The organism is Bacillus infantis, assembly GCF_050107595.1.
Lineage (GTDB): Bacteria > Bacillota > Bacilli > Bacillales > Cytobacillaceae > Bacillus_AB > Bacillus_AB infantis_C.
In genome coordinates, this window is sequence record NZ_JBNILH010000008.1 from 173,015 (window position 1) to 229,776 (window position 56,762).

Below are 56,762 nucleotides of genomic sequence, written 5' to 3' on the forward strand. Positions count from 1 at the left end.
GTAGTATATCTGGCAAGGCTGAGAGGGATGAAGAAGCCGGACATCCTGAAAGAGCTGGACTATTGGCTTAACAGATTCAAGGTGCCGGAATATGCAAACAAGAAGGTGGAGGAGCTTTCCAAGGGAAATCAGCAGAAGATCCAGTTTATTGCCAGCGTTATACATAAACCAAAGCTATTGATCCTTGACGAGCCTTTCAGCGGACTGGATCCTGTAAATGTCGAGCTATTGAAAAGCGCGGTGCTTGAACTGAAGGAGAAAGGCACAACCATTGTGTTTTCCAGCCACCGGATGGAGCATGTAGAGGAAATGTGCGAGCATTTATGCATCATGCATAAGGGACGCCCTGTTGTCCACGGAGCTCTTAAGGAGATCAAAAGGGCGTTCGGGCGGAAAAACCTTGTGATCCATGCTGATTTCAAACTGGATTTCTTAAGTGGATTCCCTGGAGTGGAAAAGGTAAAGCAGACTGCCGAGGGCGTGCATCTGCAGATTGAAGGGGAAAAGGCTGCGGAGGCAATTTTAAAAGAAATTGCCGGCAGGGGATTTGTCAGGAAATTTGTTCTTGAGGAGCCTTCGCTTAACGATATTTTCATAGAAAAGGTGGGTGCTTCTTATGAATAATTTCTGGATTATCCTATTCCACACATACTGGAGCAAACTGAAGACGAAATCATTCATTATTACAACGATTGTCACGCTGCTGCTGATCATCGGCCTTACAAATATGCAGCAGATCATTGAAACCTTCGACAGTGGAGATGATGAGGTAAAGGTGGCTGTAATTGATGAAACAGGCAATCTCCTGGATCCTCTCCAGCAGCAGCTGAATACAGCAGGAAGCAGTCTGAAGCTTGAAGAGTTCAGCGGTTCGGCAGAAGATGGCGAGGCAAAAGTTAAGGATGGCGATTATGCCGGGCTGCTTACCTTGTCAGCCGATTCCAAAGATCTTCCTGCTGCCGAATATCAATCACTCAGCCTGGCGGATACATCGGTATCAGGTGAGTTGGAGGGAGCCCTTCAGCAGGTAAAGACCGGAATCGCCGCCTCAAATATCAATCTCTCTGAGGCAGAGCTTGCCAGTCTCTATGAGCCTGTCCAGTTCCAAAGGGATGCACTGGAGGAGAATGCCAAAACAGAGGAAGAGCTGACACAGGCAAGGGGCCTTGTTTATGTGCTGCTGTTCATCATCTATTTTGCCGTTATCATGTATTCAAGCATGATTGCGATGGAAGTAGCTACAGAAAAATCTTCACGTGTGATGGAAATTCTGATTTCAAGCGTCTCTCCCATCAAGCAGATGTTTGCCAAAATTCTCGGGATTGCCTTGCTTAGCCTTACACAGCTGTCGGTGCTGCTGCTGGTAGGCTACTATTTCGTAAAGAGGAATCTGGAGTCTATGCAGGGAGGCTTCTTTGAATTCTTTGGTTTCGGCGATATCCCGGCCGCTACCATCATTTATGCTGTGGTGTTCTTTATTCTCGGATATCTCCTGTATGCCACACTTGCAGCCTTCCTGGGTTCCCTTGTCAGCAGGATCGAGGATGTCCAGCAGATGATCATGCCGATGACGATGCTCGTTGTAGCAGGCTTCATGATTGCAATCATCGGGCTTTCACAGCCTGAAAAAGCATTTGTGACCATCAGTTCCTATATCCCGTTCTTCACCCCGATGCTGATGTTCATGAGGGTAGGAATGCTCACTCTGCCGGTCTGGGAGCCGATAGTAGGGATTGGGATCCTGGTTGTGTCCATCCTGCTGCTCTCAATATTTGGAGCTAGGGTATACAAGGGCGGAGTGCTCATGTACGGAAAGTCCAATTCCTTTAAGGATATTAAAAAAGCTTTGCAGCTGTCTAAGAATAAATAAGAAACAACGGAGGCAGTCTTTCAAACCCGAAAAGCTTTGGAGTTTGTCTGGCTGTCACTGTTTTTTGAACTTTGAGAACAGCAACTAAGTATTTTAGCCTGTTGTTGGAGTGCAAGGCACGTAGACTCCTGCGGGATTGCAGCGGCAATGCTGAGACCCCGCAACGCGAAAGCGTGAGGAAGCTCAGCGTCGCCCCGCGGAAAGCGAAGTGCCTGGAACGCAAATCCCGTTTATAGGCTGATAGAAAAGACTGCAGACAAACCCGATTTATATCAGGTTTGTCTGTTTTTTTATCCAAACAAAGAGGCAATCCCCTGATACCCAAAATAAACTCCAAAGAGAATGAGCGACAGTCCCGAAAGCATGCTGATGATGATGATTGCTTTAGAGGTGAGGAACCGCCTGAAGCCGCTCGTCAGGCCTGCCACAAAAATGTCCCAAAGGCCGAGTCCGATAAAAATCATGCAGCTGTAGACGAGAAGCTGGCCTGTCCCAAAGGAGGACGCCGTTTTTGCCAGGACCGATCCGTAAATCCCCAGCCAAAATAAAATCGACAGCGGGCTTGAAACCGACATGATGAATCCGGTGAAAAAGCATTTGAGCAGAGATTCTTTGCTCCGTATGTAGGTGACCGATATTTTATTGGCATTCATCATGCCTTCGATTCCGGAATAAAGGAGAATGAAACCGCCGAACAGCCACAGGAAGGTTTGAATCATGGGAGAATCAAGGAATTGCACGAGGCCGAGATAGACAATCAGCATATAAACCCCGTCAGCGATCATCGATCCTGCCCCGACAATCCATGCGTGCCAAAATCCGTTTTTCAGCCCCTTTTCCAGCCTGACAGCATTGACAGGCCCGATCGGAGCCGCCAGTGAAAGTCCTAAAATGATATAGCTGATATATATTCCAATGCTCAATGATATCACTCGCCTATTCAAGGATTAGCCCGTAAGGACTTGTACAATTTTATGCAGCGAACACAAAGGGTAGGACTGCAAATCATAAAATCTCTAGCTTTCTGTTTTGGAATAACATGAAAATAGTCTGTTCTCATCTTTGTTGGCATATGGTATAGTAGCTTATGAAAATAGCATATTTTGGCACTGGGGGTGCCGGTAGAGGCCGGCTGAGAGTAAGACCCGTTAAAGTCTTTGACCCTTTTATACCTGATCTGGTTTGTACCAGCGGAGGGAAGTGTAGATGGCTCTTATTTGTCATACATACGCGGACCCTTTTTGCAGGAGTCCGCTTTTTTGGCCCTGCAGAAGGAATGATGCAGCAGCTGTATGCCATTATTGGCCTGGCATGCCCCCGGTGCAATATGCAAGGGGGTTTTTGCGGTGGAAAAATAAATGAATGACAAAATGGTGTACGGCTGGATGATGTTTACAAGCGGGAAAAATGCACGAAAGTTTATATTAATTTTGTTTACTGCTGGGGGAGCTTTACAGGCTGAGAAAGGAATATCCTTAACCCTTGGAACCTGATCTGATTAATGTCAGCGTAGGAAAGCAGCCGGTATGGCCTGCTTCCTCCGTGAAAAACTGCCCTGAGGCATAAAGTTGGAGGAGGAAGAAGTATGAATCATTTATATGAAATGAATAGACGTTTTTTTTCAGGTAGCCGGAAATTATATGTAAGCGGCGTCAGGAATGATATAAAGGTGCCAATGAGGGAAATAATCCAGGAAAGTACAAGGACTGCTGCAGGAACGGAGGACAATCCTCCTGTTTGTGTATATGACACGAGCGGCCCTTATTCTGATCCTGATTTTGAGATTGATATAACGAAAGGGTTGCCCAGGTTAAGGGAGGGATGGATTAAGGAGCGGAAGGATGCGGAAGCTTATCAAGGCAGAGTACAGAAGCCGGAGGATAACGGGCTTCGGGCCGGGTCCAAAGTTTCTTATGCAGATATTTTCCCGAATAAAGCCCCCTCGCCTCTCAAGGCAAAAGAGGGCAGGAATGTGACTCAGCTGCATTATGCCCGGAAAGGTGCCATTACACCTGAAATGGAGTTCATCGCCATCAGAGAGAATCTGGATCCGGAATTCGTCAGGAGCGAGGTGGCAAGCGGAAGGGCCATCATCCCTGCCAATATCAATCACCCGGAAGCAGAACCGATGATCATCGGGCGCCATTTTCATGTGAAGGTCAATGCAAATATCGGCAATTCGGCTGTTTCTTCTTCCATCGCGGAAGAAGTGGAGAAGATGACCTGGGCAGTGCACTGGGGGGCAGATACAATTATGGATCTTTCTACAGGGAAGAATATCCATGAAACCCGTGAATGGGTCATACGAAATTCTCCTGTTCCTGTTGGGACTGTCCCGATTTATCAGGCACTTGAAAAAGTGAAGGGGATTGCCGGGGACTTGACCTGGGACATATACAGGGATACCTTGATAGAGCAGGCTGAACAGGGAGTCGATTATTTTACAATCCATGCGGGGGTGCTGCTCCGCTATATTCAGCTGACTGCCGAAAGGACGACCGGTATTGTATCCAGGGGAGGATCGATCATGGCCCAATGGTGCCTCCAGCATCATAAAGAGAATTTCCTGTATACGCATTTTGAGGAGATCTGTGAAATTTTAAAAGCTTACGATATCTCCATTTCTCTCGGGGATGGGCTGCGTCCGGGTTCTATAGCAGATGCGAATGATGAGGCTCAATTTGCGGAGCTTGAAACGCTAGGCGAGCTAACTGAAATAGCCTGGAAGCATGATGTCCAGGTGATGATCGAGGGGCCGGGGCATGTTCCCATGCATAAGATCAAAGAAAATGTAGATAAGCAGATGGAAATTTGCCATGAGGCGCCATTTTATACGCTTGGCCCTCTCACAACAGATATAGCCCCGGGATATGATCATATTACTTCCGCGATAGGAGCAGCGATGATCGGATGGTTTGGCACTAGCATGCTTTGCTATGTAACGCCAAAGGAGCATCTTGGGCTTCCGGATAAAAATGATGTGAGGGAAGGGGTCATTGCTTATAAAATTGCAGCCCATGCCGCAGATCTTGCCAAAGGCCATCCTGGTGCCCAGGTTCGGGACGATGCATTGTCAAAGGCCAGGTTCGATTTCAGGTGGAACGACCAGTTCAATTTATCTCTTGATCCTGAACGGGCGCGGGCATACCATGATGAAACACTGCCGGCTGAGGGGGCAAAAACCGCACATTTCTGTTCCATGTGCGGCCCTAAATTTTGTTCTATGCGAATCTCGCAGGACATTCGCCAGATGGCCAAAGACCAGGGGAAATCCGCTTCAGAGGTAATTGAGGATGAGATGAAGAGAAAAGCCGGGGAGTTTGCCAGCCGTGGCTCATCGATCTATTGAAACTGGCGGACATAGAAGAAGCTCTGAAATAGTGAAAATGGAGAAGCAGATCTTCCTCATGCAGCAGAAAATCCGGGGCTTAGAAGAAAAAGTTTCAGAGATACAGAGGAGCTGCTCCCATATTTATTATGAAGCAGATGGATACAGGACCTGCACAAAATGCCGCAAAAGCGAATCGGTCCACTATTGAATAAGACAAAGGCTTGCCAGGATATTCCGGCAAGCCTTTGCCTATTCGGGGAACTGTTTTCCATTTGCCTTTTTATGCTGCCGTAAGTAGCAAATAAACAATGCCGATGCTCCATGCAGCAGAAGACGTGAACTTCCAGCTGCCTGTCAGAACCTAAAGATGAAAAAAAAAGAAACAGGGCAGCAGAAATATACTTGAGCCTGCTAAGTGCCAATTGAGGATTTTATACAAGGATAATCACTCCTGCGGTTATTTGCTTCTTATACTCGCCGAAGGTGCAAAAGGTTCAAAGCATGATAAGTTTTTATAGAGGAACGTGCATTCGCTTTTTCCAGGTGATAAAATAGGGGAAAAGCGCTGAAAGGGAACATTATGAAGGAAATTACATTTATTCATGCAGCAGACCTGCATCTGGACAGTCCTATGCTCGGGCTTGCCAGCCTGCAGGATGATTTATTCGAAAAGATAAAAGAAAGCACATTTACCGCTTTAAAAAATATGGTGGATGCTGCTCTTGCAAGGAAGGTGGACTTTGTCATTCTGGCCGGAGACCTGTTTGACGGCGAAGACAGGAGCATCAAGGCACAGGCAAGGCTGCGGAAGGAAATGAACCGCCTTGCGGAAAAAAATATACCTGTTTACGCGGTCCATGGAAATCATGACCATTTTGAGGGCAGCTGGTCACATATCAGCCTGCCGGACAATGTACATATTTTCCCTCACCAGCCAAGTGAGGAACGCTATACAGCCCCCAATGGGACAACTGTCAGCCTGCATGGCTTCAGCTATCCGAGGAGGCATGTTACAGAAAGGATGATCGGCCAATATCCCGTCCGGGGAATGGCGGACTTCCATATCGGCATCCTGCACGGCAGCCTTGAAGGGGAGACCGGCCATGGCCGCTATGCCCCCTTTATTTTAAAAGAGCTGCTGGATAAGGAATATGACTACTGGGCTCTGGGCCATATCCATAAAAGGATGGTCCTGAACGCTGAGCCGCCGGTCATCTATCCGGGAAATACACAGGGGCGCAGCCGGAAGGAAAGCGGAGCTAAAGGCTGCTATCATGTCCGCCTGAATGAAGCAGGGGCAGATTTCGAATTTCTTGAATGCCACAGCTTCCGCTGGGAGCAAAGAACGGTCGATATCAGCGGGCTGTCCGCGTTTAATGAGGTTTACAGCCGCTGCCTTCAGGCTGTTGAAGAAGAGCGGAAGAACGGCGGTGCCATTCTTGAGCTTCTTTTGAAGGGTGCATCCCTCTGTCCGCAGGATATGAAAGCTGTGGCAGGGGGGGAACTGCTCTCACTCCTTCAAGAGGAAGAGGAAGGGAACATGCCGTTTGTATGGGTGAGTGAAGTTAAAGCCGAAGAGCAGCAGAGCTGGGACAGAAATCAGCTGAGAGAAAAAGCGGATTTTTTCAGCGGGCTGTTTGCTGCTGCCGACGGATTTGACGATTTTGAAGAAAGCTTGGGAAGCCTTTATAGCCACCCGCTGGCGAGAAGGTATGCAGAAAGTATGGAGGAAGGGGAAAAGGCAGTGCTTTTAAAAGAAGCAGAAGAGATGCTGCTGGGGCTCCTTTACAAAAATGACTGAAAGGCAGCGCGGGAAAGGGGAACAGCTCTATGAAAATACTTGAAATCCATATATACGGCTATGGCAAACTTGAAGATGCTGTCTACTCCAGCCTTGGAGATTTCCAGGTCTTCTTCGGCGAAAATGAAGCAGGCAAATCGACAATCATGTCTTTTATACATAGCATCCTGTTCGGTTTTCCCTCCAGGCAGCAGGCTGAGCTCAGGTATGAGCCAAAATTCGGGGCGAAATACGGCGGCAGGATCACAGCTTCCTTCCCTGCAAGGGGAAAAGCAGTCATTGAGCGGGTAAAAGGAAAATCAGCAGGAGATGTAAGTGTGGTGATGGAGAATGGGGAACGCGGAGGGGAAGAGCTGCTGGGCGAGCTTCTTTCACATGTTGATAAAACACTTTTCCAGGCCATTTTTTCATTTAATCTCCATGGGCTGCAGAATGTCCATTCCATGAAAAATGAAGAGCTCAGCAAATTCCTTTTTTCTGCCGGTGCTATAGGCTCTGATCGTCTGGCAGCAGCAGAAAACAAAATTCAGAAAGAGATGGATGGGCTCTTTAAGCCAGGCGGGAAAATCCCAGTTCTGAATGACCAGCTGAAAAAGCTGAAGCAGCTGCATGCTGATCTTAAAAAAGCAGAACAGAAAAATGAACAATATTGGACCATGACAGCTGAGAGGGATGCTGCTGCCGCAAAGATTGAAAGCTTGCGCAATGAAGCAGATGCATTAGGGGCCAGGCTCCACCAGCTGGAAGAGTGGATGCGCATAGGGCCAGTCCATAAAAAGATGCAGCTTTTATATGAGGAAGAAGAAGAAGCCAATAAGTTATTGCGTTTTCCTTCAGGAGGATTGGGTAAACTTGAGCAGCTTAACCAAAATGAGATCCCGCTGAAGGGCAGGAGTGCGAGCCTTTCAGCCAGGCTCGCTGCACTTAAGGAAGAGGCAGGGAAGATCGGCCCGGAACAGCTGGTTCTTGATCATGAGAAAGAGATTCTGTCTCTTCAGGAAAAGATGCCTGCATACGGGCAGCTTGTCCAGCAAGCCAAGCAGGCTTCCTATAGAATCAGGAAGCTGGAGGAAGAGTCGGATCAATTGAAGGATAAGCTCCATCTGCGCTTGTCAGATGAAGAACTGGAACAGGCGGATACCAGCATCTTGATGCAGGAAAAAACAGCCCAGGCACAGCGCAAAAAGCAGAGGCTGGCAGAAAAGCGTGCAGAGCTTGATGAGCGCTTCTCAGAAGAAAAGGATATGCTGGTCAGCCTGGAAGAAGAGTTAGATCAGGTGAATGCCGGTCTCCTGACCGTTGAAGAGCTTGCAGACATCCGGCGCCGGCTCGCAGGTGAGTCTGATCCTGAGAGTCTTTTAAGAAAAAGGGAAGACCTTAATGGAAGGGCAGTCTTCCTGAGGAATGCAATTCAGCGTGAGAAAGCAACGCAGCAGAAACAGCGTGCAGCAGTGAAGGTTCAGGTGCTGATAGCTGCGCTCATCTGTGCCGTGCTGATTGCGTGGGGCCTGGCGGACAGTCAAATGGCCCTAATTATGGCAGCTATACCCGGATTTGTTTTCATTGCCTGGCTTTTATTAAAAAAACAAGACCTCAGCCATCTAAGATCTTTGGAAGAAGATCTTTTGTCCATTGAGAAAAGCATGGAAGAACTTGATGAACGCATAAAAATTCCGCAGACGGATGGGGCATTTTACCTTAAAGAGCGGATTGAGCAGGACAGGCAGCTGCGGGAACGCCAGCTGCAGCTGACCGTCAGGCTGCAGCAGCAGAATGAGCAATATGATAAAGTTATCGCTGCTTTTGAAACATGGGAGGAAGAATCCGCCCAGACAGACGGCCTTCTTGCAGAGCTCGGCAGGCAGCTGTTCCTCCCTGCTTCCCTGGCACAGTCTCATATCCACGATGCATTTCTGCTGCTGGAAAAGTTAAAATCGGTCAGGCGCGAACTCCGTCATGAAAAAGCTGAGGCAGCAGCTGCTGAGAAAGCTGCTGATGAAATAATAGGACAGGCTAATAGGCTTGCAGAGCTCATCCTGGAAGAAGCAGGAGGCGGCGTGCAGGAAACAGCTTTTATTTTGAAAAAACGGCTGCTCGAGGCCCAGGGAAAATGGAGTGACCTTAAAGCGAAGGAAGCTGCCATAACGGAGCTGAAGGAAGAGAAAGAGCAATGTGTGCGAGAGCTTGCTTATATCAGTAAAGAAAAAGAAAAGCTGTTCTTGTCAGCTGATGCCGGCTCAGAAGAGGCTTTTATTGATAAAGGCAAAATAGCAGTAAAACAGGAAGAGCTGCAGGAAGAAATCAGGCATCTGGACAGGCAGCTGAAGCTTTCTTCCCTAACGGAAGAGGAAAGGGCTGAGTTTTCGTCCATCCCAGCTCCTGAGGCAGAATTGGCCCGCTGCAGAGAATCCCTGGATGGTATCAAAAAAAGCCTTCCGCAGCTTCAGGAAAAAGTGGCATCGCTAAACCATGAAATTGCCCTTATCGAAGAAGGCGGGTTATACAGCGACCTGCTGCATAAATTCTCCCTTGCAAAGAGCGAGTTCAATGAAGGGGCGAGGATGTGGGCCAAATATGCATTGGCCAGAAAGCTCCTTGAAAACACGGCTGAAAGGTACAAGCATGAACATATGCCGGAGATGCTCGGGAAGGCGGAAGAATTTCTATCCGTCCTGACTGTCGGGCGCTATGTCCGCATCACCCCAAAAGAAGAGGGGGCAGGACTTCTCGTGGAGAACCGCGATGGCACCCTCTTTGAAGCCAATGAACTCAGCCAGGCAACGGCCGAGCAGGTGTATGTGTCCATCAGGCTGGCCTTGGCGGCAGCCATTTATAAAAAATACTCGTTCCCTATCATCATAGATGACAGCTTTGTCAATTTCGATCATGTAAGAACGAGAAGGATGATTGAGCTCCTGAAGGGTCTGGAAGGCCATCAGATATTATTTTTCACCTGCCAAAGGCATCTGCTTGAACATTTTGACCCAGGTGAAGTGGCAGACCTTCAGGGAAGGAAGGTACAGCATGCTGAAAATTGAAATCAGGCCTTCTCTTTTTCATGAAAATCCTCACTAGCCCCTTGCACGCAAGGGGCTTTTTGCTGTTTTCCAATCCGGATTGCAGATGGTTCCATAAATCCGGAGAGGAACGGCCCTGATCATAAATTGGCAGTGCCGTCCGGGACGTTCAGCCTGCTATACTGAATGCCTGGTATGTTATAATATTTTCATAGAAGGGAGCGTCGGTAGACCTATGAATAAGGGTATTATGAATTACGAGGTTGGAGAGCAGGCAGAACTGTTCATGCTGATAAAAAGCTCGACGAAAGGAATTGCCAGCAATGGCAAACCATTCTTATCGCTCGTCTTCCAGGATCAAAGCGGCGATATAGAAGCAAAGCTCTGGGATGCTTCTGAAGAAGATGTTAAAAGCTACTCTCCTGAAACGATTGTTAAAGTAGCAGGCGATATCCAGAATTACCGGGGCCGCAGCCAATTGCGGATCCGCCAGATCCGGACGGCCTCACCATCTGATTCTGTCAAACTGGCAGACTTCCTGGAAACAGCCCCGATCGGCACAGATGAAATGACCAGCAAAATCACACAGTATATATTTGAGATGAAGAATCCGAATATCCAGCGCATCACAAGGCATCTGATCAAAAAGCATAATGAGGCTTTCCTCCATTATCCAGCAGCAACAAAGAACCATCATGAATTTGTTTCCGGACTGGCTTACCATGTCGTGAGCATGCTGGACCTTGCGAAGGCGATTTCAGGGCTTTATCCAAGCCTTGATAAGGATCTTCTGTATGCCGGGGTTATTCTGCATGATCTCGGAAAGGTAATTGAGCTTTCCGGGCCGATTTCGACTTCTTATACGGTGGAAGGAAATCTGCTTGGACATATTACAATCATGGTGACTGAAATCGGCAAGGCTGCAGATGAACTGGGTATTTCAGGTGAAGAGGTTCTTGTACTCCAGCATCTGGTCCTTTCCCATCATGGCAAAGCAGAATGGGGCAGCCCGAAGCCGCCGCTGATTAAAGAGGCGGAAATACTCCATTATATAGATAATCTGGATGCAAAGATGAACATGATGGACAGGGCTTTGGAAAGAGTGAAGCCTGGCGAATATACAGAGCGAGTATTTGCACTCGATAACCGTGCCTTTTATAAGCCGGTATTCCATAAATGAATCTGCAGGAAAAAACCCCGTGCCCAAATGGCCGGGGTTTTTTGGTCGTTTAGGAATATATAAATTGTAAGTCTTGTGCTTGTCGGGGGTGGTCAAGGCGCTTGAGCTTTTGTTCTAGTGGCGTAATTTACCAAAAAGGGAGGGATGGTCCAGAAATCCTTTCATACCGCCAATTGGAAAGTACGGAAAAAATAAAGAAACTTATTAGAAATTATTACCATGTCATTATTGGACCAAATAATCCATAATATAACCATTATAGATAAAGGGGGAAATGTGAATGTTTAAAGCTGAAAGAGGATCAATGGAAGAGGCTTTGTATATTTTGCAGAATATTGGATTGCAGCTTAATGAATATGAAAAAACGAATTCGGACATTCCAGTGAAAAATTATAAGGAACTATTGGAATTCAGCATTTCCATTGCGAGAAAAACAACTGAAGTATCTGAAACGATTGATGAAATGATCGGGGATATTGAATCCCAACTATAAAACTGCAGGCGGATTGAATTATGGACAATTTATTAGTATATAGCTAAGCAGCTGAACCTCATATATGACGGTCAGCTGTTTTTTTGTATAAAAAGCAGCTTCATAGCTTTATACCCTGATGAGGGAAGGTTAAACCTGCAAAATGAATTTTATTTTAAAAAACATATTTTAATCCTCTCAGCCATATATATAAGCTACAAAGAAAAGATGGGACAGCCCTTCATGGAAAGGAGACAATAAAACAATGATTCCAATCTGGGTATACTTGGTTGCAGCAGGGATTATCATAAGCGCCATAATGGCTTTAAAGACTGGGAAAGAAGAGCGGAGGGAGGAGAGGGAAGGAATAGAAAGTGAAGGAGAAATATACATGAAAAGGCTTGAAAGGGAGAAGGAAGAGCGGAAATCAGCTTCACGTTCTCTTTCATAAGAAAAGCGCAAGCGCTTTGGTCACCTTAAGGAACGCAGACTAAGAATGCCGCGTCCTGGGGCAACGTCTGCATGCCAGCTTACTGGGGGTGACTTCGAGGAGGTAGGCGCAGCAGCTAGACAATAATCGAAGATATCATTGCAAAAAAAAAGGCAGATCCTGGGGATCTGCCTTTTCAATTGCATTATTATTGTGCAGCTGCCTTATTATCAAGGCTGCCTTCAAGGTCTTCATCCTTGAATTTCACGTTTGCGTCTTTCAGTTCACGGTCCATTGCCGCTTGGATTTTTTCGCCATCAAGCTTGGACACTTTTACTTCATATTCCATTTCTTCCTTCATTTCTTCAAAGGATTTCTTTTCTTTTTTCTCGGTAGTCTGAATGATATGGTAGCCATGCTCGGTTTTGACCGGATCGCTGATTTCATTTACATCCAGCGCGTAGGCTGCTTCTTCGAATTCAGGGACCATCTTGCCGGCACCAAACCAGCCAAGATCTCCGCCGTTTGCTGCAGAGCCTGGATCCTGTGAATATTCCTTCGCCAGGTCCTCAAATTTTGCACCTTCATCAAGCTTTTTCTTTACTTCCTTGGCCGTTTTTTCATCTTCCACAAGAATGTGGCGGGCCTTGATTTCCGGCTTATAGTTATCATAGTATTCTTTCACTTCTTTTTCAGTTGCCTTTACATCCTTGATGGCTGCCTTTTCCTGAAGAAGGCCAGTCCTGAATGTTTCCTTCAGATCTTCTTCGTCTTCATAGCCATACTGGGCCAATGCCATCTCAAAGTTGGAGCCAAGCTGCTGTTTAAGCTCATCGATTTTTTCATTAAGCTCTTCATCTGTAACTTTATACTTTTCAGACAATACCTTTTTGTAAACAAGCTCCTGAATGGCCTGTTCGCCAACCTTGTCCTTCATTGCATTATATAGCTCGTCCTTTGTAATATCGCCTGCTTTTGTTTCGACTACAACTTCTGAGCTGTCGTCTGCATTGGAGCTGCATGCGCTCAGACCGATAACCCCGGCAGCTATGGAAAGGGATAGCATCCATTTTTTCATGTTGAACACTCCTAAAGTTTTTTGAATTTGCTGTAATACACAACCATTACTATAACACATATTCCATTTAGAGCAAAAACAATATCTGAAACCTTTTAGAAAATGTTTCAAAAAATGGGTGTTTTGCCTATGCCGGATATTTCTTTCCGGACATAAGATATGGAGTAGAAAGGGAAAGTAAAAACCAAAATGCATCAGCCCTTTCTTTCTATTAACAAGATCTTGGGGACTCCCGGCTGTAGCCTGATAGGCCCCAATGTTCGTTGAATAGCATGAAGTAACAGCCTTAAAGGAGGTGTTACCGTGGGATACGCATATGGCGGTGGTTTCGCGTTGATTGTTGTTCTGTTCATCTTGTTAATTATTGTAGGTGCTGCCTGGCTGTAAAAATGCCTGTGCTCTTCAGGCATTCAAGCTGAGCAATGCACTGTTTAATTATTGAAAGGGGGATTAATTATGTCCGGTGGAGCAGGTTACGGCGGAGGTTTTGCGTTGATTGTAGTCCTATTTATTCTCCTGATTATTATCGGGGCTTCCTGGCTGTAATAGCAGGCCTTCGTTTAAGCAAGAATATAAAATTAAAAGCGGTGGGAAATCCCCACCGCTTTTAACAATTGTTTATTTGCTGAAATTCCTTGATCTGCAGGGCCGGCCCCGCTTGGCAATCTTCGCAGCATAAAAAGCTATATGTAGATTTATGCAAACAGCAGCTCCACGAAAGAGGATACTAAAAGGATTGTGATCAGGATATTGATGGTCCTGAACACCTTTGGCTGTTTCTCTTCCGGGATTTCCTTCTGCAGACAAAGGGAATTCGTCATCTTGTTGATATAGAACAATATGAAAATAGCAAACAGGATAAATACGGAGATCATCTGACTATTCCCTCCTTGATGACAGACTTTTATATGATACATACAATAACAAAAAAAAGGCAAAAAAGATAGTATTAAGGACGGCCTGATCTGCTCATTATATTCAGCCGGGCTCTCTTATATGAAGGCTGTGTTAGTGTACCTTGTTGATTTCGGTCTCATTTCAGCACAGCTGAAATGAAACCGAAATCAACAACAATGAGGGGATGCTCCCATGAAAATAAAGAGGCAGCCTCTGCAGCTGCCTGTCTAGTGAGCCCTGTAGACCAGGATCTCGATTCCCTCTTCATTTTCTTCTATAAATGCCTGCTGCGGAGCAGTGCATATATTTTTCATGCAGAGCATATCTGAGAAGCAAAGTCCTGCATGATATGCGAGCAGCATGGTAATATAATGTACATAATGAGGAAAATGCCAGCAGGCTGCGAGCAGAATTCCGTTGATGACAACAAAAGGCGCCAATAAAGCGATGATGAATACAGCCTTTGAAATGGGTTCAGTCACCCTGACATGGATCAGCGGAATGCCGAGCCTGAATGATACCTTCTTTTGCACCTTTTTCCCAAGATGGGCAACAGGGAGGAAGTGCAGCAGCTTATGGACGGGATATATCAGCCAAAAGCAGGCAATAAAAACAAAGAAATAATTATCATAAAAAGAAGATTGCACAAAATAATAAGATGCAGGCACGTACAGACATATAAAGGTTATGATCATTGTAATGGAAGACAGGATAAATATTCTCTGGGATCCATAGTCTTTTGTGTAATTGATTGTCTTCCAGCAGTTCATCGTATCAGCCTCCGAAGAGTATTCATGCGGTTTTTCTAAAAAACTCACAAGGGATACTTTACGATGATTGGAATAAAAAATCAATAATAAAAAAACGACATTTTTCACCAATTTGATTGTATAATTAGCTAAGCAAAGAACATGCATAAAAATAGAATGGGTAATTCAAAAGCGGGGACTCTTTTATGAATATCGGGGAACTATTAGAACGAATTGAAAAACTGGAATATCATCAGACACTTTTATTGATGATGGCTTCCGGGCAGACATTGCCATTCTATAGAATGGTTGTCGAAAAATCGCTGGCTCAAGAAGAGGTATCACAATTCTTCCACCTTTGTGATGAACTGAGCAAAGAACTTGAAGAGCAAAAAGCGGAAGGGTTTGTTTACTTTCATCCGCTTTATACAGAATTTAAGCATAAGCTGCATCCATCACTAAAACCTGAGATGGTGATCCCTGCCTGCCTCAGGCAGAACCTGTTCATGGATCTTATGTCAGAACTCAATAAGTATCTGTAGTCTAAACGATTTCTTTCTCTGCAGTCTCTTTTTTCTTCAGTTTGCCTTCTTCATCTACGAATTCGCCTTCTATATTGGCGAAAGACTTTTCAAAAATCTCCATAAAGTCATCTCCATATATATTGCGGACGATCGCCATGACTTCAACAAAATCCGGAAACTTTCCATACAGATCCCTCAAGGGCATTGCACCGGAAAAGACGGCGTTGGTTTCTGGCTCATAACTCTCCATCAGTTCGAGTAAAACGCTTTCACCCTTTTCAGTCAGCTGAATATACGTATTTCTTTTATCAGTTTCTTTTTTGGAGAATTTCAGAAGGCCCCTTTCTTCCAGTTTTTTAGAGAAATTAAAGGCTGTCGACACATGCATGACACCGAATTTGGCCACATCAGAAATGGAGGCGCCATTTAAATGGTACGCAATCCAGATAATATGGTGTTCGTTGATATTCAGGTCAAACGGCTTGATCCATTGCTGCCAGTCCTTCTCAATCGATTTCCATAAAGCCTTGCTGATTTGAGCTATCCGTTGGCTAAAAAGCATCGCTTCCTTCATTGAATAATGTTTTTCCGTCATCTATAAATCCACCTACTTTTTTATTCTCTATTATCATTATGCCAATAAAACAAAAATTAATAAAGGTATAAATATACAAAATTTTTAGAAAATCAGCCTAATAAATATTATATTAGGTGTTCAGGGGCATTACAGCAAGGGTTTATTAAAAGAACTGCTAAAATAACAATTTTTATAATATATTACTTTTCGGCTTAAAATGAAAAAATCCTTCTTTAATTGAAGGATTTTTCTTCAAAAAAGAAGGATTTTTTATTGTTTAGAATTATATCTTCTGTAAGTCTTGTGGATCATTATCGATTCTTGATCACGTCCAGCAGCTGCGCCGTGGTCACAAGCCAAACCTCCCAAAAAGGCAAAGAACGCCTTTCCGGGAAGTTCGTCTTGAGGCCCCCAGGATGGGGGTCATGCAGACGTTGCCACAGGACGTGGCGTTCTTAGTCTGCGTTCCTTAAGGGTAGTCAAGGCGCTTGCGCTTTTGTTTTTATCTTCAATTAGAGCCGGATTTTGAATTGCCGATTGAATTTTCCAGCTCTGTCAATGACTGCTCAATTGATTGAAGATCTCTTTGCAGTTCCAGCTTTTGCGGGCGGATTGCATTCTGCCAATCAGATACTGAGTGCTTTATATCTGATACGAAATCACCCAGGTGTGCTTTTCCCTGGATCGAAGCATAGGAAGCGGATCTTTTCAGCTCCATAAAATCTGTCTTGAGCTCAGCCAGCTGGCTGCCGACTGCTTCTTTATTGTCTTTGAACATCTTCCGGGTGTCCCTGCCTGAGGCTGGAGCAGACAGCAATGTGCTGATGCCGGCTGCCGTTCCTCCGATCAGGAATCCCAGCAGTAAGGATTTGGCTTTCATCAATTATCACCTCTGAGTCTCTTTTTATATCAATTCTGCTTCTTACAACATATTCCTCTAATGTTCAGGCTGTTATGTTACTTTTCCTTTATCACAACTTCGCATTGCTTAAACATTGCCGGGGCTTTTGTTCATAGGTATCTTTCATTTTGAATAAAGATGGAATAGCAAGTATTTAACCGGTGGAAGGGGTGGTTATTTGAACGGAGCAGCATCGCTGTTGTTTGCCTTGTGCGGAGTTTTGTTCCTGGGGGCGGTTTATTATGTGCTGGCTTCCAAAAAGCCGGGCGTGTATCCTCCTAAATCAATTTTGAAAGAAAAGGGCAGTGGCGCTTGCGGGGGCGGGAGCTGTTTTCTTTCTGCTGGCATTTATTTTGACTGGATTTTCCTAATGCCCGCGAAGGGTTCTCGAACGTTTAAATGAATTTAGATTCAATATTACAGTATTAGTATTGATTAATACATTGGTGTTGATTTCCGTTCCTGGCACTTCGCTTTCCGCGGGGCGGAGCCTTAGCCTCCTCACCGCAAGCGGCTGCGGGGTCTCAACTCTTCCTCTATATCCCGCAGGAGTCTGCGTGCCTTCACTGCAATCAACAGGCTTATAAAGGTAAATGGTGATTTATCAAGAAAAGATTTTCCTTCTTGGGTAACTAATATGCACCACTGTATTGAAATGCAGTCTGTTGATTTCCGTCCCAGGCCCTTAGCTTTCGGCGGGGAGGCGCTGGCCTTCTCTTTGCTGCTCCTGGTGGGGCTCAGATTTCTATTTTCCCCAGAGCGCGAATCATCTTCCTCGAGCTTTCATCACATGAAAATACGCTGCATTTTATAAGGAGTCCATGCCTTGCGCGCTCCAATCAACAGGGGTTTTTAATAACAAAATCAGGCACAATTTTAAACACAAGAAAAAAGGGTACGGAAGATAAGTTATCTTCCATACCCTTTTTCTTTTTCTCTTTTTCAAGAGAGGTTTTATGTGTGGCTTGCTGTCAGTTTTGTTCTTTTGATGATGCTCATGGCAACCGGGTAAAGGATGATCATCGCAACTGTGTTGACAGCTGCTGCAGGAAGGACCACAGCTACGAACAATGCGGCAAAGGTTCCCGGCAATCCTGCAATCAAAAGGGCTGAAGTCAGGAATACTGCTCCTGAAATAATGGTGCCGGCGGCAGTCAGGACCGCTGCTGAAACAACTGAACCATTAAACTTCTTAACTGCTAAAAACAAACCGAAAAATACAAATGCAGTGATAGGCTTATCGATGATGTTTGGGATCTGTCCTGCTGGAAAAGTAGTCGTCAGGGCGGAAATCAGTCCTGTTGCAAGACCCAGTAAAAACACACTTTTCTTTTCAGGAAAAAGGATAATCCCGAGGAACATCATGGTGAGCATCATGTCAGGTTTCATTCCCAGGAAAAATCCCGGAACAACGGCATGAAGGACAGCACCCATTCCAATAAGCAATGATAAAGCAACTAAATTCTTTGTATTCAATTCTAACCTCTCCTCTTCTCAGCTATTCTCGCTCTTTCTCTTCCTGCAGTGCACTCTTGCCTGCAGCGAAAAGTTACTCGTATTATACCACACTATGAATTAAGATGAAACGGAATATGCTTCTGTTCAATTTTTATTTTTGAATTTTCTCATAAATTCAGCTAATTTCTCAGCATGTTCAAGCGGGACAGCGTTATAGATGGATGCCCGGCAGCCGCCAATTGACCTGTGGCCGTTCAGTCCCACGAATCCCGCTTCCCTGGCTGACTGGAGGAATTGGCTTGCAGCTTCTTTGGAATGGAGGTTAAACGTGATATTCATTTGAGAGCGGCTGTCTTTTCTGCTATGCCCCAGATAATAGCCTTCACTGTCATCGATGCGGCTGTATATCAGCTCCGCTTTCTGCCTGTTCCTTTCAGCGATAGCAGTTAGCCCTCCTTCTTTTTGCACCCATTCGAGCACAAGCTTCAGCATATAGATGGCAAGCGTCGGAGGCGTATTATAAAGAGACTGGCTCTTGCTGTGCGTAAAATAGTCAAGCATAACCGGAAGATCTTCCCGGGGCCCTGCCAGCAGGCTTTTTTTCATGATGACTGCAGTTACCCCCGAAGGGCCCATATTCTTCTGGGCTCCGGCATAAATGATATCAAATTTGCTTACATCAATTTCTCTGCTCATGATGTCGCTCGACATATCGGCAGCAAGAGGGATATCTGTCTCGGGAAATTCCTGCCACTGAGTTCCGTAAATTGTGTTGTTGCTCGTAAGGTGTAGATAGGCAGCATCTTTCAGTTCTGCCAGGTCTGAGAGCTGTGGTATATAGCGGTATGTACCTTCTTTGCTTGAAGCAGCTGCTGCCGTTTTGCCGATTTTGGCAGCTTCTTTCATGGCTTTTTCAGCCCATGATCCTGTCAGGGCATAATAGCCTGTTTTGCCTTCTGCCAAAAGGTTCATCGGCAGCATGGTAAATTGAAGGCTCGCCCCGCCCTGGAGAAAGAGGACCTCATAATCATCCGGCACACTTAGAATCTGCCGAAGCAGCGTTTTCGCCCCTTCATGCACCTCCTCATATTCCCGGCTCCTGTGGCTTAGCTCCATGACACCCATTCCAGTTCCGTTAAAATCAAGCCAGTTCCGCTGCGCCTCCTCCAGTACAGAAAGAGGGAGGGCCGCCGGGCCGGCATTGAAATTCAATGCACGTTTCATCATCATACCTCCCTATAGTGCTTTAAAGAATAAAAACTTTATTTCATCCTATCAGAAACAGAAAGAAAGTAAACAAAAAAGTTGGAATGTTTTAAAAATAGCAAAAAGGATTACTTGCTGCTATTTGGTCAGGAAGCTGTCTTAATGATTGAGGCTCTTTGATTTGAAGGGGAATGGAACAAACGGGCAGCCCTGCAGTATAAGCAGCTGGTTCCCGCAAAAAAAAACGCACCGCAGCCAGCTGACGGCTTCAATGCGTTTTTTTTGACGAATCATTAAAGATGGCTGCTGATTCCTTCGGCAATCTGCTTCAGATCCTCAGGAGAGTATTCATCCTGGTGGGTTTTCCATACAGCGCCGAAACCGTCGCCTTTTCCATAGCGGGGGATGAGGTGCAGATGGAAATGGAATACCGACTGTCCTGCTGCTTCGCCATTGTTATTCAAAGAATTGAGGCCGATTGGGTCAAATTCCTCTTTGATGGCGCTGGCGATGGCAGGAACGGACTCATAAAGGTGTGCCGCGATTTCGGGAGTCAGCTCGTAAAGATTTTCTTTATGTACTTTCGGGACGACAAGTGTATGGCCCTTCGTTACCTGGCTGATGTCCAGGAAAGCATACACATGTTCATTTTCATAAACTTTCGCTGATGGGATTTCCCCATTGATGATTTTGCAAAAAATACAATCCTGCATAATGGCACCTGCCCTTTCTTTTTCTCAATATTTTACCATACCAGGGGATGTGAGGAGAAATCATTCGCCAATTTTGCCGGCTAAGGAAAGATTAAAGGATAATGAGGGAGGATGGCGAACTTACAAAGGAGTGTATTTATTTAGGAGGAGTATCAGGGTGGGTTCAAGAATCATGCATCTGCTGGCAGCCGATATGGCTGCAGAAAAATTAAAGATCAGGGATAAGGCTTCCTTTTTGCTCGGCGGGATTGCACCTGATGCTGTTTCGCCAAAGGAGCTGTCTCATTTTTACACGGGGAATGCTGAAGATTTCTCAAGGTCGATTGATTATGAAGCGTTCCTTGAAAAGTACCGGCATACAAGCAATCATGCTTTTATCTTTGGATATTATGCACATCTGATTGCCGATGACCTTTGGCTTAAGGGATTTTATCTGCCATGGCTGAGAAACAGGCTGGATAAGGATGAAGGAATCTTGAAGCTTTACCATGGGGATTTCGGACTCTTAAATGGCAAGCTGCTTGCTGCTTATAGAAGCAGCAGCCTTGATTCGATACTGAATGAGAATAAGAAAATGCCTGATTTGGAGGAGGTGCCGTCCCATGCCGTTAGTGATTTTGTCCCGCATTGCCTTGCTGATATGGAGTACGGTGAGGATGCACTGGCTGCGCCGCTAAAGGTGTTCACTTTTGACCAGATTGCAGGTTATGTGGAAACAGCTGCAGAGCTTGCCTGCTTGAAAATCGAACAGGCTGCCGCCCGGCTAGAAGAAGCCGCTGATTTATTTGCAGACTAGCTGCAGGTTTGCGGGTTAAACATCATAAAGAAAACAGGATCCGGTGAGGATCCTGCTCTTTCTGAAGGGGAAATCACTTCGCTGAAACGTTCTATTACAGGTTATTCTCTGCGACAAACACCTCATTTATTAAAATGGTCAGTGCTTAGTGAGAGATCTGATCCTTGTTCAAGCGTACCATCCCCTTGATTCTTTATAGGTTTCACAACTTATAAAGCCGGCTGATGGGTCTTTGATAAACACCTCATTCCAGAAGAATGTCATGTGTTCCAAGTATCTGGTTAATTGGCACTCCTGTGCAATGCAACCATCCCCTTATAGCAACGCTGGAAGCTTATATTGAATGAAATTGGTCTTTGACAGACACCTCATTTCAATTGATGAAAATCATCTTTCCCCTTCATAGATTATAATGCCCAGCGAAAGGGGAGTTATGCAGCGGAGATTAATTTTCTGTCTGGACCCTGCTTCAATCTTTTGCTGGCGCAGCCATTTTGTTAAACTAGAAGCATCACAATAGATGGAAGGGCGTTTTGGAATGTCTTTGTTGAATATAAAAAATATAACAGGAGGCTATACGAGTAATCCTGTTCTGAAGGATGTTTCCTTCACTGTGAATGCAAATGAAATTGTCGGCCTGATTGGATTGAATGGAGCAGGCAAAAGTACGACGATCAAGCATGTCATCGGGCTGATGGAGCCGCATTCCGGGGAAATCACAATCGATGGATCTCCATTTCCCAAGGATAAGGAGACATACAGAAGGAAATTCGCGTTTGTGCCGGAAACCCCGATCCTTTATGATGAACTGACGCTTGAGGAACATCTGAGGATGACAGCGATGGCTTATGGCCTTGAAGAAAAAGAATATCTGGAAAGAATGAAGAGCCTTCTGAAGGAATTCCGGATGGAAAAGCGGCTGAAATGGTTCCCTGCCCATTTTTCAAAGGGAATGAAGCAAAAGGTCATGATTATGTGCGCTTTCCTGGTGCAGCCCTCACTATATATAGTGGACGAACCATTTGTCGGCCTGGACCCGCTAGGCATCCAATCGCTTCTTGACCTTATGAAGAAGATGAAGGAGGAAGGTGCTGGCATATTGATGTCCACTCATATCCTTGCGACAGCGGAGCGGTATTGCGACCGTTTTGTCATTCTCCACGAGGGCAAAGTGAGGGCGGCAGGCACACTTTCTGAGCTGCAGCAGCAATTCTCCATGCCGGGTGCGACACTTGATGATCTATATATCCAGCTGACAAAGGAAGAAGACTATGTTTGATGAAGGAAAGCTGTGGAGAAACAGATTCGGAGGTGCGCTCAAGGAACTGAGCCGCTACCTCCGCTATATATTGAACGGGCATATTGTCATTGTGCTCGTATTTCTATTCGGGATGGCCGCCTTTTATTATCAGGAATGGCTGAAAGGCGTCCCGGAAGATTTTCCTGCAGCCGCGATTATGGCTGTCCTGCTAGGGGTATTGCTGACATACAGCCCTGTTTATACTTTCCTGACGGAAGCAGATAAAATCTTTCTTCTGCCTGTAGAAAACAGGCTGTCAGGCTATTTCCGCAGGTCGCTGGGTGTCAGCTGGGCCGTGCAGGCCTATCTTCTGCTGATGGGCCTCGGAATATTCATGCCAATGTACGCAGTCGTAAACGGGGGCAGCTTTAAGCCGTTCCTCTTCTTTCTGATAGGCTCACTCGCTGTTAAGCTGCTGAATCTTCTGATCCGCTGGCATATCCAATATTACGTGGAAAAAAATACAAAGATGATTGATTCTGTTATCAGGTATTGCCTTAATGCAGTTTTTCTTTATCTTTTATTTTCAAATGCAGGCATCTTGTTCCTGCTCCCTGTACCGGCAGTCCTGCTGGTCTTATGGCTGTATTTCAGGAAACAGACTGAACCAAAGGGCCTGAAATGGGAATATCTCATTGAACAGGAAGAAAGAAGGATGACATCTTTTTACCGCCTTGCCAATCTGTTTACAGATGTCCCGAAGCTCAAAGATAGAGTGAAGCGGCGTAAATGGCTGGACTGGCTGGCAAACAGGATTCCATATGGGCAGGATAAGCTGCATGCGCATTTATATATGCGGACCTTCATGCGCTCAGGCGATTATTTCGGTCTGTTCATCAGGCTGACAGTGATCGGGGGAGCGGCGCTTTTTATAATCTCATTCGGGATGGGGCAGATCCTCCTTGTGCTGTTATTCCTCTATCTGACGGGATTCCAGCTGCTGCCGCTCCGGAACCATCATGAAAACAAGCTTTGGATCCAGCTGTATCCGCTAAAAAGTGAGTGGCGGGAAAAAGCCTTTACCTCACTTCTCTCAGCTGTCCTTTATTTGCAGACCATCATTCTTTCCCTGGTTGTACTGCTGAAGGGGGACGGGCTGGCCGCGCTTGCCAGTGCGGCAGCAGGTGCCGTGTTTTCGTGGGTGTTTGCGAATATTTACAGCAGGAGGAAATTGAAGAACTGATTAGAAGCCTCCGTTTTTTAATGGAGGCTTTTTTCAGCCGCTGAAACCTTTCCGGAAGAAAAACGTAGTATTAAGCACAAACTAAAAGCTGAACGAGAGGAAAGGGTGCAGCCGAATGTATGAGTATGAACAGATGGTTTCACGGGAGCTGGAGGAGTGGAAGAGGAAGCTGCTGAAGCGTTCCGGAATGCTGAACCGCCTTTCAAAAAAGGCACAGACAAAAATAAACAGCTATATCCCGGAGAAAGCACATGCCGTCATTACCGAAGGAATTAAGAATATGGTAAAAGCAACCCTGGCAGGCTCCAATCTGACCACCAGGAAAAGGCTTGATGCCGGGCTGAGCCTTGAAGAAATGGACGAGAATTTGACCGAGAAGCTGGCTGCATACCGAAAGACTGCAACCATTGAAGGAGCAGGCACAGGTGCAGGCGGCATCCTGTTAGGGCTTGCCGACTTCCCGCTGCTGCTTTCCATCAAAATGAAATTCCTTTTTGAAGCTTCAGCCATTTATGGCTATGATCCTGGAGAATATGAGGAGCGCCTCTTTATCCTGCATATATTTCAGCTCGCCTTTTCAAGTGATGAGAAAAGGCGGGAAACATTGGCTGTCATTGAGGATTGGGATGAGTTAGTGAAAGAACTGAAGGATATGGAATGGCGCGAGTTCCAGCAGGAGTACCGGGATTATATAGATTTTGTCAAAATGCTGCAGCTGCTTCCAGGGATAGGGGCGGTTGCAGGGGCTTACGCGAATTATAATCTGCTTGACCAGCTTGGGGAGACGGCAAGGAATGCCTACAGGATCCGTTTTCTAAAACAATAAAGGAAAAAAAGCATCCGCCGGTATCATCGGCGGATGCTTTTTGCTCATACTGTAACGTTTTCCGGTGACTGGACCTTGTGATATTGCAGTGCCGCAGAACCTAGTGTCTTTGCAGCAATCAGCAGTGCTTTTTCATCAATATCGAATCTTGGGTGATGGTGCGGGTATGCCGCATCATCGCTGAGGGGCTTCGCTCCTGTGAAGAAGAATGTGCCTTTTACATGCTGAAGATAATAGGCAAAATCCTCGCCGCCCATTTCCGGTGCTGTTTCAACGACTTCATTGACTTCAGAAATCGATTTGGCGCACTCGGCAAGGAAGTTGGTTTCCGCTTCATGGTTGATGACAGCCGGGTAGCCGCGGTGGTAGGCGTAGCTGTATGAACTGTCAGCGGTATAGCAGGTTCCTTTCACGACTCTTTCCAATTCTTCTTCAATATCGTTCCGCACCTGTTCGCTGAAGGTGCGCACTGTGCCTTCCAATTTAGCTTTGTCGGCAATGACATTAAAGGCATTTTGGGCCACGAATGATCCGACAGTGACGACAGCTGAGTCAATCGGATCGACCTTCCGGCTGACAATCTGCTGGAGGTTGACGACAAGCTGGGAGGCTGTCACAATGGCGTCCTTCGTTTTATGAGGCTGTGCTCCGTGTCCGCCCTTTCCTTGTACAGTGATTTCGAAGCGGTCTGCTGCAGCCATGAAAGGACCTGTCCTGTATTGGATCTTTCCTGTCGGCTCAGAAGCCCATAAGTGGGTGCCGAAAATGGCGTCCACACCTTCAAGGCAGCCATCCTTGATCATGGAAACCGCCCCGCCCGGCGCATATTCTTCGGCATGCTGGTGGATCAGGACATAGGTTCCTTCCAATTCGGAGCGCAGCTCGTGAAGGACCTTGCCGAGCACAAGCAATGTTGCTGTATGGCCATCATGGCCGCAGGCATGCATGACACCCGGGACGAGCGATTTATAAGGGACATCTTTTTCATCCTGGATTGGTAGCGCATCGAAATCGGCACGGAGGGCAATCGTCTTTCCTGGCTTCTCTCCGTAAACCTTGGCGACGACTCCATTCCCGCCGACATTTCCTTTTACTTCGATCCCCAGCTTTTCATAATATTCTTTTATGTATTTTGCTGTATTTTCTTCCTGAAAGGAAAGTTCAGGATGCTGATGGAGATAGCGGCGGATCGCTACCATTTCTTCGTAATAGTTTTCAAGTCTGCTGAATAATGAACTGATCATATTAACTCTCCTTTATGTTTTAATTTTTACTGTTTCGAAAATTATAACATTATTTTCGCGGATTGCAGGATAATAAGCCTTCAAATGTGAAAAACTTTAGAATAATATTCTAAGAGTGTATGAAAATGAAGATGGGGAGATGGTATCGGTTTGCAGTCAAAACAATCAAAAGCGGCGCTGGCAGCTGTTATAATAGCGGTAATGGCAGCTGTTTTGATCAGCTTTACAGTATCAGGGGGGGAATCTTTATGGTTTGACAGAGCTGTCTCATCTGCTGTCACAGGTATTTTTTCGGCCTCTTCCTATCCGCTGTTTAAATGTTTAACCTGGTTTGGCGACAGGCAGGGCATCGGGCTGGCAGCGCTTGTAGTGCTTGCGTGGCTGTGGTTCAAAAAGAGAGACTATCTGGGAATGGCTGTCCTTGTGTTTGCGGTTGCACTCGGGAATGAAGCCAGTAAATGGCTGAAGGAGCTATTCGGCAGGGTGAGGCCGGACTTAGAGCATATTGTTGCTGTGAAGAGCCTCAGCTTTCCGAGCGGACATGCGATGGTAGGGGGCATTTTATATATGCTGACAGCCTATTTTGTCATAAAGGAATTAAAGTCCGCGGGAGCCAGGATGATGGCGGCAGCTGCTTTTGCACTTTGGATTCTAATGATCGGGCTCAGCCGCATTGTCCTTCAGGTCCACTATCCGACCGATGTGGCGGGAGGATATGCTTTTGCCTTTATCTGGGTTTACATATGGGTTATATTCTATGTATTTATGAACAGCAGATTTGGCAGGAAAGTGAATTTAAGACAGGAGGAATAAGGATGATAGATTTAAGAAGCGATACAGTAACAAAGCCGACGGAAGAAATGAGGAAAGCTGCTTATGAAGCAGAGGTCGGGGATGATGTCTACGCGGAAGACCCTTCCATCATCAAGCTTGAAGAGGCTGCTGCAGACATACTCGGGAAGGAAGCAGCCCTGCTGGTAACAAGCGGGACACAGGGAAACCAGGCAGCCATTCTTACACACACAAGGCCAGGGAACGAAATTCTCCTTGAGGCAGAATCCCATATATTCTATTACGAATCAGGAGCTGCCTCTGCTTTTGCAGGCGTCCAGACAAGAACGATTGCAGGGGAAAGAGGGGAAATGGATCCCGCACAAATAGAAGCTGCCATCCGCGGAAAAGATCAGCATTTTCCCGAAACCGGCCTGATTTGCCTTGAAAATACACATAACCGTGCAGGTGGGGCTGTTGTTTCTGTGGAAAATATGGAAGCAATCCATACAATCGCCCGCCGGCATAATATCCCTGTCCATGTGGATGGAGCAAGGCTGTTCAATGCCGCGGCCGCCCTGGAGAGGCCGGTTGCTGATTTCACCCGGCATGCGGATACAGTCCAGGTATGTTTGTCCAAGGGGCTTGGGGCACCAGTCGGGTCCATCCTTGCCGGAAGCAGGGAATTTATCCAGGCTGCCCGCATTTGGAGGAAAAGGCTTGGGGGAGGCATGAGGCAGGCAGGCATTATAGCGGCGCCAGGCCTGATTGCACTGACGCAGATGAGGAACAGGCTTCACGAAGACCATCAGAACGCCCGGAAGCTGGCTGAGGGCATTCAAAATATAAAAAGCATGTCTGTCGTCAACCAGGTAGATACGAATATCATTGTTGCAGACGTGAAGGAGCTGGGCTTGAGCTCAGAGCAGTTTGTAGAAAGTCTGGAGAAGGAAGGGGTCCGCGCCGTTACATTCGGACCGTCTTCTGTAAGGTTCACCACTCATTTTGATGTGTCTGCCAGTGATATAGAAATGGCGCTGGATGCTGTCAGCAGGACGGCTGCCGCCTATGTTTCTGCTTTGTAACAGCCAGGGATGGTAATATATGAATGGAGGTTAGGGCCGGTGCTCTCTTTTGGGGGGCGCTGGTTTTTTTGTGTTCGTTTTGGTTATTTTTGGGAGGAGGAAAAATTGTAGCAGTTTTTAGGTTGAATCATTAAGATTTTAGGTTGAATCTTTCAATTTTTAGGCAGAATAAAGCAATATTCAAGCAGAATGACTATATTCGCCCCTTGATAAAACAGAAGTTCATATAAAATCGCCTCTTTTTCACCAAAAACCATGCAGAATTCCTCTCCTTATACCCCATTAAAAACAAAACAGCAGGAATTTCAGCAAAATACAGGTTTGACATCACACCTGGCACTGTATATAATACTGAAAAATAACTGAAACGATGAAGGGGATCATTAAACAGTCTATGTCTATCCAAGAGAGGGAGCCGGCGGTGGGAGGCTTCTATAGACAGCTGCCGAACCTGCCCCAGAGTTCGCTGCCGGATACTTGAAGGCAGCAGCGGCACATGCCGTTATCATGAAGAGAGTATAAAGCCTTGCTTTATAAATTAGGGTGGTACCGCCATGATCTGGTCCCTATTTTATAAATCGGGGCTTTTTTATTTTTCCAGCAGAATGCCGGCACTTCTGCACTCTTCAGGAAGCTTCAGCCGCTCTTCCCCTGGCCAGGATGAGCGCCGATGCGTTCTTCGTTTCATTACTTAATCAGAAGATGGGGTGCAATCATGGCAAAGGAATTTGTAAAAGAAATTACGGCAATGGAAGAGGATTTTGCCCAATGGTATACAGATGTGGTGACCAAGGCGGATCTGATCGATTATTCAAGTGTCCGGGGATCGATGATCATCCGTCCTTACGGATATTCTTTGTGGGACAATATAAAAAATGAGCTGGACAGGAGGATCAAGGAGACCGGACATGAAAATGTTTACATGCCATTGTTCATTCCTGAAAGCCTCCTCCAGAAAGAAAAGGACCATATCGAGGGATTTGCGCCAGAGGTGGCATGGGTGACCCATGGCGGGTCAGAAGAGCTGGCAGAACGGCTAGTCGTCAGGCCGACATCAGAGGTCCTATTCTGCGAACATTATAAAAATATCATCCATTCTTACAGGGACCTCCCTAAGCTTTACAATCAATGGGCCAATGTGGTCAGATGGGAAAAGACTACGCGGCCTTTCTTAAGGACGCTTGAGTTCCTGTGGCAGGAAGGGCATACATGCCATGCGACAGATGAGGATGCGCACGAAGAAACGACAAGGATGCTTGATGTCTATGCAGACCTGTGTGAAAACGTCCTGGCTATACCGGTCCTTAAAGGCCGAAAAACAGAGAAAGAAAAATTCGCCGGTGCAAAATTCACCTACACGATTGAGAGCCTGATGCATGACGGAAAAGCACTCCAGACAGGAACCTCACACCATTTGGGGGATGGCTTTGCCAAGGCATTCGGCATCCAGTATTCGGACAGAGAAGGGGAACTTCAGCATGTGCATCAGACGTCTTGGGGACTTACGACTAGGGTGATCGGCGCCATGATCATGGTCCACGGCGATAACAGGGGCCTGATCATCCCGCCGCGGATTGCGCCAACCCAGCTTATGATTGTCCCTGTGGCACAGCATAAAGAAGGGGTTCTCGATTTCTGCTATGAGCTGAAAGAGAAACTCGGCAAGACTTTCAGGGTCGAAATTGACAGCAGCGACAAAAAGCCTGGCTGGAAGTTCAATGAGTATGAAATGAAAGGAATTCCTCTCAGGCTGGAGGCCGGACCGAAGGATACCGAGAAAAATCAGGTTGTACTTGTCCGCAGGGATACAGGCGAAAAACTGTTTGTCCCGGCCGAAGGAGTGGAACAGGCGATTGCCGGGCTGCTGGAAGATATCCAGTCAGGCTTACTGGAAAAAGCAAGGGAGCTTCGGGAACAAAAAACAGAGAGTGCCGCAAGCATTGGGGAGTTTAAGCAAGCGCTGAAAGACAATCAGGGGTTTATCAAAGCTATGTGGTGCGGCAGCAGAGAATGTGAAGACAGAATCAAGGAGGAGACAGGGGCTACCTCGCGCTGCATCCCTTTTGAACAGGAACATATATCCGATGTTTGTGTTTGCTGCGGCCAAGATGCAGAAGAGCTCGTTTATTGGGCAAAAGCCTATTAATGGGGGTATGCCTGAAGGTTCTATGAAAACAATTTAATATTTTTCTGAGGGGAAGGATTTTTGTCCCGGGAAAAGAATTTATTGACTAAGGCGCTTTTGCCGATATCATAAATTCACCGAAGAGGATTGTTATAAATGAAGAGAACAGGCCAATTGGCTTTAGTCAGCATTTCCATATTATTCACATTTACGCAAGCCTTCATTTTTGATGACCCATGGCACAAGGAAATTGTTGATTTCACCATTGCCACTATCATTGCCTGGTTTGTGGGCTGGCAGTATGACAAATTGAAATATCTTACAGGTAAAGCAAAAGAGAACGAAGCATTTTACAGGCAGCTGATCGAAACGATGCCTGAACCTGTCTTTATCCAGGATTATGACAGAATTGTCTATGCAAACAAAGCGGCCCAGAAGCTGGTGGCTGCTGAAAGCAAAGAGGAAATTGTCGGCATGTCAGTGTTTGAATTTATGGAAGCGCCTGATGCCGCACAATACAGGAAGATTCTTGATGCAACCTATAAAGAAAGGCTTCCGGCGGGCCGGAGAGAACAGAAAATCACCAGGCTTGACGGCAAGATAATTTATTTTGAAGTGTCCACTCTTTTTACGAGTTTTCAGGGCAGGAAGGCTGTGTTTTCAATCGGCCAGGATGTCACGGTGAAAAAAGAGCAGGAAGATCTGCTTCTGCAAAAGTCAGAGAAGCTGGCGCTTGTCGGGCAGATGGCCGCAGGCATTGCCCATGAGATCCGCAATCCCCTGACAAGCATAAAAGGATTCATTCAGCTGCTGAGGGCGGAGGGGAATCGGGAGTATGCCGATATTGCCATCTCGGAGCTCGACCGGATCAACCTGATTGTAGGTGAGTTCCTTGTCCTCGCCAAACCCGCTGCTGCGGTTTATAAGGTATGCGATCTAAAGAAGCTGATTCAGGAAGTGGTTGTACTGATCCAGCCGCAATGCCTGATCCACAATGTACAGATTATCACAGGGCTTGACCTGGAAGAATCGGAGATATGGTGTGAGGAGAATCAGCTGAAGCAGGTATTTATCAATATGATAAAAAATTCCGCTGAAGCCATGCCGGATGGCGGGACCATCACAATCAAGGCAGCGGACAGGAAGGATGGGCATGTCGCTGTCATGATCAAAGACGAAGGGACAGGCATCCCTCCAGACCGGATCAACACACTGGGTGAGCCTTTTTATACAACAAAAGAAAAGGGGACGGGCCTTGGTCTGATGACCAGCTTCAAAATCATCGAAAATCACAGCGGACTTGTCAAGGTCAGCAGCGAGGTCAATAAAGGGACGGTTTTCGAGATCATTCTCCCGAAAACCCAAGTGGAAGCAAAGGGTCATTCATTTAACTGATGCTGGTAAAATGGGCGTTTCCTGATTCTTATTTCGGGAATAAGGATAAAAACACCGTTAGGAGGGACAGCCCATGACTGACAATAACAAGGATGGCCAAAACCAGGAAAGCCTGCTTGAATATGAACGGAAGCAGCATTCCGGCGGGGAAGCGCCTGACAAGCTTAAAGAGGGTAGGAAGCCTGATCAGCAGAACAGGCTGAAAGACCAGGAAAATATGAGGAAATAGCTCCCTCAGAATAAAGCAAGCGGGCATGCCACTGGGCATTGCCCGTTTTTTTGTTTAGGAATCTATACATTATAAGTTTCGTAGATATTATCAATTCCAGATCAGCGTCCAGCAGCTGCATCAAGGTCAGCCAAGTTGCTTGCGCTTTTGTTCTTGTACCTGGGGCAGACCCGGCCAGGTTTCCCTTACAAGGCACAAAGGGTATACAAAAAGGAAACTTTCTATAGACATGGAGAATGATCCTATGAAGAAACAGAGAATAGAGTTTGTCTTTTTGCTTATATTGGCTGCTTCCCTGTATGTCCTGTTTTTTACCGGTGCAGGCTACGTCTGGAAGCTCGCCTGGGCAGGGCTGTATGCTTTTATTATATTGGTGAGCATTTACTCGCTGATTCTTGAAAACCGAACTTCCCACCATACACTCCTCTGGATTTATGTCCTGATCTTCATACCGGTGGCAGGCTATATGTTCTACTTATATTCGGGGCAGCTTTATCTGAAAGGATATCTTTTCCGCACAAAAAGGAGCAATGACAGAGAGCAGTGGAAAAGGATGATGAAGCGGAAGGAGTCGCCGGACCTTACATTTCTGCAGGATAATCAGCAGAACTTTGCCAGGTTTGCTGCCAATGCCAGCATGACCCCCATCAGCACTTCATCCAGGGCTGAGATGCTGAAAAATGGCGAAGAAACGTTTGAAGAGCTTAAGGCAAGACTGAGGGAAGCCAAAAAATTCATCCATATCCAATACTATATCTTTCGCTCGGACAGGCTCGGCAAAGAGATCATGGATATCCTCATTGAGAAGGCTGAAGCAGGAGTTGAGGTCCTTTTCATGTACGATGCCGCCGGCAGCATGAAGATGGCTGTGAATGAAATTAAAAGGATGGAGGAAGCGGGCATCAAGGTTCATTGCTTCCTGCCTTTGAAATTCGGCTTCTTCAACCAGAAAATCAATTTCAGGAACCACCGCAAAATAGTCGTGATCGACGGGGAGACCGGCTTTGTCGGCGGGCTCAATGTCGGCATTGAATATCTTGGGGAAGATGAAGTGATGGGATTCTGGCGGGACACCCATATGGTGCTGGAAGGCGAGGCTGTATATACGCTGCATACAGTCTTCCTTCTGGACTGGGAGTATGTCAGCCGGGAACAGGTCCTTAACAAATATTCAGTCGGTGAAAAGCCTGCCGGCGAGGATGAAATCAATGGTGCAATCCAGGTGGTTGCCAGCGGACCTGATACACAGCAGGGAATAATGGGAGATTTTTTTTATTCAATGATCACCAGTGCAGAAAGGTCGATTTGGATTGCCACCCCGTATTTTGTACCGAACGAAGCGATCAGGACTGCGCTGCGGGTGGCTGCTGCAAAAGGGGTGGAAGTAAGAATTATGGTTCCGGAAAAGAACGACAGCTTCCTCACCCAGTATGCAAGCAGATCCTATTTTTCCGAGCTGCTAAGATATGGGGTTGAAATTTACTCTTACCAAAAAGGATTTCTCCATCAGAAAATCATCATTGCAGATGGAAATATGGCTTCCGTCGGAACAGCGAATATGGATATGAGAAGCTTCCACCTGAATTTCGAGGTTAATGTCTTCCTCCTTGGCTGCAGCTCAATCAGAGATCTGTCAGCGCATTTCGAAGAAGATATGCGGGATAGTGTACGGATTACACCTGTACACTATTATAAACGCGGACTCTGGGAGAAAACGAAAGAGTCCTTCTCCAGGCTGTTTTCCGGAGTGCTCTAATCTATTTGCGCTGCTGACTGGCATTTGTTCAGTCAGCAGCTTTCTCATCTTCTTCGCTGAACTTTGCTGCGCCTGGGACGTTCCTCGGTTCATATTTGATGGCATCCGAAGAAAAGACCCTGATGGCGAGTGTTCCTCCATATACCTGCGCGCGGATCAGGATGGGCTGGTTATAAGTGTTTTTAAAGGTGAAATCCGGTCCGTACCAGCTGACGGTTGCATCTCTGCCTGAAGGGACATATGGGACGCGTTTGCTGTGGGAATATCGTTGGATGATGCTTGTCCCGGCATTATCGACAGCATTATAGAGGGTTGAGGATACCTGGCATATGCCGCCCCCGATACCCTCGGACAGCTCTCCCCTGACAATTACCGGCGCTGGGAGATATCCCTTGGAAGCCGTCCTCTTGCCGACTGTTTCATTAAAGGAAAATACCTCCCCGGGAAATACAACAATACTGTCTATCGATCCGGCCGCCAGTCTGATATTCTGTGTCCTGGCTTTGTTATGGGAGTTGAAATAGGTCACATATTGGCCGATCTGGCGTGCTTTAATAGACAGGAGAAGCTCGCTGTCCACCCTGGGGTAGACTGGGAGAAGCGGCAGATCAATACGCCCTGATCCCGGTCGGTAATAATAGGTATAAAAACGCGCTGCAAATAAGTCCTGATTCAATTTGCTGCCGGTTTTTTCAGGGATGATCCTTTCTCCCGGGCCTATTTTGGCATCCTGCGGCTCTTTATAAGCCAGGTGGTTTATTTTCGCCTGGAATGCTTCAATTTTATCTTCATCAGCCAGCGGCAGGCCGGGTATATTGGCAGAAAATTCATCTTTCTGGACTTCCATTACACTCTTGCCTTCCTGCAGCACAGATAACTGCTCCGTTCCCATTCCCCCAGCTGCTGCCATAAGGCCGAAAAATAATAACAGCTTCATCATGCACACCTCCCTGAAATAGTATGGGTCAGTCTGCTGCTTTTCATGTAACTTTGGAAGACTGGATACATCCCTCAAAGAGTGAAGAAAATTCCTTTATATGCTAATATGAATCTGATTATAAAAAAGAATCTTATAATTTTGGGAGGCAGGAATATGTTCAAAAGGGTGGCTTCAGATGTACTGGGGATCAGTGATATTGGCAGCGTCATCTCGCCGGCTGACTATGATAAAGTCGATGCTGATGATTATGTGATGCATGAAGATAATGAAAAAATTTATTTCTTGATCAAATCTAAATCAGATGAATACTGCTTTACGAACAAAGCAGTCATCCATCTGGATGGAACGAGCGCGATGAGTAAAAAAAGGGTACTGAAAAGGTACAGCTTCAGGGAGCATCAAATATCGAATGTGCTCCTGGAAACAGCAGGGACAGTCGACCTGGACATAGAAATAAAATTTGTAATTGGCTCTGCCTCATTCTCCATAGATGTACATAAGCGCTTCATTGAAGAATTGAAGGACCTGTATAAAGCATTGATCAAAATCTCCGAAATCTGTGCGGAAAATGAGCATTCAATGGAATATGCCAAGAAGAGCCTTGAGGTTGCTTCCGAAACATTGGGCAGGACTGCAGGGGCAAGGGAAGGGAACCTTACGGATGATTTCAGGGTGTTGAACGAGACAGCTTTTAATTGGCTGATGAACAGCAGGAAAAAATATCATGTAAAAGATTTTGGGTATGTTTTTGAAAAGTTCATTAATAATTGAGAACCGGTTTGCTGCAGTATAAGAATTGATTCATAGCGGGGAGTTGCGGATTATGAGTATATCTTTGATGAAAAAAACAGCCGGAATCGTGCTGGAGAAGAAGAAGCTGTCACATGTCAATGCAAGGGTCGGCCTGGTTTTGGACATTTCAGGCTCGATGCGCACCTTATACCGGAACGGCACGGTACAAAAGGTAGTGGAACGGATCCTTGCCGTTGCGAGCCAATTTGATGATGACGGCATGCTCGATATTTGGGTATATGACAATGAATTTTCGAGACTGAAGCCGGTGACGGAAAGGGACTTTGAAGGGTATGTTAATCAGTATATCCTGAATAATGATCTTATTCATAAATTCGGGCGCAATGATGAACCTCCTGTCATGGAGGATGTTATCAATAAATACACCATTGAAGATCCAAGCAGCGATCCAGCGTTCATTGTTTTTATCAATGACGGCGGCTGCAAGAAGACGATCAAGAAACCGATTGTCAAATCGGCCGGCAAGCCTATTTTCTGGCAGTTTGTCGGGATTGGCGATGCAAACTTCGATGTGCTGGAAAAATTGGATACAATGGAAGGCCGCTATATTGATAACGCGAATTTCTATCATTTCAAAGATATCGAGCACGTAAGCGATGAGGAATTGTATGACCATCTTCTTGATGAGTTCCCATCATGGATTAAAGAAGCGCGGGAAAAGGGCGTACTTAAATAAAGCAGCCTGGCAGAAGCCAGGCTGCTTTATTTTTTCTGAATTTTGAAACTTTTGTTGACTCAAATCGTATATACAATTAGTAACTGAAAGCCATCAAGAGCCATGAATGAACACCTTTCACGCTGGGGAATGTAAGAGGAACAACAATCAGCAGGAGGAAATATGAAAAAGATTGCAGGATTGCTTATCTTATGTTCTTTTTTTGCCTCATCTGCCTGTGCAGAAACCCAGCAGGAAGAAAGGAAGGCTGCTATCATCATTGATGATTTTGGAGGAGGCATCGGAGGCGTAAAGGATTTCCTTGAAGGCGATATCCCCATTACGGCAGCAGTGATGCCATTTACAGACCAGACGGCACAGCATGCTGAATGGGCCCATGAAAATGGATTTGAAATCATGGTCCACCTGCCAATGGAGCCTAAAAGGGGAAAGAAATCATGGCTTGGGCTAAAACCGATTACAACTAATCTGTCTTCTGAAGAAGTTAGGAAAAGGGTCAATGAAGCCATTGACAGCGTTCCCTATGCAAAGGGCCTAAATAATCATATGGGATCGAGGGCGGTGGAAGATGAAGGGATTGTGCGGGAAATCGTAAAAATAGCGAAAGAACGGAAGCTGTATATTGTGGACAGCGGCACAAGCCCTGATTCAAAGTTTCCCATGATTGCGAAGGAGCTTGGAGTGCCGCTCATAAAAAGAGATGTATTTCTTGATGATATTTCTTCTGTTTCCCATGTCAGGCGGCAGATGAAAAAGCTGGCGCTGATCACGGAGCAGCAGGGGAGAGGGATCGCAATCGGGCATGTCGGCGTGACTGGTAAGGTCTGTTCGGCAGGCATCCTCCAGGAAAAGGGGTATTTTGAAGAGAAAGGCATCAGAATCGCTCCTGTTTCAGAGATAATCTCAAGTGAAATCCGAAAAGAGTATTATCCATTCTATTAATAGCCGCTGGATAAAATAAGGCAATAGGAAAGGGTGAGAATCATGATATGGCTCATTATAGCAGGCGGGCTTTTTGGATTCGGGGTGCTGGTGGATTTCATCTATCGCAAGAAGGGGATCCAGCACACAGACCCTGAACATAATGAACAGCATGTTTCGTCTTCAGAAAGAGTATACATTGAATCCCATCTCCATAACAGCCGTCCGGAAAATCAGAATGGCAATTTTTAATTGCCTGTTTGAAAAGCAAAAGGCAGCCATTGAGGCTGCCTCTTAGGTTTAGCTCCGTTTAAAGCCTTCCTCTTCGAGATATTCTTTTGCTTCCCGATAAGATAGAAAAGCGGCGTCCAGGTTCAGGCCGGCATATATATTCCACATTTCATCTTCCTCTATAAGGACAAGGGTCTCACCACTCGGGCTGTTCCACGTTTCTTCCAGCCTTTCAGCAGGCTGGGCTTCTTCCGCATTATGTCCGGAGAGGGACTGGATCGATTTTGAGATGATATCCCGCAGCTCGGATTCAGTGAAGTCCCTGATGTTCACCATGCCTTTGCTGTCAGGCGAATAACCTTGTACATATTCTGCAAAAACAAAGCCATTGCCGTTCGGATGCAGATGGTAAACCACATTTTTCTTGTCTAATGCGCTTTCTTCATAATGGAAGTTGACTCTTCCAAGAGAGACATTTTTTCTCTCAAGCTCGGGAAATGACTCGATGACCGCTAATTTTTCTTCAAAAGTAAGCATGTTTCCTCCAATGGATAAGGTGTTAATTTTGTGTTCTGCCTATTATACCATTAGAATAGAAGAACAAAAAGCGCCCCTGATGGCGCAATAGGAAAAGGAGCTGAATGCATGTCTGACAGCGGCAAATATCGTGAGCATGTTAAGCCTGGAATGGAAGCTGATATCATCCTAAAGAAAGACCAGCGGACTGGGGCAAGGACAAGGGGGACCATTAAGGATCTCCTGACCAATTCTTCTTTTCACCCGCATGGAATCAAGGTAAGGCTGACTGACGGCCAAGTGGGCAGGGTGGCCGAAATCATTAAAAAATAGAGGGGCAGCTGTTTACAGCTGCCTCTTTATTTGTACTGTCCCGCCCACAACTTATATCAGGAACATGGCTACAATTGTAGTGGCTGCAAGCCCGATGATGACAGGCAGGAGATTCCTCCTTGCAAGCTCAAAAGGATCAACATTGCAGATGGCAGCCGCAGGGATGAGAGCCCAGGGCACGAGTGTCCCGCCGCCAACCCAGATGGCGGCAACCTGCCCAAGGGCTGTCAAAGTTGCTGCACCGGCACCGATCGCTGTAGCAAAAAGGCTGGCGACAGAGCCTGCCAGAGAGATCCCGGAAAAGCCGGAACCATCGAGGCCGGTGATTGCACCGGTAACAGTGAGTGTAACAGCTGCAACTTCTTTGCTTAATGGGACCGCTCCTGCCAGTGCAGCACCGAGGTCATTGACGATACCCTGTGATCCCCCCGGCAAATAGTCGCCTATTATACTTGTGAAGCCTGAATCTCCCAGGTAAAAGAAAGCTGCGATCGGGATGACAGGCCCGAAGACTTTGAAGCCAAATTGAAAGCCCTCTATCAAATAGGAGGTCGTTTTTTCCAGTCCTTTATTTTTGTGGCTTGCCAAGGTGATCACCAGCAGGATAAAAATCGATGTTCCGCCTACAAGTGCTGTCGCGTCTCCGCCCTGCAGGTCAAGCAAGAACATAGCTGCTACATCTAAAGCGAATAAAACAGGTATAAGGAGAGCAAAAAATCTCCTTTGGCTCCTTGTTAGAAGCCCGGATTCCCCTGGTTCAGACTCATTTCTCTGTTTGGGGGGAGCCGCCGGCAGCAGGAGACCCTTTTTTATATCTCTTTTCAGAAAGATAAAGGCAGTAACAACTGTGACGATCCCCATCACGGCCACAAGAGGGATGCTGGCTGCTATTACTTCCCCTGCCGGGAGCCCGGCCGCGTCTGCCGTCAATTTAGGGGCGGCCTGGATGATGAAGTCGCCTGACAGGGCAATTCCGTGGCCGAAGAGGTTCATGGCCATAGCTGCCCCCAGGGCAGGAAGCCCTGCCTTCAAAGCTGCCGGCAGAAGGACTGCTCCAAGAAGCGCAACGGCTGGTGATGGCCAAAAGAACCAGGAAATCACCATCATGACAATGCCGATCGTCCAATAAGCGCCCGCCGGACTTTTGATCAGCCTGGAGAAGGGAGCAATCATCGCATCGCTTACTCCTGCAGCAGCAAGGACTCTGCTCATGGCCACGATGATGGAGATGACGAGAATGGTAGAAAGAAGCTCGGTTATCGCGTATATAAAGCTATTGAACACACTGCTGACTGAAGTGCTCAAAGAGCCTGTGCTTGTGATGGCAATCAGGAAGATCCCGGCTATGCACACAAGGGCCGTATCCCGTTTTGCTATCATAAAGCCGATGATGAGTACAATGAAGAAAACATAGATAGCATGAAGGACAGTCAGATCAATCGCCATTTTATATCCCTCCTATAATATGCTTGGGCAATAGCTTCCAAGCGTACTTATAGATTATGTTCAGAGCTGGGCGATGTGCATGGCCGCCTCCTCCGCCTCAAGGCGGAGGGAAAAGCATTCCAGAGGCAGTTAAGGATTAATGGGAGACTGTTTAAAATGGAATTGCAGGGATAACATTTTCTGCAGCGAATATTTATAGAGAAAGAAAGAAGGGGAGCCAAGTGCGTTATCGATCAGTCAATCAAATGATGTTTGCATTATGCCTTCTGGCTGCAGGTGTACTGCTGCTTCTTGTTAATATAGGTGTCATTTCCTTGGAAATAAAGAAGTTTTTTGTCGCAATTTATCCTTTTGTGATGTTCGGCTATAGCCTTATTCTGCTAATCTCTGCATTGTCGAGAAACAAAGGAGGCAAAGTCTTTGCCGGATTTCTGCTCATTTTTTCCGGGCTGCTGGCCTCTGACAGGCTCGGGCTGCTCCAGTTTTCTTTTTGGGATGTATGGAAGCTTTGGCCGCTCGCTATTGTATACATGGGATTCTCGCTTCTCATCAGGAAAGAGCATATCAAAGTGCATGTTGAAACAGAGTTTCCTGCTAAGAAATATGAAGGGGTAGAGGAAGGCGAAAAGGGACCGGGCAGGGAAAAGATGATCACGATCAAGAAGGGATCCCGGCATGCCCCATTAGCAAACATCAGAGGATTCTCGATAGGCGACGTCAGCTTCAAAGACGCAAATTGGTCTGTAGAACCGATGGATCTGTATAATACTGTCGGTGATTATTATATTGACTTCAGCAAAGCGTATATCCCGCAGAAGGAAACGCCGATTTCAGTCAAGGGATGGGTCGGTGATGTCAAAATGATTATACCTGAGGATGTTCCGATTATGGTTCACTCCCATATCAATATCGGGGATATCCGCATTTTCGATATGAAGTCAGAGGATCTTAACCGCAAGCTCTACTTTAAATCCCCTGGATACGATGATGCGGCGAGGAAGTTGAATATAACGATCCAGCTAAAAGTCGGCTCCATTCGAATTGATCATGTATAGGAGATACTGCTGATGAAAAAAATGTTCGGAATCAGGTATTGGTTTATCCAGAGCTTTATCATGATGGCGCTGATCAGCTCGCTCATCTTCTTTGTCGGCATCCAAATTTATTTATTCTTTGCAGATGAACAGGTCCTTACCATTACAATCTCTTTCTGGCTCTTTATCTATTGCCTGCTGATCCTGCTGGCTGCCGGAGGCTATTTTGGCATTAAAGGCAGTTATTTAATCAAGGGAAGACTTGGAGATATCCTGGTTGCAGTGTCCAACCTGCGGTCTGGCAAGCTGGCAGGAAGGATATCTACTTACGAAAAAGATGAAATAGGGCTCATTGCAGAGGAGCTTGATGGCTTGGCTGACTATATCCAGGAGCAGGTCCACTCGGTCCAGAGGCTTGCTGAAGAACGATCATCCCTGGCCCAGTCGGCACACGCAGCAGCAGTTATGGAGGAAAGGCAGCGCCTTGCAAGGGATCTGCATGATGTTGTCAGCCAGCAGCTGTTTGCTCTCAGTATGATGTCATCTGCTGCGCTGAAGGTCTTTGACAGCGATTCTGCAAAAGCAAAGAAGCAGCTCGAGGAAATTTCCGGTATCGCAGCCAAAGCGCAGGGAGAAATGAGGGCGCTCCTTCTCCATTTAAGGCCGATCCAGCTGAGCGATGATACCCTGTGTGACGGGATTATCAAGCTGATACACGAATTGCGCGGGAAGACTACCATCGATTTCCAGGCCAGCATTGATGAAATCGAGCTGTCCAAAGCGGCAGAAGAGCATTTGTTCAGGGTTGTCCAGGAGGCACTTTCTAATATCCTCAGGCATGCTGATGCATCAAAGATTAAGCTGACCCTGACAGAAAAGGAAGATTATACATATTTATTTATCGGGGATGACGGAAAGGGATTTGACCCTCATGTTGAAAGGGTTGCCTCTTATGGCTTGAAAACGATGCGGGAAAGATGCGAGGAAATAGGCGGGATTTTCAAAATCCGGTCCAAACAGGGAGAAGGGACTTATATTGAGATCCGGATTCCGCTGAAAGGGAGGGAATAAAGTGATCAGGATAGCAGTTGTGGATGACCATGAAATGGTAAGGAAGGGAATCATCTCTTATCTTTTGACTGAACCGCAAATAGAAATAGTGGGGGAGGCGTCCGGCGGTCATGAGGGAGCTGCCCTCGTATTGAAGCAAAGGCCCGATGTCGTCCTTATGGATCTATTAATGGAAAACGGAAGCGGCATTGAGGCAACAAAAGAAATATTGAAAAGCTATCCCCAGTGCAAAATCATCATTATTACGAGTTTTTATGATGATGAGCAGGTCTTTCCTGCAATAGAGGCCGGCGCGTTCAGCTATATGCTGAAAACAGCAACGGCGGATGAAGTGCTTGACTGCATCCTGAAGGCTGCGAGGGGGGAGCCGGTGATCGAGCCGAAGGTTGCCACCAAAATGATGGGCCGCCTCCGCGGCAAAGAGAAAAAGCCCCACGAGGAACTGACGGAAAGGGAGCTGGAGGTCCTTCTGTGCATCGGTGAAGGGATGACCAACCAGGAAATCAGCAATCAGCTCTTCATCGGGATAAAAACGGTGAAAACGCATGTCAGCAACATACTCAGCAAGCTGTCCGTTTCTGACCGCACTCAGGCAGCTGTGTATGCTAACCGGAACGGTCTCATTAAAGAAGGCCCGAGTGCCTGAAGGGATATTTATAGTGAATGAAAGAAATCTGGCGGTAAATGCGTCAGGTTTTTTTTCTTTCAACAGCCTTGCATAAACAGCTGCACTCGAAAAAAAGGCCGGAAAATGCAGGCTTCCGCATCTTCCGGCCTCTTCTGATACTAATGATCAATCTGCTTGAGGTATATAATAGGTTGTTACAAAGGATGGGCGCGCAAAAATATTTGGACGCTGGACATCGATGCCTTTATCTGTACCCCGTTTTTCGTGGGCTTTTTCATAGGCTTTGGAATCCTGCCAATTTTTGAAATCCTTTTCGCTCTCCCATTGGGTGAGAATGACATACGTATCGCTGGAAAGCGGGCGAAGTACCCGGATGCTGATGAAGCCAGGTTCGTTTTCAACCGCCCCTGCCCTGTTTTTGAATCGGTATTCGAATAAAGGCCTGCCTTCTTCGGTTACCGGGATATTATTCATGACAATAAAACCGCGGCTTTCGAGTGAACCTGTTGCATCCAGCACTTCATAGCTCCGTGGTTCGTTAAATAAAGTTTTTCCCTCGGTTTCGTGGAGGAGCAGGCTATTGTCTGCATCCTGCATCAGCACCATTTTTTCTGCGCTGTTCTTATCTTGAACTGTTTTTAAAAAATCAAAAGTGCCGTTCGTCATATAAATCTTCATCCATATCACCTCATGATTCTCTTTGTATGTTAGCGCTCTCCCTCATTATAGCTTTTCCGCATGCTGAATCCCAATCAGAGCTCTTAGCTGTCGGACGAAGATTATTTCTATATTTTGATTTATCAAGGAATTATTGGTAGTATTTTCCTATTGTGAGGCTACTGGAGCTGTGTGCTTTCTCCTATTTCTGCCTGCTTGCTGTTGGTAGTATTTACTTAATTTTACCTTTTTTTCTATTAAACAGGGAAATCTATTATTTCGTGATTTATAATGGCGAAGGGAAAATAATCCAGTAAAAGGTTGTGTGAAAACGTGAAGAAAAATGTTTTATGGACAGCACTCCTGGCGCTTATGCTTTTGTTATCAGCATGCGGGAATGACGAGAAAGCATCAAACGATAAAAAACCGGACAAGAAGGTTGAAGCTGAAGAAACAGATAATGCTGCCGCAGAGGAAGAAACTGATGAATCTGAAGAAGCAGCAGAAGCGGCTGAAGGAGCAAGTGCAGAAGGAGAGCTGCTCAATCCTAATATTGCCGACGAATCAGAGGGCAATGTTGAAGTCATCTATACGAATACAGATCCTGGCTTTGTCCATGACATGAAAGGATTCAAAGTTTCTGTTGATGAATATCAGATCGTCAAAGTGACAGATATGCACGAGGATGTCACCATACCGTTCAATGATGAGATTGACGGGTACGTGATAACGGCAAAGGTTACAGTGGACAATGGCACAGACAAAGCAATGTATTACAACAATATGCACCGGATCCAGACATCGCATGAGCTGGACTGGTATCCATCCGATCCCACCTTCATCCTTGATGAAGATAAAGTGAAATCCAAAACAGAAGCAGAAACAGGCAAGTTTGCGGCAGGGGAAAAGGTAACAGGGCTGATTTCATTCACCCTGACAAATGCCGAATTCGATAAGCTTTCGACTGTAAAGCCAAAGTACATCATTGAAGGCGGAGCTGCAGACAATGACCAGTTCAAGGGTTCCATCCAGGGAAATGCCGTCTTTGACTTTGTTTACAGCGATGAACAGAAGAGTGCACTGGCAAGTGAGCCTTCCTTCTATCAGGATCGGCTGACGACCGATAATATGGCAGATAAACAGATGATTTTCGAAAAAGAAGGAATCGGTGAAACCCAAAAGATCGGCGATGTAAATGTAACACTTGAAGGGGTCCAATACACAGAAATCACGCCCACAGAGGCCAATAAGCCGCGCTTTGAGAATTTTGGCGACAACGGCATCGCAGCCCTGACAGTTAAATTCAAGATTGACAATCAATCTTCAGAGCCCCTCAGCATCTGGAATATCGGCTCCATCCTTTCTGTCGATGATGACCGTGCAAGAATTCTGGCACAGGGCATGGTCGAACCGCGCGACCCGCAGACAATTGAAGCAGGTGCACAGGGCGAGAAGCTTCATGTCTTCTTATTCAGGAAAGACGAATTCGAGATATTTAAAAAGTTCAACATGGAATTCGGCCCTTTCTATAACGAAGACGGCACAAAAGCATTCAAAGGAAGAACAGCTGAATTTACACTGCCGAGATAAAAGCCGGCTTACATGAAGGCAGTATTTCTCAGACCAAAGGGGGTACGGAATGTAAAGATTCCGTGCCCTTACTGTTTTTATATACAGTTTAAATTATTTGGTGTTCCCTGCCATTTGAGTTCAAGAACCTGTTGATCTTCGTTCCAGGCACGAAGACTCCTGCGGGAGATAGCGGAAGAGTTGAGACCCCACAGGAGCACAGCGAAGAGGAGGCTTAACTCCGCCCCGCGGAAAGCGAAGTGCCTGGAACGCAAATCAACAGTCTCCGTATAGATAACTAAATTAATTCATAAGATGACACTAGCTTTTAACCAACTGAATTAGTGAAACAAAAGCAGCACTCCCTTCTTTTTCGTATTCTTAACGGAAAAATGAACCCGCTCCTGCTTTTTAAGGCAAATTTTCGACATTTCCCCAGGCAATCTATACAACCTACTGTGAAACCGCTATAGTGGAAGGGGCAATATGCCTTATACATACCGAAATTTCTAATTTCCAGAAAGATATATTACAATGAACAGACAGAAAAGTCCTGAAAGGTGGATACAGTTTTATGGCAAAACAGATAGATGAAACATTTTTAAAAGCCGCGCGCGGGGAAAAAACAGACCGGGTGCCTGTATGGTATATGCGGCAGGCTGGCAGATCCCAGCCCGAATACCGCGCCATCAAAGAGAAATACTCCTTATTCGAAATAACGCATCAGCCTGAGCTTTGTGCTTATGTAACAAGGCTGCCGGTTGAAAACTACGGAGTGGATGCAGCGATCCTCTACAAAGACATCATGACGCCGCTGCCGGCCATCGGAGTGGACGTGGATATTAAAACAGGCATCGGTCCGGTCATTTCCAATCCGGTCCGCTCGCTCTCAGATGTTGAGAAACTGGGGGAACTTCATCCTGAACAGGATATTCCTTATGTCCTTGACACAATCAAGCTCTTAACAGAAGAGCAGCTGACAGTTCCTTTGATTGGCTTCTCCGGCGCACCATTCACAATCGCCAGCTATATGATCGAAGGCGGTCCTTCAAAGAATTACAATAAAACAAAAGCTTTCATGTATTCTGAGCCGCAAGCATGGTTCGCGCTGATGGACAAGCTTGCTGACACGATCATCGTTTATGTAAAAGCACAAATCAAGGCAGGCGCAAAAGCTATCCAGCTTTTCGACTCCTGGGTAGGAGCACTCAATGTGGCCGATTACCGCTGCTTCATCAAACCAGTTATGGAACGGATCTTCACAGCTCTTAAAGAAGAAAATGTGCCTTTGATTATGTTTGGTGTAGGAGCAAGCCACCTGGCCATGGAGTGGCATGATCTTCCCCTGGACGTAGTCGGACTGGATTGGAGGCTTCCAATCAGCGAGGCAAGGGAGATGGGCATCAAGAAAACAGTCATGGGCAATCTTGACCCTGCCATTTTGCTTGCGCCATGGGAAGTGATCGAGGAGAGGGCCAGGGAAATCCTTGACCAGGGCATGCAGCAGCCAGGCTATATTTTCAATCTGGGCCATGGCGTATTCCCGTCTGTCAACCCGGATACATTGAAAAAGCTGACTGGCTTTATACATGATTACTCCGCTTTCAAGCTTGCTGAGTAATTCTTGAGCATTAGATTTTGTATTCAGCCGGTTTTTTGGCACAATAAGTGACTAGATACATGATAATAAAGGGGTGTAAGCATAATGCCAAAAAAGAAAATGGGCCTGCTTGTCATGGCCTACGGAACGCCATATAAAGAAGAAGATATCGAGCGCTATTATACCCATATCCGCCATGGAAGAAAGCCTTCTGATGAAATGCTCGAAGATCTGCGGAGCCGTTATGAGGCAATCGGCGGGATTTCCCCGCTTGCCAGGATTACACAGGAGCAGGGTGAAAAGCTTGAGCAGCACCTCAACAGCATCCAGAATGAGATCGAATTCAAGATGTATCTCGGCTTAAAGCATATCGAACCTTTTGTCGAGGACGCCGTGAAGAGCATGCATGAGGACGGAATCACAGAAGCTGTAAGCATCGTGCTTGCTCCGCATTTTTCAACCTTTAGCGTAAAATCGTATAATGGCCGTGCAAAAGAAGAAGCTGATAAGCTTGGCGGCCTGACGATTACTTCTGTGGAAAGCTGGTATCAAGAACCGAAATTTATCGGCTATTGGGCAGAAAAAGTGAAGGAAGCCTTCGCATCCATGCCTGCCGATGAGAAAGACAATGCTGTGCTGATCGTATCAGCGCACAGCCTGCCAGAGAAAATTCTCCAGTCTGGCGACCCTTACCCTAACCAGCTGAAGGAAACTGCCGATCTGATCGCTGAACAGGCGGGAATAGAAAATTATGAAGTCGGCTGGCAGAGTGCCGGGAATACTCCTGAGCCATGGCTTGGACCGGATGTCCAGGACCTGACGCGCGACTTGTATAATGAAAAAGGCTATAAAGCATTCGTCTATACACCAGTCGGATTTGTGGCAGACCACCTTGAAGTTTTATATGATAATGACTATGAATGCAAAGTCGTAACAGAGGAGATCGGCGCAAACTATTATCGTCCGGAGATGCCCAATTCACAGCCTGAATTCATTGATGCAATGGCATCAGCCGTGCTCAGGAAACTTTCAGAATAGCAGAGAGAAGGAGTCCTGCCTTTAAGTGCAGGGCTCCTTCTTTGGTTGCTGATTATTTCCTTCTTGGGGGAAAAGTAAAAAAAAATATTAGCAGGAAGCATTGCAAGAGCTGCTGACATATGCTATCATTATTTTTGTTCGAATTGACCAAAATGTTCATTTGGTCATTTTTGTGAATCGAGGTGTATAGATGGCTGTAGACCGGAAGCAATTAATCATTGAAGCTGCCAATAAATCATTTTCTCTGTTTGGCTATAAAGCGACCACAATGGATCAGGTGGCCAGGATTGCGAATGTCGGCAAAGGGACGATCTACACGTTTTTTAAGAATAAAGAGGAATTATTCGATGAAATCATCACAACGCTCATCAAGGAAATGAAAATTGCAGCGGACGAATCTCTGGATTCTTCTCTATCTTTCCATGAAAATGTCCATCGCGCCTTATATGGGATCCTTGAGTTCAGGCTGAAGCACCAGCTGACCATCAAGCTTTTCCAGGAAGAAAAGGAAATGGGCACTCCTGCAGTAATGGAGGTAATGGAGAGGCTTGAAAAATCAATTCTTTCTTATATTAAAGAAAAAGTGGCCGAGGCTGTGAAAAAAGGCGAGATAGCAGACTGCGATCCTGAGCTGACTGCCTTTATCATGTTTAAGCTCTATATCGCCCTCATTTTCGATTGGGAAAAGCAGCATAAACCTCTGGAAAAAGAGGAAATTGCAAAGCTGTTCGAGCAATACCTGTTTAAAGGATTATCTAACTGATTTAAGGGATAATCCTTGTTTTATGAAAAAAATTGACCGTTTGAACAAAACAGTCAGACGTACAGGAGGAAGTAAAAATGAAAAATAGACTATTCAGGAACGAGTTTTCAGCTATTTTTAAAAACAGAAAACTGCTGATCCCGATTATTGCTGTCCTGTTCATTCCTGTGCTTTACAGCGGAATGTTCCTTTGGGCATTCTGGGATCCTTATGATCATCTTTCTGACCTGCCTGTCGCAGTAGTCAATGAAGACAAAGGCGCAGAATTTGAGGGGAAAGAGCTGCAGCTTGGGGACGAACTGATATCCAATTTAAAAGATAGTGCAGATTTTAATTTTAAGTTTGTTACTAAAGAGGAAGGCTATAAAGATCTGGAAAAGGAGAAGTATTATATCCTCGTAGAGGTTCCTGAGGACTTTTCAGAGAATGCGACAACACTTTTGGATGAAGATCCGAAAAAGCTGAATTTGATTTATGTTCCAAACGAAAGCTATAACTTCCTTTCTTCACAGATCGGCGGTACGGCGATTGAAAAGATTAAATCTTCTCTTTCAGAAAAAATTACCGAAACATACGCCGAAACAATGTTTGATAAAATCGGCGATATGACAGACGGCCTGGTGCAGGCGAGCGATGGTGCTGGCAAGCTTGACGAAGGAGCCCGGGAGCTGAAGTCAGGGTCACAGGAGCTGAAGAATAAGCTCGGTGAACTGGCCGGGAAATCTGTTGAATTTGACAGCGGCGTCAGCCAGGTAAACAAGGGATCCCGCGACCTGGCAGCTGGTGCAAAGGATTTGGACTCCGGCCTTGGACAGCTCCAGGCCGGCCATCAGAAATTGGAATCTGCGGCTAAGGAACTGCAGGCTGGGAATCAGGAAGCAGCTGCAGGAGCCGCAAAGCTGAATGACGGAATTCAGCAGGTACAGGGTAAAGTCCCTGCCCTTGTCCAGGGAGGAGAACAGCTCCAGGGCGGTGCAGCCACACTTTCAGGTTCGCTTGCTCAATGGCAGACAGAAGCTGCTAAAGTCAGCGGGGGAATGTCCCAGCTTCAGCAAAAGCTTGGGGCAGTCCTGCAGCAAATGCCGGAGGATTCCTCTGAAAGACAAGAGCTGCAAGCGGCCTTGGACCAGCTGGCAGCAGGTACATCTCAGCTTGCAGAATCTGCAGGCCAGCTATCCGGCGGAGCCCAGCAGCTGTCAGAAAAGATCGGCAGCCTATCTGAAGGGCAGAAGCAATTGCAGCAGGGAATTGATTCTCTTGCAGCAGGAAGCTCTTCACTTGCACAAGGAACAGCCAAGATTCAAAACGGCGAGGAACAGTTTATCGCCGGCATGAATGAATACGGCCAGAAATTTGCTTCAGCAAAAGCAGGCTCAGCACAGCTGGCAGCAGGAAGCACAGAGCTTTCCGGCGGTCTCGGCAAGCTGGCTGATGGATCAGGCGCCCTGAAAGAAGGCGCTGGAAAGCTGTCTGAAGGGGCCGGCAAAGTGGCAGAAGGAAATTCAGCATTGTCCGAAGGTTCAGCTGAGCTTGCAGGCAAACTGAAGGACGGAGCTGAGGAAGCTTCATCTGTAAGTGCAGATGACAAAACTTACAATATGATTGCCGAACCTGTTCAGGTGAAAAATGAAAAAATCAATGAAGTGCCTAACTACGGAACCGGCTTTACGCCATACTTCCTTTCATTGGGCTTGTTCGTCGGAGCTCTGCTTCTATCCATCGTATTCCCGCTCAGGGAGCCGGCATCGGTCCCTGGAAACGGTCTGAGCTGGTTTGCAGCTAAATTCGGGGTCCTTGCAGCAGCAGGCATCATCCAGGCGCTTATCGCTTCATGGATCCTGCTTTCAGGACTGGGGCTTGAAGTTCAGAGCATCCCATTATTCATTCTGTTCAATATCATTACAAGCCTGACCTTCATGGCGCTGATTCAATTCTTTGTCACAGCGCTTGGGGATCCGGGAAGATTTATTGCCATTCTTATACTCATCCTGCAGCTGACTACAAGTGCAGGCACCTTCCCGCTTGAACTGATCCCAGGCTTCCTGCAGCATTTCAATGCCCTGCTGCCGATGACCTATTCAGTTGCAGGCCTGAAGGCTGTGGCATCAAGCGGCGACTTTGCCTTCATGTGGCATAATGCAGCCATCCTCCTGGGCTTTATGCTTGTATTCATTGCTGGCACGATTACTTATTTCACTAGCATGCATAAAAGAAAGTACGCTGCAATCGCAGAGTGATAGAGACAGAGAAAAGACCCGGCCAGCGGCCGGGTCTTTTTCATAATTTTATAGAATTCTAATCAGTTCAAGTCAAGACACTTATCACATTTGGTCCCATAGCATTCGTGCTGCTCATCAATGGAGCTGCCGCACTCCGAACATTGTTTTGCTGGCAAATTCCTGAAAAATTCCACGATATTTTCTAGCATTCTGTCAGCCTCCCGGGTTATGTGTTTGTGTTTCTGTATTTACATTGTATTATAACAGTATTTTTTAGTCAATAACTGTATCAATACAATTTTAAAAAAATGAAAAAATAGGCATAATCGATTATAGTGTTATTAGGGATTCGGAAAAAAGGAGGACTGTTCCATGAAATTAACTGTTATAGGGCCTTGGGGAGGTTATCCTAAGGCAAATGAGGCCAGTGCCGGCTATCTTCTTGAGCATAATGGTTTTCGCCTGCTTGTGGACTGCGGCAGCGGAGTACTGTCGAAAATGCAGCAGCACATCCAGCCGGAGGAGCTTGATGCGGTCATCATCTCCCATTATCATCCTGACCACATCGCAGATATAGGGGTATTGCAGCATGCCCGCCTGATACAGGGCTTTCTTGGGAAAAAGATGGATACCCTGCCGATCTATGCCCACAGGGAAAACCCTCAGGAGTTCTCAAAGCTTAACTATAAGGATATTACAGCAGGGAAAGAGTATAAGCCGGACGATGGATTGGCCCTCGGCCCCTTTACGATCACATTTTTAAAAACAGACCATCCAGCTACCTGTTATGCGATGCGGTTTGAAGCAGAGGGCAAAGCAATGGTCTATACAGCCGATACTTCCTATAAAGAAGAGCTGGCTGCTTTTGCATCCGATGCCTCCCTGCTTGTCAGCGAGTGTAATTTTTACGGGAATCAGAATGGAAAGAATGCAGGGCACATGAACAGCTATGATGCCGGGAGGCTTGCTGAAAAAGCGGGCGCTGAACAGCTTGTCCTGACCCATCTTCCGCATTATGGCGAGCTATCACAGCTGGCTGAGGAGTCGGCCAGGGAATACAGCGGCCCAGTCCGCCTGGCTGCATTCAATGATACTTATACTATCTAAAACAAAGGAGAATCATCATGCTATTTATCGACAACAAAGGGATTACAGACCCCCGCATAAACCTTGCCATTGAAGAGTATGCTTTGAAGAACCTGGACATTGACCAGGAAAGCTATCTGCTTTTTTACATAAATGAGCCTTCCATCATCATCGGCAAAAACCAGAACACCATCGAGGAAATCAATACAGAATATGTTGAGAAAAACAGCATTCATGTTGTCCGCCGTTTATCCGGAGGGGGAGCTGTCTACCACGATCTGGGCAATCTTAATTTTTCATTCATTACAAAGGACGATGGGGACAGCTTCCATAACTTCAGGAAGTTCACAGAGCCTGTTGTCGAGGCCTTGAAGAAAATGGGGGTGGCAGCTGAGCTGAGCGGACGGAACGACCTTACTGCGGAAGGAAGAAAAATTTCCGGTAATGCCCAGTTCGCCACAAGGGGCAGGATGTTCAGCCACGGGACATTGCTGTTTGATTCTGAGATCGACAGTGTTGTATCGGCCCTTAAGGTGAGGAAGGATAAAATTGAGTCAAAGGGCATCAAGTCCATCCGCAGCCGTGTAGCGAATATTTCTGAATTCCTGGAAGAAAAGGTTTCGACTGAGCAGTTCAGGAGCACACTCCTGAAGAACATTTTTGGGGATCTTGACGAAATTCCAGAGTATGTACTGACAGAAGATGATTGGGAAAAGATACACCAGCTATCAAAAGAGCGCTACCAGAATTGGGACTGGAATTACGGCAAATCGCCGAAATTCAATCTCCAGCATTCACACCGGTTCCCGGTTGGCCAAATAGATGTGCGGCTGGATGTAAATAAAGGGATCATCGAGAATTGCAAAATATTCGGCGATTTTTTCGGGGTCGGAGATGTAGCAGTCATCGAAGAAAAGCTGGCAGGTCTGCGCTATGAGAAGGCGGCAATCGAAGAGGCTCTTGCAGATGTCGATATCAAACATTATTTCGGAAATGTCACGAAAGAGGATTTTATTAATCTTGTCTATTGAGTTTTGCCCCGCTCAGGCGGGGTTTTTTCATAGGGACGGAATAAGCGGCGGCTAAATATATACAAAATTTTGGCACTGTGTACTTGAATACATAAATTTCTTTCAATATAATATATTTAGAAAATTTTTTATTATTTAATGAATGACTATTCATTCATTTAGGAGGAGGGAAAGTTATGAACTTATCTTCACAGCTGCATGAAACCGCACAGAAGCTGGGTAAAAAGCCGGCCTATTATTTTATGGACAAGGAAAGCACTTATGGTGAGCTTGATGCGGCAGTTACAAAGTTTGCTTCAGGCCTTGAAAAGCTGGGAATTCAAAAGGGAGACCATGTTGCACTGCTTCTCGGCAATTCTCCTTTCTTCATTATCGGCTTGTATGGGGCGATGCGCCTGGGAGCAACCGTGATTCCGATCAATCCGATCTATACGCCGGATGAAATCGGCTATATTGTCAAAAACGGTGATGTCAAAGCTATCATCAGCCTGGACTTGCTGGTTCCAATGGCAGAGAAAATGCATGGGGCGCTTCCGTCAGTTGAAAACTATATCATTTGTGAAACCCCTCAAGGCAAGCAGGCGGGTGCTGATGTCTCAACTCTAAGTGTCTACCCTAAACTGAAATCGTTTACATCTGTATTGGCTTCAGGCGATGCAGGCTACCGGGGACCGGAGCTTGAGGAAGAGGATACAGCTATTATCCTTTATACATCAGGCACCACAGGAAAGCCAAAAGGCGCAATGCTCACGCATAAAAACCTTTACAGCAACGCGAAAGATGTAAGCGATTACTTAAAAATGAATGAGTCTGACAGAGTCATTACGTCGCTTCCAATGTTCCATGTATTCTGTCTGACTGTTGTGCTTAATGCACCGCTGATGAATGGGGCGACCATCCTGATTGATCCTAAATTCAGCCCGAAGGAAGTATTCAGGCTGGTAAAAGAGTATGAGGCAACTGTTTTTGCCGGTGTGCCGACCATGTACAATTTCCTGCTCCAATACAGCGATGGCAAGGCAGAAGATTTAAAGTCCCTCCGCCTCTGCATTTCCGGCGGTGCATCACTGCCGGTAGCATTGCTTGAAAACTTTGAAAGAAAATTCAATGTCCTGATTTCTGAAGGCTATGGTCTGTCCGAGGCATCGCCGGTAACATGCTTCAATCCGCTTGACCGGCCGCGCAAGCCTGGTTCAATCGGGACAAGCATCCTGAACGTTGAAAACAAAGTTGTCAATGAACTGGGTGATGAGGTGCCGCCTGGTGAAGTCGGCGAACTTGCTGTAAGGGGCCCGAATGTTATGAAAGGCTATTATAAGATGCCTGAAGAAACTGCTGCTGTAATAAGGGATGGCTGGCTTTACACAGGAGATCTTGCGAGGATGGACGAAGAAGGCTATTTCTATATTGTAGACAGGAAAAAAGAAATCATCATCGTCGGCGGCTACAATGTCTATCCAAGGGAAGTGGAGGAGGTGCTTTACAGCCATCCGGGCGTGGTTGAGGCAGCTGTCATCGGCGTGCCGGATCCGAATCAGGGAGAAGCGGTCAGAAGCTATGTTGTGCTGTCCGACCCTTCTCTCACCGAGGAAGAGCTTATTGCCTACTGCAAACAGCATCTTGCTAAATACAAACTGCCTTCCTCGATCGAATTCCTGGACGAGCTGCCTAAAAATACGACAGGAAAGATATTGAGAAGAGCATTGAAGAAACAGGTGCTCCAGGCCAAATAAGCTATTTTTGCAGAGTGAAATCTGTTTAGGGGCATTTCGCTTGTGTAATTCTGCAATACTCACAAGTACTGCGTTAATTTTTTTTTTTCAAAAACCAGAGCGGAAATCACACTCCTGCCTGGTTTTTGCTTTTAAAAGAAAAATGCATGACGAGCGGCGCCTTTCTTCATTTTGATTGGATGGCTGGAGAATGAAAACTTGCAGGTATAAAGAAAGGGTTTTTATGGACAGGGAGCGAATATTGCAGATAGCCATACAAAGGAGTTGAAAAGGAAATATGAGTTGCATTGTATTGAAAGTGGAGAACCATGCGGCCGTCATTACCCTGAACAGGCCCGAAGCCCTGAATGCTTTTAATTATGAGACTCTTGAAGAGCTGCAGCGGACAGTGGAGGATATCAGGATCAATCCGGATGTCCGGGTTGTCATTTTTACGGGAGCAGGCGATAAAGCATTCAGTGTCGGGGCTGACCTGAAGGAAAGAAAGACACTTTCTCAGACGGACGTTAAAAGGAATGTATATAAAATCGGCGAGGTATTCTCATTGATTGAGAGTCTCCCGCAGCCTACGATTGCAGCCATCAATGGATTTGCTTTTGGCGGGGGGATGGAACTGGCCCTGTCCTGTGACTTCAGGCTGGCTGCCCAGGGAACGAAGATGGGGTTGACTGAAACCAGCCTTGCCATCATCCCCGGAGCAGGCGGGACGCAGCGGCTTCCCAGGCTGATCGGGCAGGCAAAGGCACTTGAGCTCATCCTCACTGCAAGGAGACTCACATCAGAAGAAGCTTTGCATTACGGATTATTGACAAAAGCAGTCCCTCTGGATCAGCTTCTTGAAGAATGCCTGAAGCTGGCAGAAGAAATGCTGGCTAACGGGCCTGTCGCCCTTCAGCAGGCTAAATTTGCTGTAAAACAAGGGATGAATGCGGATCTGCAGACAGGTTTGCAGATTGAGAGAAAAGCCTATGAGGTGACTATTCCGACAGAAGACAGGCTGGAAGCCCTCCAGGCGTTCTCTGGAAAAAGGAAGCCTGAATTTAAAGGAAGATAACAAAACACCCTGTGAATGGAAAGCCGTTCACAGGGTGTTTTTTGATTTTCATATTATAAACTTTCTAAAATATCAAAAAACAGCTTGAATATAGTATAATTCCCCTATATAATTTAGTGAATAAAAGCATAAAAGCATAAAAGTGCGAAAGCGACATAACAATTGATAGGACAAGAATGGGGGATATTTCATGAAACAGAAAAAGTTTGGATTGGCTGCGGCAGGACTGCTGGCAGCAGGATTGCTGTCAGGGTGCGGTTCAGATGAAGCTGGAGGAAAAACGGCGGCAGAGGGGGAAAAAACGTATCAAATCGGCGTAACGCAGATTGTGGAGCATCCTTCTCTTGATGCTGCGCTTGAGGGGTTCAAAAAGGCCCTTGAAGATAAAGGGCTCGAGGTTGACTATGATGTCCAGATCGCCCAGGGCGACCAGAACAACAACCAGGCAATCGCCAACAACTTTGCCGGAGACGGTGTGGATCTTATCTTCGCCAATTCGACGCCGAGCGCGTACGGGGCACTGAATGCGACAAAGGATATCCCAATCGTTTTCACCTCTGTAACAGATCCTGTTGGTGCTGAGCTTGTCGCCTCGATGGAGGAGCCTGGAGAAAATATCACTGGCACAACAGATACCCATCCGGATGCCATCCCGAATACGGTGAAATTCATGGCTGAGCAGATGGAAGGAAAAACGGTAGGAGTCATCTACAATTCGGGGGAGCAGAATTCCAATGCCCAGATTGATCTTGTGAAAAAGGCGATGGAAGGAACAGACTTAAAGCTGGAAGAGGCCACAGTATCAGCTTCCTCAGAGGTGAAGCAGGCTGCTGAATCCCTTGTAGGCAAAGCAGACATGATTTATATCATTACGGATAATACAGTTGTTTCCGCGCTGGAGTCGGTCATTCAGACAGCCAATGACAATGATATCCCGCTGTTTGTCGGTGAATTGGACTCAGTCGAGCGCGGAGGGTTTGCTGCTTACGGTTTTGACTATGAAGATATCGGTTATGAGGCAGGGGAAATGGCGGCCAAAATCCTTGAAGGAGAGAAGAAGCCATCAGAGCTCCCTGTGCAATATCCGCAAAACTTAAAGCTCCTGATCAACAAGAAGGCTGCAGAGGAAATGAATATCGGGCTTAAAGAGGAATGGAACAGCCTGGCTGAATTTACTGAATAGAATGATAGAATTACCTCCCGGAGAAAGGAAGATTATATGTTCACAGCGATATTTGGCTCAGTGGAGGCTGGTGCGATTTATGCTTTGATGGCCCTTGGTGTGTACCTGTCATTCCGGGTACTTGATTTCCCGGACCTGACGGTGGATGGGAGCTTTGTTACAGGTGCGGCTGTCGCTGCTTCAATGATCGTGGCAGGCGTGAATCCGTTACTTGCTACCATAATGGCAATGATATGCGGCTTTGCTGCCGGGTGCCTGACAGGCCTGCTCCACACAAAAGGAAAAATAAACCCCCTTTTGTCCGGCATATTAATGATGATTGCCCTTTATTCTATCAACCTGAGGATAATGGGAAAATCGAATGTCCCCCTCCTTTCAGAGGAGACTATCATCACAAAGCTGTCCGGTTTTTGGGAGTCACTGCCGTTCGACAGCGGGATGGCATCCCTTTTGACGGGCATGGGGCTCGAGGGGATGGTTCCCAAAACATGGGGGATCCTGATGGTTATGCTTGCTGTATCAATGGTCATTAAGCTGCTGCTCGATGCTTTCCTGAAAACGGATCTCGGGCTTGCCATCAGGGCAGTGGGCGACAATGAGACAATGGTGCGGAGCTTTTCAGCGGATACGGACACTTTAAAAATCCTTGGTCTGGGACTATCCAACGGCCTTGTTGCTTTTTCAGGCGCACTCATTGCCCAGTACAATGGCTTCAGCGATGTCGGCATGGGGATCGGCATGATCATTATCGGCCTTGCCTCCGTCATCATCGGCGAGGCGGTCTTTGGGGCAAAAACGATCTTCAGGGCGACTTTAGCCGTTATTGGGGGAGCCATCCTTTATAGAATCATCGTGACCCTTGCGCTGAGGGCCGATTTTCTTGAAACGGGAGACATGAAGCTCATTACGGCTGCGATCGTTGTCTGTGCGCTCATCATCCCAAGGATGATTGAGCGGCAGCGGGATAACAGGCGCAGAAAAAAAAGGCGCTTTGATAAAGATGAGCTGAAAAAAATGGCAGAAGAAGGCGGTGGGCAGGTTGCTGCAGCTAAAACAGATTTATAAAGTATTCAATGAAGCTACCCCAGATGAGAAAAAAGCTCTTCAGCATCTTAACCTATCCATGCAGCCAGGAGATTTTGTCACTGTCATCGGCAGCAATGGGGCAGGTAAGTCCACCTTGATGAACATCATATCAGGCCGCCTCTATCCTGATGAAGGGGAAGTGCTGATTGACGGCAAAAATGTTACGCAAATGAAAGAGCACAAAAGGTCGCGCCTGATCGGCAGGGTCTTCCAGGATCCG

General features: G+C 46.3%; 57 protein-coding genes, 2 riboswitches and 1 other annotated feature (2 of these 60 running past the window's edge). Of the genes, 42 read left to right on the forward strand and 15 right to left on the reverse strand.

The window, feature by feature from the left end; all coding sequences use genetic code 11:
* Together ACQCVH_RS17605 and ACQCVH_RS17610 are read left to right on the forward strand one after the other, a co-directional pair.
* Positions 1–624, forward strand: partial view of an ABC transporter ATP-binding protein gene (locus ACQCVH_RS17605; protein WP_257990142.1) — the 3' portion only. It extends 276 nt beyond the left edge of the window; the window shows 624 of its 900 coding nt (coding positions 277–900); its start codon lies beyond the left edge, outside the window; the stop codon is at positions 622–624.
* Positions 617–1,870, forward strand: a complete 1,254-nt coding sequence (locus ACQCVH_RS17610; RefSeq protein WP_426836913.1) for an ABC transporter permease — start codon at positions 617–619, stop codon at positions 1,868–1,870. The genes ACQCVH_RS17605 and ACQCVH_RS17610 overlap by 8 nt, the downstream gene beginning before the upstream one ends.
* A gap of 290 nt (positions 1,871–2,160) precedes the next feature.
* Here ACQCVH_RS17610 and ACQCVH_RS17615 read toward each other — a convergent pair whose 3' ends face one another.
* On the reverse strand, positions 2,161–2,793 hold the full coding sequence (locus ACQCVH_RS17615; protein WP_426836914.1) for a LysE family transporter: 633 nt from the start codon (positions 2,791–2,793) through the stop codon (positions 2,161–2,163).
* A 178-nt stretch (positions 2,794–2,971) separates the two neighbouring features.
* A riboswitch (TPP riboswitch) is annotated at positions 2,972–3,086 on the forward strand.
* A 216-nt stretch (positions 3,087–3,302) separates the two neighbouring features.
* A riboswitch (TPP riboswitch) is annotated at positions 3,303–3,403 on the forward strand.
* A 52-nt stretch (positions 3,404–3,455) separates the two neighbouring features.
* Here ACQCVH_RS17615 and thiC point away from each other — a divergent pair.
* From thiC to ACQCVH_RS17645, 6 genes are all read left to right on the forward strand, one after another.
* Positions 3,456–5,219, forward strand: coding sequence for a phosphomethylpyrimidine synthase ThiC (gene thiC / locus ACQCVH_RS17620; RefSeq protein WP_426836915.1), 1,764 nt, complete (start codon positions 3,456–3,458; stop codon positions 5,217–5,219).
* Between the two features lie 562 nt (positions 5,220–5,781).
* A complete protein-coding gene (locus tag ACQCVH_RS17625; protein ID WP_426836916.1) occupies positions 5,782–7,002 on the forward strand; it encodes a metallophosphoesterase family protein in 1,221 nt (406 codons plus the stop codon).
* Between the two features lie 29 nt (positions 7,003–7,031).
* A complete protein-coding gene (locus tag ACQCVH_RS17630) occupies positions 7,032–10,040 on the forward strand; it encodes an ATP-binding protein (RefSeq protein ID WP_426836918.1) in 3,009 nt (1,002 codons plus the stop codon).
* Positions 10,041–10,254: 214 nt separating this feature from the next.
* The gene (gene yhaM / locus ACQCVH_RS17635) at positions 10,255–11,199 is read left to right on the forward strand and encodes a 3'-5' exoribonuclease YhaM (protein ID WP_009793918.1); all 945 of its coding nucleotides are present in this window, start codon (positions 10,255–10,257) and stop codon (positions 11,197–11,199) included.
* A gap of 280 nt (positions 11,200–11,479) precedes the next feature.
* A complete protein-coding gene (locus ACQCVH_RS17640; RefSeq protein WP_224899741.1) occupies positions 11,480–11,692 on the forward strand; it encodes a hypothetical protein in 213 nt (70 codons plus the stop codon).
* A gap of 244 nt (positions 11,693–11,936) precedes the next feature.
* Positions 11,937–12,122: a sporulation YhaL family protein gene (locus ACQCVH_RS17645; protein ID WP_426836919.1), complete on the forward strand. Its 186-nt coding sequence runs from the start codon at positions 11,937–11,939 to the stop codon at positions 12,120–12,122.
* Positions 12,123–12,309: 187 nt separating this feature from the next.
* On the opposite strand, the gene ACQCVH_RS17650 is transcribed toward ACQCVH_RS17645, so the two are convergent.
* Complete coding sequence (locus ACQCVH_RS17650; RefSeq protein WP_426836920.1) at positions 12,310–13,179, reverse strand: peptidylprolyl isomerase; 870 nt, start codon at positions 13,177–13,179, stop codon at positions 12,310–12,312.
* A 303-nt stretch (positions 13,180–13,482) separates the two neighbouring features.
* Between ACQCVH_RS17650 and ACQCVH_RS17655 the strand changes: the two genes are divergently transcribed.
* Together ACQCVH_RS17655 and ACQCVH_RS17660 are read left to right on the forward strand one after the other, a co-directional pair.
* The gene (locus ACQCVH_RS17655) at positions 13,483–13,566 is read left to right on the forward strand and encodes a YjcZ family sporulation protein (protein ID WP_022543564.1); all 84 of its coding nucleotides are present in this window, start codon (positions 13,483–13,485) and stop codon (positions 13,564–13,566) included.
* A 69-nt stretch (positions 13,567–13,635) separates the two neighbouring features.
* The gene (locus tag ACQCVH_RS17660; RefSeq protein ID WP_022543565.1) at positions 13,636–13,725 is read left to right on the forward strand and encodes a YjcZ family sporulation protein; all 90 of its coding nucleotides are present in this window, start codon (positions 13,636–13,638) and stop codon (positions 13,723–13,725) included.
* A gap of 149 nt (positions 13,726–13,874) precedes the next feature.
* Here the strand turns inward: ACQCVH_RS17660 and ACQCVH_RS17665 are convergent, their stop codons facing one another.
* Together ACQCVH_RS17665 and ACQCVH_RS17670 are read right to left on the reverse strand one after the other, a co-directional pair.
* The gene (locus tag ACQCVH_RS17665) at positions 13,875–14,054 is read right to left on the reverse strand and encodes a hypothetical protein (protein ID WP_009793914.1); all 180 of its coding nucleotides are present in this window, start codon (positions 14,052–14,054) and stop codon (positions 13,875–13,877) included.
* A gap of 249 nt (positions 14,055–14,303) precedes the next feature.
* Positions 14,304–14,846 carry a DUF3267 domain-containing protein gene (locus ACQCVH_RS17670; protein ID WP_426836921.1) on the reverse strand — a complete coding sequence of 181 codons (543 nt, stop codon included), beginning with the start codon at positions 14,844–14,846 and terminating at the stop codon, positions 14,304–14,306.
* A gap of 185 nt (positions 14,847–15,031) precedes the next feature.
* Here ACQCVH_RS17670 and ACQCVH_RS17675 point away from each other — a divergent pair, with 185 nt between their 5' ends.
* Entirely contained in the window at positions 15,032–15,367 is a 336-nt protein-coding gene (locus ACQCVH_RS17675; RefSeq protein WP_426836922.1) for a YhaI family protein, read from the forward strand.
* Position 15,368: 1 nt separating this feature from the next.
* On the opposite strand, the gene ACQCVH_RS17680 is transcribed toward ACQCVH_RS17675, so the two are convergent.
* Both ACQCVH_RS17680 and ACQCVH_RS17685 read right to left on the reverse strand, forming a co-directional pair.
* On the reverse strand, positions 15,369–15,944 hold the full coding sequence (locus tag ACQCVH_RS17680; RefSeq protein ID WP_009793979.1) for an HTH-type transcriptional regulator Hpr: 576 nt from the start codon (positions 15,942–15,944) through the stop codon (positions 15,369–15,371).
* Between the two features lie 490 nt (positions 15,945–16,434).
* Positions 16,435–16,806: a YtxH domain-containing protein gene (locus tag ACQCVH_RS17685; protein WP_426836923.1), complete on the reverse strand. Its 372-nt coding sequence runs from the start codon at positions 16,804–16,806 to the stop codon at positions 16,435–16,437.
* 199 nt (positions 16,807–17,005) lie between these two features.
* On the opposite strand from ACQCVH_RS17685, the gene yhzF reads away from it, so the two are divergent.
* Positions 17,006–17,230: a membrane protein YhzF gene (yhzF, locus tag ACQCVH_RS17690; RefSeq protein ID WP_426836924.1), complete on the forward strand. Its 225-nt coding sequence runs from the start codon at positions 17,006–17,008 to the stop codon at positions 17,228–17,230.
* Positions 17,231–17,781: 551 nt separating this feature from the next.
* Here the strand turns inward: yhzF and ACQCVH_RS17695 are convergent.
* From ACQCVH_RS17695 to ACQCVH_RS17705, 3 genes are all read right to left on the reverse strand, one after another.
* Positions 17,782–18,303, reverse strand: coding sequence for a tryptophan transporter (locus tag ACQCVH_RS17695; RefSeq protein WP_426836925.1), 522 nt, complete (start codon positions 18,301–18,303; stop codon positions 17,782–17,784).
* A 126-nt stretch (positions 18,304–18,429) separates the two neighbouring features.
* Positions 18,430–19,509 (reverse strand): 3-phosphoserine/phosphohydroxythreonine transaminase, encoded by a 1,080-nt coding sequence (gene serC / locus ACQCVH_RS17700; protein ID WP_426836926.1) that lies wholly within the window; start codon positions 19,507–19,509, stop codon positions 18,430–18,432.
* A 275-nt stretch (positions 19,510–19,784) separates the two neighbouring features.
* On the reverse strand, positions 19,785–20,204 hold the full coding sequence (locus ACQCVH_RS17705; protein WP_426836927.1) for an HIT family protein: 420 nt from the start codon (positions 20,202–20,204) through the stop codon (positions 19,785–19,787).
* Positions 20,205–20,361: 157 nt separating this feature from the next.
* Between ACQCVH_RS17705 and ACQCVH_RS17710 the strand changes: the two genes are divergently transcribed.
* The 4 genes from ACQCVH_RS17710 to ACQCVH_RS17725 all read left to right on the forward strand — a co-directional run bounded on the left by ACQCVH_RS17710 (position 20,362) and on the right by ACQCVH_RS17725 (position 24,309).
* Positions 20,362–21,000: a zinc dependent phospholipase C family protein gene (locus ACQCVH_RS17710; protein ID WP_426836928.1), complete on the forward strand. Its 639-nt coding sequence runs from the start codon at positions 20,362–20,364 to the stop codon at positions 20,998–21,000.
* Positions 21,001–21,538: 538 nt separating this feature from the next.
* Positions 21,539–22,279, forward strand: a complete 741-nt coding sequence (locus ACQCVH_RS17715; protein WP_426836929.1) for an ABC transporter ATP-binding protein — start codon at positions 21,539–21,541, stop codon at positions 22,277–22,279.
* On the forward strand, positions 22,272–23,483 hold the full coding sequence (locus tag ACQCVH_RS17720) for an ABC transporter permease (RefSeq protein ID WP_426836930.1): 1,212 nt from the start codon (positions 22,272–22,274) through the stop codon (positions 23,481–23,483). Before ACQCVH_RS17715 ends, ACQCVH_RS17720 begins: the two co-directional genes overlap by 8 nt.
* 115 nt (positions 23,484–23,598) lie before the next feature.
* Positions 23,599–24,309: an EcsC family protein gene (locus ACQCVH_RS17725; protein WP_426836931.1), complete on the forward strand. Its 711-nt coding sequence runs from the start codon at positions 23,599–23,601 to the stop codon at positions 24,307–24,309.
* Between the two features lie 44 nt (positions 24,310–24,353).
* Here ACQCVH_RS17725 and ACQCVH_RS17730 read toward each other — a convergent pair whose 3' ends face one another.
* A complete protein-coding gene (locus tag ACQCVH_RS17730) occupies positions 24,354–25,553 on the reverse strand; it encodes a M20 family metallopeptidase (protein ID WP_426836932.1) in 1,200 nt (399 codons plus the stop codon).
* A 150-nt stretch (positions 25,554–25,703) separates the two neighbouring features.
* On the opposite strand from ACQCVH_RS17730, the gene ACQCVH_RS17735 reads away from it, so the two are divergent.
* From ACQCVH_RS17735 to cls, 6 genes are all read left to right on the forward strand, one after another.
* On the forward strand, positions 25,704–26,366 hold the full coding sequence (locus ACQCVH_RS17735) for a phosphatase PAP2 family protein (RefSeq protein ID WP_426836933.1): 663 nt from the start codon (positions 25,704–25,706) through the stop codon (positions 26,364–26,366).
* 2 nt (positions 26,367–26,368) lie between these two features.
* Entirely contained in the window at positions 26,369–27,409 is a 1,041-nt protein-coding gene (locus ACQCVH_RS17740; RefSeq protein ID WP_426836934.1) for a threonine aldolase family protein, read from the forward strand.
* Between the two features lie 361 nt (positions 27,410–27,770).
* Positions 27,771–27,980: a binding site (T-box leader), on the forward strand.
* 144 nt (positions 27,981–28,124) lie between these two features.
* Positions 28,125–29,555: a proline--tRNA ligase gene (gene proS, locus ACQCVH_RS17745; protein WP_426836935.1), complete on the forward strand. Its 1,431-nt coding sequence runs from the start codon at positions 28,125–28,127 to the stop codon at positions 29,553–29,555.
* 135 nt (positions 29,556–29,690) lie between these two features.
* A complete protein-coding gene (locus tag ACQCVH_RS17750; RefSeq protein WP_426836936.1) occupies positions 29,691–30,929 on the forward strand; it encodes an ATP-binding protein in 1,239 nt (412 codons plus the stop codon).
* A gap of 73 nt (positions 30,930–31,002) precedes the next feature.
* Positions 31,003–31,158, forward strand: a complete 156-nt coding sequence (locus ACQCVH_RS17755) for a hypothetical protein (protein ID WP_257990171.1) — start codon at positions 31,003–31,005, stop codon at positions 31,156–31,158.
* A 244-nt stretch (positions 31,159–31,402) separates the two neighbouring features.
* Positions 31,403–32,914 (forward strand): cardiolipin synthase, encoded by a 1,512-nt coding sequence (gene cls / locus ACQCVH_RS17760; protein ID WP_426836937.1) that lies wholly within the window; start codon positions 31,403–31,405, stop codon positions 32,912–32,914.
* Positions 32,915–32,942: 28 nt separating this feature from the next.
* Here cls and ACQCVH_RS17765 read toward each other — a convergent pair whose 3' ends face one another.
* A complete protein-coding gene (locus ACQCVH_RS17765) occupies positions 32,943–33,854 on the reverse strand; it encodes a VanW family protein (protein WP_426836938.1) in 912 nt (303 codons plus the stop codon).
* Positions 33,855–34,007: 153 nt separating this feature from the next.
* Between ACQCVH_RS17765 and ACQCVH_RS17770 the strand changes: the two genes are divergently transcribed.
* The 4 genes from ACQCVH_RS17770 (at position 34,008) to ACQCVH_RS17785 (ending at position 36,516) form a co-directional block, all read left to right on the forward strand.
* The gene (locus ACQCVH_RS17770) at positions 34,008–34,625 is read left to right on the forward strand and encodes a PH domain-containing protein (protein WP_426836939.1); all 618 of its coding nucleotides are present in this window, start codon (positions 34,008–34,010) and stop codon (positions 34,623–34,625) included.
* A gap of 52 nt (positions 34,626–34,677) precedes the next feature.
* Positions 34,678–35,343, forward strand: a complete 666-nt coding sequence (locus tag ACQCVH_RS17775; RefSeq protein WP_426836940.1) for a vWA domain-containing protein — start codon at positions 34,678–34,680, stop codon at positions 35,341–35,343.
* Positions 35,344–35,505: 162 nt separating this feature from the next.
* Positions 35,506–36,285, forward strand: a complete 780-nt coding sequence (locus tag ACQCVH_RS17780) for a divergent polysaccharide deacetylase family protein (protein WP_426836941.1) — start codon at positions 35,506–35,508, stop codon at positions 36,283–36,285.
* 42 nt (positions 36,286–36,327) lie between these two features.
* On the forward strand, positions 36,328–36,516 hold the full coding sequence (locus ACQCVH_RS17785; protein ID WP_257990177.1) for a hypothetical protein: 189 nt from the start codon (positions 36,328–36,330) through the stop codon (positions 36,514–36,516).
* 48 nt (positions 36,517–36,564) lie between these two features.
* On the opposite strand, the gene ACQCVH_RS17790 is transcribed toward ACQCVH_RS17785, so the two are convergent.
* Entirely contained in the window at positions 36,565–37,032 is a 468-nt protein-coding gene (locus ACQCVH_RS17790) for a hypothetical protein (protein WP_426836942.1), read from the reverse strand.
* Between the two features lie 108 nt (positions 37,033–37,140).
* Between ACQCVH_RS17790 and ACQCVH_RS17795 the strand changes: the two genes are divergently transcribed.
* The gene (locus ACQCVH_RS17795; RefSeq protein WP_224899826.1) at positions 37,141–37,344 is read left to right on the forward strand and encodes a YwbE family protein; all 204 of its coding nucleotides are present in this window, start codon (positions 37,141–37,143) and stop codon (positions 37,342–37,344) included.
* Positions 37,345–37,395: 51 nt separating this feature from the next.
* Here ACQCVH_RS17795 and ACQCVH_RS17800 read toward each other — a convergent pair whose 3' ends face one another.
* Complete coding sequence (locus ACQCVH_RS17800) at positions 37,396–38,790, reverse strand: hypothetical protein (RefSeq protein WP_426836943.1); 1,395 nt, start codon at positions 38,788–38,790, stop codon at positions 37,396–37,398.
* Between the two features lie 221 nt (positions 38,791–39,011).
* Between ACQCVH_RS17800 and liaF the strand changes: the two genes are divergently transcribed.
* From liaF to ACQCVH_RS17815, 3 genes are read left to right on the forward strand one after another with little or no spacing between them, the layout of a single operon-like run.
* Positions 39,012–39,845: a cell wall-active antibiotics response protein LiaF gene (gene liaF / locus ACQCVH_RS17805; RefSeq protein WP_426836944.1), complete on the forward strand. Its 834-nt coding sequence runs from the start codon at positions 39,012–39,014 to the stop codon at positions 39,843–39,845.
* Positions 39,846–39,857: 12 nt separating this feature from the next.
* On the forward strand, positions 39,858–40,895 hold the full coding sequence (locus tag ACQCVH_RS17810; protein WP_426836945.1) for a sensor histidine kinase: 1,038 nt from the start codon (positions 39,858–39,860) through the stop codon (positions 40,893–40,895).
* A 1-nt stretch (position 40,896) separates the two neighbouring features.
* Positions 40,897–41,541: a response regulator gene (locus tag ACQCVH_RS17815; protein ID WP_426836946.1), complete on the forward strand. Its 645-nt coding sequence runs from the start codon at positions 40,897–40,899 to the stop codon at positions 41,539–41,541.
* A 147-nt stretch (positions 41,542–41,688) separates the two neighbouring features.
* Here the strand turns inward: ACQCVH_RS17815 and ACQCVH_RS17820 are convergent, their stop codons facing one another.
* Positions 41,689–42,201: an antibiotic biosynthesis monooxygenase family protein gene (locus tag ACQCVH_RS17820; protein ID WP_426836947.1), complete on the reverse strand. Its 513-nt coding sequence runs from the start codon at positions 42,199–42,201 to the stop codon at positions 41,689–41,691.
* A 312-nt stretch (positions 42,202–42,513) separates the two neighbouring features.
* Between ACQCVH_RS17820 and ACQCVH_RS17825 the strand changes: the two genes are divergently transcribed.
* From ACQCVH_RS17825 to ACQCVH_RS17845, 5 genes are all read left to right on the forward strand, one after another.
* On the forward strand, positions 42,514–43,770 hold the full coding sequence (locus tag ACQCVH_RS17825; protein ID WP_426836948.1) for a DUF5068 domain-containing protein: 1,257 nt from the start codon (positions 42,514–42,516) through the stop codon (positions 43,768–43,770).
* Between the two features lie 553 nt (positions 43,771–44,323).
* A complete protein-coding gene (hemE, locus tag ACQCVH_RS17830; RefSeq protein ID WP_257990186.1) occupies positions 44,324–45,370 on the forward strand; it encodes a uroporphyrinogen decarboxylase in 1,047 nt (348 codons plus the stop codon).
* Positions 45,371–45,454: 84 nt separating this feature from the next.
* Positions 45,455–46,387: a ferrochelatase gene (hemH, locus tag ACQCVH_RS17835; RefSeq protein WP_426836949.1), complete on the forward strand. Its 933-nt coding sequence runs from the start codon at positions 45,455–45,457 to the stop codon at positions 46,385–46,387.
* Between the two features lie 190 nt (positions 46,388–46,577).
* Positions 46,578–47,150, forward strand: a complete 573-nt coding sequence (locus ACQCVH_RS17840) for a TetR/AcrR family transcriptional regulator (protein WP_332274272.1) — start codon at positions 46,578–46,580, stop codon at positions 47,148–47,150.
* 77 nt (positions 47,151–47,227) lie between these two features.
* Positions 47,228–49,387 (forward strand): YhgE/Pip family protein, encoded by a 2,160-nt coding sequence (locus ACQCVH_RS17845; RefSeq protein ID WP_426836950.1) that lies wholly within the window; start codon positions 47,228–47,230, stop codon positions 49,385–49,387.
* A 62-nt stretch (positions 49,388–49,449) separates the two neighbouring features.
* Here the strand turns inward: ACQCVH_RS17845 and yhfH are convergent, their stop codons facing one another.
* Positions 49,450–49,578 carry a protein YhfH gene (gene yhfH / locus ACQCVH_RS17850; protein WP_009793941.1) on the reverse strand — a complete coding sequence of 43 codons (129 nt, stop codon included), beginning with the start codon at positions 49,576–49,578 and terminating at the stop codon, positions 49,450–49,452.
* A 163-nt stretch (positions 49,579–49,741) separates the two neighbouring features.
* Between yhfH and ACQCVH_RS17855 the strand changes: the two genes are divergently transcribed.
* From ACQCVH_RS17855 to ACQCVH_RS17885, 7 genes are all read left to right on the forward strand, one after another.
* Positions 49,742–50,476: an MBL fold metallo-hydrolase gene (locus ACQCVH_RS17855; protein WP_426836951.1), complete on the forward strand. Its 735-nt coding sequence runs from the start codon at positions 49,742–49,744 to the stop codon at positions 50,474–50,476.
* 17 nt (positions 50,477–50,493) lie between these two features.
* A complete protein-coding gene (lplA, locus tag ACQCVH_RS17860; RefSeq protein ID WP_426836952.1) occupies positions 50,494–51,486 on the forward strand; it encodes a lipoate--protein ligase in 993 nt (330 codons plus the stop codon).
* Positions 51,487–51,662: 176 nt separating this feature from the next.
* Complete coding sequence (locus ACQCVH_RS17865; RefSeq protein ID WP_426836953.1) at positions 51,663–53,219, forward strand: fatty acid--CoA ligase family protein; 1,557 nt, start codon at positions 51,663–51,665, stop codon at positions 53,217–53,219.
* 277 nt (positions 53,220–53,496) lie between these two features.
* Positions 53,497–54,273 (forward strand): enoyl-CoA hydratase-related protein, encoded by a 777-nt coding sequence (locus ACQCVH_RS17870; RefSeq protein ID WP_426836954.1) that lies wholly within the window; start codon positions 53,497–53,499, stop codon positions 54,271–54,273.
* 190 nt (positions 54,274–54,463) lie between these two features.
* Positions 54,464–55,456: an ABC transporter substrate-binding protein gene (locus ACQCVH_RS17875; protein ID WP_426836955.1), complete on the forward strand. Its 993-nt coding sequence runs from the start codon at positions 54,464–54,466 to the stop codon at positions 55,454–55,456.
* 36 nt (positions 55,457–55,492) lie between these two features.
* Positions 55,493–56,521, forward strand: a complete 1,029-nt coding sequence (locus ACQCVH_RS17880) for an ABC transporter permease (protein ID WP_426836956.1) — start codon at positions 55,493–55,495, stop codon at positions 56,519–56,521.
* Positions 56,496–56,762 carry the start of an ABC transporter ATP-binding protein gene (locus tag ACQCVH_RS17885; RefSeq protein WP_426836957.1) on the forward strand. It continues 528 nt past the right edge of the window, so the window shows 267 of its 795 coding nt (coding positions 1–267); its start codon is at positions 56,496–56,498; the stop codon falls past the right edge of the window. Before ACQCVH_RS17880 ends, ACQCVH_RS17885 begins: the two co-directional genes overlap by 26 nt.

Excerpts from the sequence above, each read along its gene's own strand:
- ACQCVH_RS17610 (WP_426836913.1), top strand. The coding sequence starts at position 617 with ATGAATAATTTCTGGATTATCCTATTCCACACATACTGGAGCAAACTG.
- thiC (WP_426836915.1), top strand. The coding sequence starts at position 3,456 with ATGAATCATTTATATGAAATGAATAGACGTTTTTTTTCAGGTAGCCGG.
- ACQCVH_RS17625 (WP_426836916.1), top strand. The coding sequence starts at position 5,782 with ATGAAGGAAATTACATTTATTCATGCAGCAGACCTGCATCTGGACAGT.
- ACQCVH_RS17630 (WP_426836918.1), top strand. The coding sequence starts at position 7,032 with ATGAAAATACTTGAAATCCATATATACGGCTATGGCAAACTTGAAGAT.
- yhaM (WP_009793918.1), top strand. The coding sequence starts at position 10,255 with ATGAATAAGGGTATTATGAATTACGAGGTTGGAGAGCAGGCAGAACTG.
- ACQCVH_RS17640 (WP_224899741.1), top strand. The coding sequence starts at position 11,480 with ATGTTTAAAGCTGAAAGAGGATCAATGGAAGAGGCTTTGTATATTTTG.
- ACQCVH_RS17645 (WP_426836919.1), top strand. The coding sequence starts at position 11,937 with ATGATTCCAATCTGGGTATACTTGGTTGCAGCAGGGATTATCATAAGC.
- ACQCVH_RS17650 (WP_426836920.1), bottom strand. The coding sequence starts at position 13,179 with ATGAAAAAATGGATGCTATCCCTTTCCATAGCTGCCGGGGTTATCGGT.
- ACQCVH_RS17660 (WP_022543565.1), top strand. The coding sequence starts at position 13,636 with ATGTCCGGTGGAGCAGGTTACGGCGGAGGTTTTGCGTTGATTGTAGTC.
- ACQCVH_RS17665 (WP_009793914.1), bottom strand. The coding sequence starts at position 14,054 with ATGATCTCCGTATTTATCCTGTTTGCTATTTTCATATTGTTCTATATC.
- ACQCVH_RS17670 (WP_426836921.1), bottom strand. The coding sequence starts at position 14,846 with ATGAACTGCTGGAAGACAATCAATTACACAAAAGACTATGGATCCCAG.
- ACQCVH_RS17675 (WP_426836922.1), top strand. The coding sequence starts at position 15,032 with ATGAATATCGGGGAACTATTAGAACGAATTGAAAAACTGGAATATCAT.
- ACQCVH_RS17680 (WP_009793979.1), bottom strand. The coding sequence starts at position 15,944 with ATGACGGAAAAACATTATTCAATGAAGGAAGCGATGCTTTTTAGCCAA.
- ACQCVH_RS17685 (WP_426836923.1), bottom strand. The coding sequence starts at position 16,806 with ATGAAAGCCAAATCCTTACTGCTGGGATTCCTGATCGGAGGAACGGCA.
- serC (WP_426836926.1), bottom strand. The coding sequence starts at position 19,509 with ATGAAACGTGCATTGAATTTCAATGCCGGCCCGGCGGCCCTCCCTCTT.
- ACQCVH_RS17705 (WP_426836927.1), bottom strand. The coding sequence starts at position 20,204 with ATGCAGGATTGTATTTTTTGCAAAATCATCAATGGGGAAATCCCATCA.
- ACQCVH_RS17715 (WP_426836929.1), top strand. The coding sequence starts at position 21,539 with ATGTCTTTGTTGAATATAAAAAATATAACAGGAGGCTATACGAGTAAT.
- ACQCVH_RS17720 (WP_426836930.1), top strand. The coding sequence starts at position 22,272 with ATGTTTGATGAAGGAAAGCTGTGGAGAAACAGATTCGGAGGTGCGCTC.
- ACQCVH_RS17725 (WP_426836931.1), top strand. The coding sequence starts at position 23,599 with ATGTATGAGTATGAACAGATGGTTTCACGGGAGCTGGAGGAGTGGAAG.
- ACQCVH_RS17730 (WP_426836932.1), bottom strand. The coding sequence starts at position 25,553 with ATGATCAGTTCATTATTCAGCAGACTTGAAAACTATTACGAAGAAATG.
- ACQCVH_RS17740 (WP_426836934.1), top strand. The coding sequence starts at position 26,369 with ATGATAGATTTAAGAAGCGATACAGTAACAAAGCCGACGGAAGAAATG.
- proS (WP_426836935.1), top strand. The coding sequence starts at position 28,125 with ATGGCAAAGGAATTTGTAAAAGAAATTACGGCAATGGAAGAGGATTTT.
- ACQCVH_RS17750 (WP_426836936.1), top strand. The coding sequence starts at position 29,691 with ATGAAGAGAACAGGCCAATTGGCTTTAGTCAGCATTTCCATATTATTC.
- ACQCVH_RS17755 (WP_257990171.1), top strand. The coding sequence starts at position 31,003 with ATGACTGACAATAACAAGGATGGCCAAAACCAGGAAAGCCTGCTTGAA.
- cls (WP_426836937.1), top strand. The coding sequence starts at position 31,403 with ATGAAGAAACAGAGAATAGAGTTTGTCTTTTTGCTTATATTGGCTGCT.
- ACQCVH_RS17765 (WP_426836938.1), bottom strand. The coding sequence starts at position 33,854 with ATGATGAAGCTGTTATTATTTTTCGGCCTTATGGCAGCAGCTGGGGGA.
- ACQCVH_RS17770 (WP_426836939.1), top strand. The coding sequence starts at position 34,008 with ATGTTCAAAAGGGTGGCTTCAGATGTACTGGGGATCAGTGATATTGGC.
- ACQCVH_RS17775 (WP_426836940.1), top strand. The coding sequence starts at position 34,678 with ATGAGTATATCTTTGATGAAAAAAACAGCCGGAATCGTGCTGGAGAAG.
- ACQCVH_RS17780 (WP_426836941.1), top strand. The coding sequence starts at position 35,506 with ATGAAAAAGATTGCAGGATTGCTTATCTTATGTTCTTTTTTTGCCTCA.
- ACQCVH_RS17785 (WP_257990177.1), top strand. The coding sequence starts at position 36,328 with ATGATATGGCTCATTATAGCAGGCGGGCTTTTTGGATTCGGGGTGCTG.
- ACQCVH_RS17790 (WP_426836942.1), bottom strand. The coding sequence starts at position 37,032 with ATGCTTACTTTTGAAGAAAAATTAGCGGTCATCGAGTCATTTCCCGAG.
- ACQCVH_RS17795 (WP_224899826.1), top strand. The coding sequence starts at position 37,141 with ATGTCTGACAGCGGCAAATATCGTGAGCATGTTAAGCCTGGAATGGAA.
- ACQCVH_RS17800 (WP_426836943.1), bottom strand. The coding sequence starts at position 38,790 with ATGGCGATTGATCTGACTGTCCTTCATGCTATCTATGTTTTCTTCATT.
- ACQCVH_RS17810 (WP_426836945.1), top strand. The coding sequence starts at position 39,858 with ATGAAAAAAATGTTCGGAATCAGGTATTGGTTTATCCAGAGCTTTATC.
- ACQCVH_RS17820 (WP_426836947.1), bottom strand. The coding sequence starts at position 42,201 with ATGAAGATTTATATGACGAACGGCACTTTTGATTTTTTAAAAACAGTT.
- hemE (WP_257990186.1), top strand. The coding sequence starts at position 44,324 with ATGGCAAAACAGATAGATGAAACATTTTTAAAAGCCGCGCGCGGGGAA.
- hemH (WP_426836949.1), top strand. The coding sequence starts at position 45,455 with ATGCCAAAAAAGAAAATGGGCCTGCTTGTCATGGCCTACGGAACGCCA.
- ACQCVH_RS17840 (WP_332274272.1), top strand. The coding sequence starts at position 46,578 with ATGGCTGTAGACCGGAAGCAATTAATCATTGAAGCTGCCAATAAATCA.
- ACQCVH_RS17845 (WP_426836950.1), top strand. The coding sequence starts at position 47,228 with ATGAAAAATAGACTATTCAGGAACGAGTTTTCAGCTATTTTTAAAAAC.
- yhfH (WP_009793941.1), bottom strand. The coding sequence starts at position 49,578 with ATGCTAGAAAATATCGTGGAATTTTTCAGGAATTTGCCAGCAAAACAA.
- ACQCVH_RS17855 (WP_426836951.1), top strand. The coding sequence starts at position 49,742 with ATGAAATTAACTGTTATAGGGCCTTGGGGAGGTTATCCTAAGGCAAAT.
- lplA (WP_426836952.1), top strand. The coding sequence starts at position 50,494 with ATGCTATTTATCGACAACAAAGGGATTACAGACCCCCGCATAAACCTT.
- ACQCVH_RS17865 (WP_426836953.1), top strand. The coding sequence starts at position 51,663 with ATGAACTTATCTTCACAGCTGCATGAAACCGCACAGAAGCTGGGTAAA.
- ACQCVH_RS17870 (WP_426836954.1), top strand. The coding sequence starts at position 53,497 with ATGAGTTGCATTGTATTGAAAGTGGAGAACCATGCGGCCGTCATTACC.
- ACQCVH_RS17875 (WP_426836955.1), top strand. The coding sequence starts at position 54,464 with ATGAAACAGAAAAAGTTTGGATTGGCTGCGGCAGGACTGCTGGCAGCA.
- ACQCVH_RS17880 (WP_426836956.1), top strand. The coding sequence starts at position 55,493 with ATGTTCACAGCGATATTTGGCTCAGTGGAGGCTGGTGCGATTTATGCT.